Source organism: Meridianimaribacter sp. CL38 (genome assembly GCF_004328055.1).
GTDB classification, from domain to species: Bacteria; Bacteroidota; Bacteroidia; order Flavobacteriales; family Flavobacteriaceae; genus Gaetbulibacter_B; species Gaetbulibacter_B jejuensis.
Window position 1 is genome coordinate 346,029 of the sequence record NZ_QKWS01000001.1, and the last position, 57,671, is coordinate 403,699.

50 protein-coding genes (2 of these 50 cut by a window edge) are annotated in these 57,671 nt (G+C 33.1%); 28 read left to right on the forward strand and 22 right to left on the reverse strand.

Features of this window, described 5'->3' with window-relative positions; translation table 11 throughout:
* The 5 genes in view from nqrE to DMZ43_RS01725 are tightly spaced (at most 51 nt apart) and all read right to left on the reverse strand, a layout consistent with a single transcriptional unit that may run on beyond the window.
* Positions 1-329 carry the beginning of an NADH:ubiquinone reductase (Na(+)-transporting) subunit E gene (gene nqrE, locus DMZ43_RS01705; RefSeq protein WP_129759266.1) on the reverse strand. Its footprint begins 388 nt before the window's first position, so the window shows 329 of its 717 coding nt (coding positions 1-329); its start codon is at positions 327-329; its stop codon lies beyond the left edge, outside the window.
* A gap of 51 nt (positions 330-380) precedes the next feature.
* Complete coding sequence (locus DMZ43_RS01710; protein WP_129759267.1) at positions 381-1,025, reverse strand: NADH:ubiquinone reductase (Na(+)-transporting) subunit D; 645 nt, start codon at positions 1,023-1,025, stop codon at positions 381-383.
* Positions 1,026-1,029: 4 nt separating this feature from the next.
* On the reverse strand, positions 1,030-1,773 hold the full coding sequence (locus DMZ43_RS01715; protein WP_129759268.1) for a Na(+)-translocating NADH-quinone reductase subunit C: 744 nt from the start codon (positions 1,771-1,773) through the stop codon (positions 1,030-1,032).
* Position 1,774: 1 nt separating this feature from the next.
* On the reverse strand, positions 1,775-2,998 hold the full coding sequence (locus DMZ43_RS01720) for an NADH:ubiquinone reductase (Na(+)-transporting) subunit B (protein ID WP_131505954.1): 1,224 nt from the start codon (positions 2,996-2,998) through the stop codon (positions 1,775-1,777).
* The gene (locus DMZ43_RS01725) at positions 2,998-4,353 is read right to left on the reverse strand and encodes a Na(+)-translocating NADH-quinone reductase subunit A (protein WP_129759270.1); all 1,356 of its coding nucleotides are present in this window, start codon (positions 4,351-4,353) and stop codon (positions 2,998-3,000) included. Before DMZ43_RS01725 ends, DMZ43_RS01720 begins: the two co-directional genes overlap by 1 nt.
* 169 nt (positions 4,354-4,522) lie before the next feature.
* On the opposite strand from DMZ43_RS01725, the gene DMZ43_RS01730 reads away from it, so the two are divergent.
* Positions 4,523-5,773 carry a DUF5103 domain-containing protein gene (locus DMZ43_RS01730; RefSeq protein ID WP_129759271.1) on the forward strand — a complete coding sequence of 417 codons (1,251 nt, stop codon included), beginning with the start codon at positions 4,523-4,525 and terminating at the stop codon, positions 5,771-5,773.
* Here DMZ43_RS01730 and DMZ43_RS01735 read toward each other — a convergent pair.
* Complete coding sequence (locus tag DMZ43_RS01735; protein ID WP_131505955.1) at positions 5,770-6,318, reverse strand: cysteine dioxygenase family protein; 549 nt, start codon at positions 6,316-6,318, stop codon at positions 5,770-5,772. The genes DMZ43_RS01730 and DMZ43_RS01735 overlap by 4 nt on opposite strands.
* A gap of 68 nt (positions 6,319-6,386) precedes the next feature.
* On the opposite strand from DMZ43_RS01735, the gene DMZ43_RS01740 reads away from it, so the two are divergent.
* Together DMZ43_RS01740 and apaG are read left to right on the forward strand one after the other, a co-directional pair.
* On the forward strand, positions 6,387-7,751 hold the full coding sequence (locus tag DMZ43_RS01740; RefSeq protein WP_131505956.1) for a pyridoxal-dependent decarboxylase: 1,365 nt from the start codon (positions 6,387-6,389) through the stop codon (positions 7,749-7,751).
* 111 nt (positions 7,752-7,862) lie between these two features.
* Positions 7,863-8,249, forward strand: a complete 387-nt coding sequence (gene apaG, locus DMZ43_RS01745; RefSeq protein ID WP_129759274.1) for a Co2+/Mg2+ efflux protein ApaG — start codon at positions 7,863-7,865, stop codon at positions 8,247-8,249.
* Here apaG and DMZ43_RS01750 read toward each other — a convergent pair.
* Complete coding sequence (locus DMZ43_RS01750) at positions 8,246-9,244, reverse strand: DUF6695 family protein (RefSeq protein ID WP_131505957.1); 999 nt, start codon at positions 9,242-9,244, stop codon at positions 8,246-8,248. The genes apaG and DMZ43_RS01750 overlap by 4 nt on opposite strands.
* A 174-nt stretch (positions 9,245-9,418) precedes the next feature.
* Here DMZ43_RS01750 and pruA point away from each other — a divergent pair, with 174 nt between their 5' ends.
* Both pruA and DMZ43_RS01760 read left to right on the forward strand, forming a co-directional pair.
* Entirely contained in the window at positions 9,419-11,044 is a 1,626-nt protein-coding gene (gene pruA / locus DMZ43_RS01755; RefSeq protein ID WP_131505958.1) for an L-glutamate gamma-semialdehyde dehydrogenase, read from the forward strand.
* Between the two features lie 143 nt (positions 11,045-11,187).
* The gene (locus DMZ43_RS01760) at positions 11,188-12,981 is read left to right on the forward strand and encodes a T9SS type A sorting domain-containing protein (protein ID WP_131505959.1); all 1,794 of its coding nucleotides are present in this window, start codon (positions 11,188-11,190) and stop codon (positions 12,979-12,981) included.
* Between the two features lie 53 nt (positions 12,982-13,034).
* Here DMZ43_RS01760 and rsmG read toward each other — a convergent pair whose 3' ends face one another.
* The gene (gene rsmG, locus DMZ43_RS01765) at positions 13,035-13,664 is read right to left on the reverse strand and encodes a 16S rRNA (guanine(527)-N(7))-methyltransferase RsmG (RefSeq protein WP_131505960.1); all 630 of its coding nucleotides are present in this window, start codon (positions 13,662-13,664) and stop codon (positions 13,035-13,037) included.
* Positions 13,665-13,807: 143 nt separating this feature from the next.
* On the opposite strand from rsmG, the gene DMZ43_RS01770 reads away from it, so the two are divergent.
* Together DMZ43_RS01770 and DMZ43_RS01775 are read left to right on the forward strand one after the other, a co-directional pair.
* Positions 13,808-14,914, forward strand: coding sequence for an acyl-CoA desaturase (locus tag DMZ43_RS01770; protein ID WP_129759279.1), 1,107 nt, complete (start codon positions 13,808-13,810; stop codon positions 14,912-14,914).
* Positions 14,915-14,927: 13 nt separating this feature from the next.
* The gene (locus tag DMZ43_RS01775; RefSeq protein ID WP_187347832.1) at positions 14,928-16,115 is read left to right on the forward strand and encodes a pyridoxal phosphate-dependent aminotransferase; all 1,188 of its coding nucleotides are present in this window, start codon (positions 14,928-14,930) and stop codon (positions 16,113-16,115) included.
* Between the two features lie 56 nt (positions 16,116-16,171).
* Here the strand turns inward: DMZ43_RS01775 and DMZ43_RS01780 are convergent, their stop codons facing one another.
* The 4 genes from DMZ43_RS01780 to trkA all read right to left on the reverse strand — a co-directional run bounded on the left by DMZ43_RS01780 (position 16,172) and on the right by trkA (position 19,832).
* Positions 16,172-16,435, reverse strand: coding sequence for a hypothetical protein (locus DMZ43_RS01780; protein WP_131505961.1), 264 nt, complete (start codon positions 16,433-16,435; stop codon positions 16,172-16,174).
* A gap of 139 nt (positions 16,436-16,574) precedes the next feature.
* Positions 16,575-16,817, reverse strand: a complete 243-nt coding sequence (locus DMZ43_RS01785; RefSeq protein ID WP_131505962.1) for a hypothetical protein — start codon at positions 16,815-16,817, stop codon at positions 16,575-16,577.
* 151 nt (positions 16,818-16,968) lie between these two features.
* Positions 16,969-18,462, reverse strand: a complete 1,494-nt coding sequence (locus DMZ43_RS01790) for a TrkH family potassium uptake protein (RefSeq protein ID WP_131505963.1) — start codon at positions 18,460-18,462, stop codon at positions 16,969-16,971.
* A gap of 20 nt (positions 18,463-18,482) precedes the next feature.
* Positions 18,483-19,832 (reverse strand): Trk system potassium transporter TrkA, encoded by a 1,350-nt coding sequence (trkA, locus tag DMZ43_RS01795; RefSeq protein ID WP_131505964.1) that lies wholly within the window; start codon positions 19,830-19,832, stop codon positions 18,483-18,485.
* Positions 19,833-20,009: 177 nt separating this feature from the next.
* On the opposite strand from trkA, the gene ubiE reads away from it, so the two are divergent.
* The gene (gene ubiE / locus DMZ43_RS01800; RefSeq protein WP_131505965.1) at positions 20,010-20,741 is read left to right on the forward strand and encodes a bifunctional demethylmenaquinone methyltransferase/2-methoxy-6-polyprenyl-1,4-benzoquinol methylase UbiE; all 732 of its coding nucleotides are present in this window, start codon (positions 20,010-20,012) and stop codon (positions 20,739-20,741) included.
* A 1-nt stretch (position 20,742) separates the two neighbouring features.
* Positions 20,743-21,456, forward strand: coding sequence for a porin family protein (locus DMZ43_RS01805; protein ID WP_131505966.1), 714 nt, complete (start codon positions 20,743-20,745; stop codon positions 21,454-21,456).
* A gap of 1 nt (position 21,457) precedes the next feature.
* Here DMZ43_RS01805 and DMZ43_RS01810 read toward each other — a convergent pair whose 3' ends face one another.
* Positions 21,458-22,177, reverse strand: a complete 720-nt coding sequence (locus tag DMZ43_RS01810; RefSeq protein WP_131505967.1) for an RNA methyltransferase — start codon at positions 22,175-22,177, stop codon at positions 21,458-21,460.
* 200 nt (positions 22,178-22,377) lie between these two features.
* Here DMZ43_RS01810 and DMZ43_RS01815 point away from each other — a divergent pair, with 200 nt between their 5' ends.
* The 5 genes from DMZ43_RS01815 to DMZ43_RS01835 all read left to right on the forward strand — a co-directional run bounded on the left by DMZ43_RS01815 (position 22,378) and on the right by DMZ43_RS01835 (position 29,809).
* The gene (locus tag DMZ43_RS01815) at positions 22,378-24,858 is read left to right on the forward strand and encodes a BamA/TamA family outer membrane protein (protein ID WP_131505968.1); all 2,481 of its coding nucleotides are present in this window, start codon (positions 22,378-22,380) and stop codon (positions 24,856-24,858) included.
* Positions 24,859-24,985: 127 nt separating this feature from the next.
* Positions 24,986-26,053, forward strand: a complete 1,068-nt coding sequence (gene fbaA, locus DMZ43_RS01820; protein ID WP_131505969.1) for a class II fructose-bisphosphate aldolase — start codon at positions 24,986-24,988, stop codon at positions 26,051-26,053.
* A gap of 39 nt (positions 26,054-26,092) precedes the next feature.
* Complete coding sequence (gene accD / locus DMZ43_RS01825) at positions 26,093-26,950, forward strand: acetyl-CoA carboxylase, carboxyltransferase subunit beta (RefSeq protein WP_129759289.1); 858 nt, start codon at positions 26,093-26,095, stop codon at positions 26,948-26,950.
* A gap of 124 nt (positions 26,951-27,074) precedes the next feature.
* Positions 27,075-27,344, forward strand: a complete 270-nt coding sequence (rpsO, locus tag DMZ43_RS01830) for a 30S ribosomal protein S15 (protein WP_129759290.1) — start codon at positions 27,075-27,077, stop codon at positions 27,342-27,344.
* 212 nt (positions 27,345-27,556) lie between these two features.
* A complete protein-coding gene (locus DMZ43_RS01835) occupies positions 27,557-29,809 on the forward strand; it encodes a polyribonucleotide nucleotidyltransferase (protein ID WP_131505970.1) in 2,253 nt (750 codons plus the stop codon).
* A 59-nt stretch (positions 29,810-29,868) separates the two neighbouring features.
* On the opposite strand, the gene DMZ43_RS01840 is transcribed toward DMZ43_RS01835, so the two are convergent.
* Positions 29,869-30,576: an LA_2272 family surface repeat-containing protein gene (locus tag DMZ43_RS01840; protein WP_131505971.1), complete on the reverse strand. Its 708-nt coding sequence runs from the start codon at positions 30,574-30,576 to the stop codon at positions 29,869-29,871.
* A 117-nt stretch (positions 30,577-30,693) separates the two neighbouring features.
* Between DMZ43_RS01840 and DMZ43_RS01845 the strand changes: the two genes are divergently transcribed.
* The 10 genes from DMZ43_RS01845 (at position 30,694) to rpe (ending at position 39,747) form a co-directional block, all read left to right on the forward strand.
* On the forward strand, positions 30,694-31,662 hold the full coding sequence (locus tag DMZ43_RS01845) for a hypothetical protein (RefSeq protein WP_131505972.1): 969 nt from the start codon (positions 30,694-30,696) through the stop codon (positions 31,660-31,662).
* 113 nt (positions 31,663-31,775) lie between these two features.
* A complete protein-coding gene (locus tag DMZ43_RS01850) occupies positions 31,776-32,492 on the forward strand; it encodes a hypothetical protein (RefSeq protein WP_131505973.1) in 717 nt (238 codons plus the stop codon).
* A gap of 45 nt (positions 32,493-32,537) precedes the next feature.
* Positions 32,538-33,095 carry an RNA polymerase sigma factor gene (locus DMZ43_RS01855; protein ID WP_131505974.1) on the forward strand — a complete coding sequence of 186 codons (558 nt, stop codon included), beginning with the start codon at positions 32,538-32,540 and terminating at the stop codon, positions 33,093-33,095.
* Complete coding sequence (locus DMZ43_RS01860; RefSeq protein ID WP_131505975.1) at positions 33,085-34,305, forward strand: outer membrane beta-barrel protein; 1,221 nt, start codon at positions 33,085-33,087, stop codon at positions 34,303-34,305. Before DMZ43_RS01855 ends, DMZ43_RS01860 begins: the two co-directional genes overlap by 11 nt.
* 379 nt (positions 34,306-34,684) lie before the next feature.
* The gene (gene proC / locus DMZ43_RS01865; protein ID WP_131505976.1) at positions 34,685-35,491 is read left to right on the forward strand and encodes a pyrroline-5-carboxylate reductase; all 807 of its coding nucleotides are present in this window, start codon (positions 34,685-34,687) and stop codon (positions 35,489-35,491) included.
* A 1-nt stretch (position 35,492) separates the two neighbouring features.
* Positions 35,493-36,272 (forward strand): glutamate 5-kinase, encoded by a 780-nt coding sequence (gene proB / locus DMZ43_RS01870; protein ID WP_129759295.1) that lies wholly within the window; start codon positions 35,493-35,495, stop codon positions 36,270-36,272.
* 12 nt (positions 36,273-36,284) lie between these two features.
* A complete protein-coding gene (locus DMZ43_RS01875; RefSeq protein WP_131505977.1) occupies positions 36,285-37,484 on the forward strand; it encodes a glutamate-5-semialdehyde dehydrogenase in 1,200 nt (399 codons plus the stop codon).
* 81 nt (positions 37,485-37,565) lie between these two features.
* Positions 37,566-37,940, forward strand: coding sequence for a hypothetical protein (locus DMZ43_RS01880; RefSeq protein ID WP_129759297.1), 375 nt, complete (start codon positions 37,566-37,568; stop codon positions 37,938-37,940).
* Positions 37,941-38,023: 83 nt separating this feature from the next.
* Positions 38,024-38,887, forward strand: coding sequence for an RNA polymerase sigma factor RpoD/SigA (locus DMZ43_RS01885; RefSeq protein ID WP_053976055.1), 864 nt, complete (start codon positions 38,024-38,026; stop codon positions 38,885-38,887).
* A 197-nt stretch (positions 38,888-39,084) separates the two neighbouring features.
* The gene (gene rpe / locus DMZ43_RS01890) at positions 39,085-39,747 is read left to right on the forward strand and encodes a ribulose-phosphate 3-epimerase (RefSeq protein WP_131505978.1); all 663 of its coding nucleotides are present in this window, start codon (positions 39,085-39,087) and stop codon (positions 39,745-39,747) included.
* Between the two features lie 56 nt (positions 39,748-39,803).
* On the opposite strand, the gene DMZ43_RS01895 is transcribed toward rpe, so the two are convergent.
* Together DMZ43_RS01895 and DMZ43_RS01900 are read right to left on the reverse strand one after the other, a co-directional pair.
* Positions 39,804-40,223, reverse strand: coding sequence for a CBS domain-containing protein (locus DMZ43_RS01895; RefSeq protein ID WP_129759299.1), 420 nt, complete (start codon positions 40,221-40,223; stop codon positions 39,804-39,806).
* Positions 40,224-40,300: 77 nt separating this feature from the next.
* Positions 40,301-41,152 carry a zinc-dependent peptidase gene (locus DMZ43_RS01900; protein WP_238155750.1) on the reverse strand — a complete coding sequence of 284 codons (852 nt, stop codon included), beginning with the start codon at positions 41,150-41,152 and terminating at the stop codon, positions 40,301-40,303.
* A gap of 205 nt (positions 41,153-41,357) precedes the next feature.
* On the opposite strand from DMZ43_RS01900, the gene DMZ43_RS14915 reads away from it, so the two are divergent.
* From DMZ43_RS14915 to DMZ43_RS01920, 4 genes are all read left to right on the forward strand, one after another.
* Entirely contained in the window at positions 41,358-41,555 is a 198-nt protein-coding gene (locus DMZ43_RS14915; RefSeq protein WP_187347833.1) for a hypothetical protein, read from the forward strand.
* 48 nt (positions 41,556-41,603) lie between these two features.
* On the forward strand, positions 41,604-43,667 hold the full coding sequence (locus tag DMZ43_RS01910) for a glycosyltransferase family 9 protein (protein WP_131505979.1): 2,064 nt from the start codon (positions 41,604-41,606) through the stop codon (positions 43,665-43,667).
* A gap of 95 nt (positions 43,668-43,762) precedes the next feature.
* On the forward strand, positions 43,763-46,546 hold the full coding sequence (locus DMZ43_RS01915; protein WP_131505980.1) for a sugar-binding domain-containing protein: 2,784 nt from the start codon (positions 43,763-43,765) through the stop codon (positions 46,544-46,546).
* A 74-nt stretch (positions 46,547-46,620) separates the two neighbouring features.
* Positions 46,621-47,616 carry a glycoside hydrolase family 5 protein gene (locus DMZ43_RS01920; RefSeq protein ID WP_131505981.1) on the forward strand — a complete coding sequence of 332 codons (996 nt, stop codon included), beginning with the start codon at positions 46,621-46,623 and terminating at the stop codon, positions 47,614-47,616.
* On the opposite strand, the gene DMZ43_RS01925 is transcribed toward DMZ43_RS01920, so the two are convergent.
* From DMZ43_RS01925 to DMZ43_RS01950, 6 genes are all read right to left on the reverse strand, one after another.
* Positions 47,613-48,824: a glycoside hydrolase family 27 protein gene (locus DMZ43_RS01925; RefSeq protein ID WP_131505982.1), complete on the reverse strand. Its 1,212-nt coding sequence runs from the start codon at positions 48,822-48,824 to the stop codon at positions 47,613-47,615. The two genes, DMZ43_RS01920 and DMZ43_RS01925, sit on opposite strands and share 4 nt — an antisense overlap.
* A 96-nt stretch (positions 48,825-48,920) precedes the next feature.
* Entirely contained in the window at positions 48,921-51,389 is a 2,469-nt protein-coding gene (locus tag DMZ43_RS01930) for a glycan-binding surface protein (RefSeq protein WP_131505983.1), read from the reverse strand.
* Between the two features lie 28 nt (positions 51,390-51,417).
* Positions 51,418-52,503: a hypothetical protein gene (locus DMZ43_RS01935; protein WP_131505984.1), complete on the reverse strand. Its 1,086-nt coding sequence runs from the start codon at positions 52,501-52,503 to the stop codon at positions 51,418-51,420.
* Positions 52,504-52,511: 8 nt separating this feature from the next.
* Complete coding sequence (locus tag DMZ43_RS01940; RefSeq protein ID WP_161566722.1) at positions 52,512-54,083, reverse strand: RagB/SusD family nutrient uptake outer membrane protein; 1,572 nt, start codon at positions 54,081-54,083, stop codon at positions 52,512-52,514.
* Positions 54,084-54,103: 20 nt separating this feature from the next.
* Complete coding sequence (locus DMZ43_RS01945; protein ID WP_131505986.1) at positions 54,104-57,259, reverse strand: TonB-dependent receptor; 3,156 nt, start codon at positions 57,257-57,259, stop codon at positions 54,104-54,106.
* 286 nt (positions 57,260-57,545) lie between these two features.
* Positions 57,546-57,671: the 3' end of an AraC family transcriptional regulator gene (locus tag DMZ43_RS01950; RefSeq protein ID WP_129759309.1), read on the reverse strand. 753 nt of this gene lie beyond the right edge of the window; the window shows 126 of its 879 coding nt (coding positions 754-879); its start codon lies off the right edge, out of view; its stop codon occupies positions 57,546-57,548.

The following is a 57,671-nucleotide window of genomic DNA, read 5'->3' on the forward strand; positions in this document are numbered from 1 at the left end:
AATGATGGAGAAAACTTCTCTACCACAATTTCTACTAATTGTACCATTGTTGCAATTGTAGCGATGAACATGATAAATGACAGGAAGCTTAAATCGTAATCAGCATACTCTGCTCCTAACCACGTTAATGCTCCTGGTTGTAAAATGTATTGGTCCAATAACCAGTTTACAGGTACAGTTACTGCTAATACGAATATTACAGCTGCTCCAAGACCAACTGCAGTACTTACCTTTTTAGATACTGCAAGGTAAGAACACATTCCTAAGAACGTGGCAAATACCATGTTATCTATAAAAATTGATTTGAAAAATAATTCTAAATGTTCCATATTCTATATTTTGATGAAATTCTGAATCAAGTTCAGAATGACAAGTCAATTTTAGTCTTCTATTAAATCTTTGTTTCTACTACGTTGTACCCAAATAATGATACCTACAACTATCAATGCCATTGGTGATAATAGCATAAAACCGTTGTTTTCGTAACCAATAGCGTATAATCCTGTTTTTTCAATTGGGTCTCCTAATACTTTAAATCCTAATAAAGTACCAGAACCTAACAGTTCTCTAAAGAAACCTACAATAACAAGAATTACAGCATATCCTAAAGCGTTACCAATACCATCTAAAAATGATTTCCATGGTCCATTACCTAAAGCGAAAGCCTCAAAACGTCCCATAATGATACAGTTGGTAATGATTAATCCAATAAATACTGAAAGCTCTTTACTTAAAGAATACGCATATGCTTTCAACACTTGGTCAACAATAATTACCAATGCTGCTACAACTGTAAGCTGAACAATAATTCTAATCTTTGATGGAATAATATTACGGATTAATGAAATAACCACGTTACCTACTCCCATTACAAATAATACAGACAATGACATTACTATAGATGCCTTTAATTGTGCTGTAATAGCCAGAGCAGAACAAATACCTAATACTTGAATAGTAATTGGGTTGTTATCTGCTAACGGATCTGTTATTAATTTTGCGTCTTTTTTTGAAAGTAATCCCATAAGATTATTTGTTTAAGTTTTTAAAATAAGGTACATACAACGACAAGTCTCCTTTAATCATTGCTGCTACACCATCACCAGTTATTGTTGCTCCAGCAATAGCGTCTACTTCATTATCTGTCTTATCTTGGTTAGTTGGGTCAGCATTACTTTTTGACACTGCAACACCTTTAAAGTTTCCTTGGCTATCCAATAAATGCTCACCAATAAAGTCGTCCATAAAATAACGTTCTTTAATGTTTGCACCTAAACCTGGAGTTTCTCCTTTATGGTCAAAATAAGCACCTTGTATCACCATGTTTTCGTCCATAGCTATATATGCCCAAACAGCATCCCAAAGCCCTTTACCTCTTATTGGAGCGATGTAGTACGTTTTACCGTCTTTTTCTCCTACAAATAATGGCAATCTTCTTTTAGAAGCATCTCCTTTAGCTTTTTCTTTTTTGATATCAATTAAGTAAGCTTCATCATTTTCGGTTACATCACCATTTAAAATAACATATTGTTTTGTGATGTATTTGTTAAATAATTCTGGTGCTACATCAGTAGATACAAAGTTTGCACTACTCTCGTCATTTTCATTTACACCCATTGCATATAGGATGTTTTGCTGCATTTCCAACTCAACATTTTTTGTAATTGTAGGTTTAAGTGATGCTGCTGTAAAAGCTAACAAAGCACCTACTACTACTACCATTCCTATGGCAAACAATACTGTATATACGTTGCTATCTGTTTTATTACTCATTTTAAGCTGTTTTTGCTTTTAAACGTTTCATTCTTCTTTTCACATTTCCTTGAACCACGTAGTGATCAATTGTTGGTGCAAACACATTCATTAATAGAATTGCAAGCATTACACCTTCTGGATATGCTGGGTTGAATACTCTAATTAATATTGAAATGAATCCGATTAAGAATCCGTAAATCCATTTTCCTTTGTTGGTTTGTGAAGCCGTTACAGGATCGGTTGCCATAAACACAGTACCAAACGCAAACCCACCAATTAGTAAGTGATGCCAAAACTCAGTACTCATTAATCCATAAAACTTGCTTCCTTCTCCTATCCATCCTGCATCTACAACACCATTGAAAATTAATCCCATTGCCAATGCACCAAGTACAGATGACAACATAATTCTCCAGCTTCCTATTTTAGTAAAGATTAAGAATAAACCTCCTAAAAGAATTAATACTGCTGAAGTTTCACCTACTGAACCAGGAATTAATCCTGTAAACATATCCCAAACAGAATAGGTTATTTCTTTTCCTTGTGCTAAACTTCCTAAAATAGTTTCACCCGAAATAGCATCAAGATTCTCACCTGCAGCAATAGCTTTATCTCTTGCTACAGCGCCATGAACCCATACTTTATCTCCAGACATCCAAGTAGGATATGCAAAGAATAAAAAGGCACGAATAGTTAATGCAGGGTTAAGAATATTCATTCCTGTTCCTCCAAACACTTCTTTACCAATTACAACACCAAAAGCTACAGCAACTGCTAACATCCATAATGGTGTATCTACTGGTACAATTAGTGGCACAAGCATACCTGTAACTAAGTAACCTTCTTCTACTTCGTGACCTTTAATTACTGCAAAAACAAACTCAATTGCTAGACCAACTCCGTAAGACACAATTACCAGTGGTAATACTTTCCAAAGTCCTATTACTAAGTTATCCCAACTCCAAAATACAGAGTCAAAAAAACCTGTAGCTTGACTAATTTCTCCTAAAGCTAAATAATGTTGGTAACCAGCATTGAACATACCAAAAATTAAACATGGAATCAATGACATGATAACCGTGTTCATGGTACGCTTTAAATCGTCAGCTACTTTTATATGAGTACCACCATGAGTAGTCTCGTTAGGTAAGTATAAAAACGTATGTAATGCGTTAAACGCAGGCGCCATTTTGGTGCCTTTATACTTTTCTTTTAAGTTATGTAAATTACTTTTTAAGCTCATTATCCTATCTCTTTAAGCATTAAGTCTAAACCTTGTCTAATTATTTTTTGGTGTGGTTGTTTAGACACACAAATAAACTCTGTTAAGGCAAAATCTTCAGGTGCAACTTCATACATTCCTAAAGCTTCCATTTCGTCTAAATCTTGATACATACATGCTTTAAGAATTTGCATTGGATATATATCTAAAGGAAAAACCTCTTCGTAACTTCCTGTTACTACAAACGCACGATGTTCACCATTTGTGTTGGTATTTAAATCGTACTTTTTCTTAGGGTTTAACCAAGAAAACGTCATCGCTCTTGAAGTAGAAATCTTATTGAATACAGGTTTATTCCATCCAAAAAACTCGTAGTCATCACCTTCAGGAATAACCGTTACTGTATTACTGTAATAGTCTAGAGCACCATCTGGTTTAATTTGTTTTCCTGACAATACGTTTCCTGATATAATACGGTCATTACCATCTTTATCAACACCATTGTCATAAACCATAGTTGCTATTTCGCTTCCTATTTTTGTTTTAAAATATCTTGGTTTTTTAACCGATGATCCAACCAAAGCAACAATACGCTCTGCATTGAATTTACCAGTTAATAACAATTCACCAATAACAACTAAATCTTGTGGATTAATCGTCCAAACTACTTCACCTTTGTTTATTGGGTCAATTTTATTGATTTGAGTACCAACGTTTCCTGAAGGATGTGGTCCTGACACTTTATGTAGTGTAATACCTGATAATCCTGCAAGTGGTGAATTGGAATTTTTACCAACCGACACGTGTACTTGTCCTTCAGTTAATTTCCCTAAAGCTGTTATTGCTGCTTGCATTTCAGCTTCTTTACCTTGAAGTACATAATCGTAGTCTGCTGCTAAAGGAGCTGATGCGTAACCTGATACAAATATCGCTTTAGGCGACTTGTTTGGGTTTGCAATAACATCGTAAGGACGTTGTTTAATAAATGGCCAACAACCAGAAGCTAACAAGTGTGCTTTCACTTTATCAGCATCGGCAGCATCTAAATTAAACTTACCAAAGTCAACATACGTTTGCTCTTTGTCTGCTTGAATTTTAATTGCCATAATTCGTCTTCTCTCTCCACGAGCAACCTCAACAACTTCACCAGAAACAGGAGACACAAACTTCATGTCTTCGGCATCTTTGTTGTAAAATACAGTTTCACCTGCTTTAACTTTAGTGCCTTCTTTTGCTACAAGTTTAGGAATTATGCTATGGAAATCTTCTGGCCTGATAGTGCAGTAATTGCTGATAATGGCATTTTCTGTCGTTTTCTCAGCGTCACCTTTAAGGTTTATGTTCAGACCTTTTTTAATCTTAATGTCGTTTGACATATGTTTGATATTGAAATTAATTGTCTAAAAAATCGCTGCAAATTTACGAATTAATAGCTAAAAATAATTTGAAAACACCTCAAGTTATTTATTTATATCAATTCTAAATAACAAAAATTAATTAGGCATAAAATTTGTGTATCTTTACAGAGACAACCGTATAATTTTGATGACAAAGACCATACAGCTTTTAATATTTTTAATTTGCCTACCTCTTTTAACTTTTGGGCAAATTGAAGAAACCAATCCTCCTGAGTATATTAGCACTATAACTTTTAAAGGAAACACCTCTGAAAGTCAACTGCCTATACTCCGTTTAGGCGAGCCTTTAATACTAGAGTTTGATGCTTTAAATGGTGATGAGGCCGATTTTTACTACGAAATAGTGCACTATAATTTTGATTGGACGCCTTCTCAACTGGTAAAGTCTGAATACCTAAGTGGTTTTGACAACCAGCGTATTCGCGATTATGAAAACTCTTTTAACACGTATCAAATTTATTCGCACTACAAGCTTCAAATACCAAACGCGCAAACTCGTGGTATTTTAAAAAGTGGTAACTACATGATTTTTATATATGATGATTATGATGAGTTGATGTTTTCACGAAAATTTATGGTTTATGAAGATATTGTAAACGTTGGTGTTACTATAAAACGCTCAAGAGATGTAAAATTCATTAACGAAAAACAATCGGTTGATTTTGTAATTGCGACCAATAATGTCAATTTCAACAACCCAATGGAAACCATAAAAACGCTAGTCATTCAAAATAATAATTTAAATACAGCTATCTCAAACCTAAAACCACAATATGTTTTAGGAAATGAACTCATGTATAGATACAATACAGAATCTAGCTTTTGGGCTGGAAATGAATATTTGTTTTTTGAAAACAAAGATGTTAGGGTTGCCAACGTTGGCGTACAGTTTATTGACCTCAAGGAGATTTACCACAACTACCTGTTTACAAATGAAGAGAGAGCTAGCAGACCATACACTTATAATCCTGATATTAACGGTAATTTTCTTATAACAGCTGTAAATACTGACAATGTTACCATTGAAGCCGATTACACTATGATGCATTTTTCATTGCTTTACCCTGAGCTTTTAGACGGAAAATCCATATACGTTTATGGTAATTTCAACAACTACGCGTTAGACAACATGAATAAAATGGTTTACAATCCTGAAGCTGAAGTTTACCAAACCTCATTTAAGCTTAAACAAGGATTCTACAACTATAAATATGTTGTAGTTGACGACAAAGGAACTCTAGATGAAGGTGCAATAAGTGGAAACTTTTACCAAACCGAAAACAACTACAAAGTACTAGTGTATTATAGAGATTTGGGTGCGCGTTTTGATAGGTTGATTGGTTTAGGAGAAGGTACTTCAGTGAATATTTCCAATTAAATAGAAGACACTCTTTTGCTAGAAAGGATTTCTCCTTTGTAAGTATCGTAGCTTAGATTTTTTTTGATAAAGGTCTTTGACTGTTCATCAAAATAACTGCAAGATTCTATAGGTTTTGCATAAAGATGCAAGCTAATTGTTCTTCCTTTTGAATTGTTTTTTAACTTATGCAAACCAATTGCATCATTAATATAAGCTTGTTGTTGATTAGCTATTCTTCGAATTCCTTTAGGTTCAACGTCGTCATTTTCATGCTTCTGGTACTGCACTTCTTCTATTTCGCCTTCTATTAAATACATCCAGCACTCTTCACCACTATGACAATGTATTGGTGTTTCTTGACCAGCTTCCCAACACAATAAAATCAATTCAAAATTGTCGCTTTTATAAATACCATTTCTAACATACTTTTTAGTTGACCAGTTTAGATATTCATCTAACACATTTTTATCTAAAACTAAATTTTTAAAAATGGTTTTGTAATTATCCTTTGAAGATTGAGACAAAGCATTTATTAATTCATTTAAAGTAAATATAGGTTTCAATAGCTATAAATTTAAATTTTAATATTTTTAATGTTTCTTGAAGTCCTTAAAGCCAATTAGCCCAATTTATGAATAAAGATTTAAAATTGTTTAATGAGTTAGCAGAAATCCTTCTTAAAGAAGAAAAACAACAACCTGTAGCAAAACCTATAGACACTGATAAGCTCTATAAAACTTTAGACCTTTCGCTCAATGAACACCCAAGTTTAGACGAAGACTTAAAAAAAACATTACTAGAAATTATAAAAAGTACTCCTAAAACTGCTTCAACATCGTTTTTCAATCAGCTTTTTGGCGGCCGAATGAGTAAAGCTACATTAGGTGATTTGTTAGCTGTTATGCTTAACAACAGTATGTACACTTATAAAGTTGCAGGACCGCAAGTTGGTATTGAAAAAACCATATTACATAACATTTGCGATATAATTGGATATGACAAGTACAGCGATGGCACTTTTGCTCCTGGTGGCTCTATGAGTAATTTTATGGCTATGGTAATGGCTAGAGACAAACATAACAGCACTGTAAGAACTGCTGGCGTAAACAACAAAATGATTGTTTATACTTCAGAAGTTTCACATTACTCCATTAATAAAAATGCTGCATTAATGGGAATTGGAAGAGACCAAGTAAGACAAGTTAAGGTTAATGCTGAAGGACAAATGCTTGCTAGCGACCTTGAACTTAAAATCAAAGAAGATTTAGCAAACAACAACCAACCCTTTTTTGTCAATGCTACAGCAGGCACAACGGTTTTAGGTGCTTTTGATAACGTTGAGGAAATAAGCCCTATTTGTAACACATATAATTTATGGTTACACCTTGATGGTGCTTATGGAGGATCGGTTATTTTTAGTAAAAAGTACAAACACTTAGTGAGTGGTATTGAAAAAACAGATTCGTTTAGCATCAATGCTCATAAAATGCTAGGGACACCTCTAAGCTGTTCGATAATTGTTGTTCAGGATAAAAAATATTTAAATCAGTCATTTTCTAACGATGCAGAATATTTATACCAAACTGATGGTGATGATTTCAATTTAGGAAAAACATCATTGCAATGCGGAAGGAGAAATGATGCTTTAAAATTTTGGACACTATGGAAATCGGTTGGCACTACTGGTTTAGAAAAAATAGTTGATAAGCAATTTGAAATAGCCGATTATGCTAGAGATTATATAAAAGCGCATCCTGACTATACACTTTATAGTTTTGAAGACTCCATATCAGTTTGTTTCAATTACAAAACTATTGATGCCAAAACACTTTGTACCAAACTTTATGAAAGTGCAGAATTAATGGTAGGCTATGGTTCTTTTAACGACACTGACTTTATTAGGCTCGTTACCATAAACAGTTCTATTGATAAAAACGATATCTCAAACTTTTTCAAATCCTTAGAAACGTTCGTTAAAACTGAAAATTTAGCATAACAAAGAAAAAATAGTGTTAAGTTGTTAAAAATTAGTCTATTTGTTGTGAAATAATAGCGACTAAAAGAAAATATTATTATATTTAACAACTATCATTGTTCTAATCCCCACATGGTACAACAAGTTACAAGCGGAATAAAAATTTCAGTAGAGACAACCTTTGAGGGCACTTTTTATAAAAATTATAAAGTGCATTTTGCTTTTGGGTACAAAGTAACTATTGAAAACCAAAGTAAAGATTCAGTTCAGCTTAATTCCAGATACTGGAAAATAATGGACGCATTAAACAATACCGAAATTATAGAAGGTGAAGGTGTTATTGGCAAGAAACCTGTTTTAAAACCAGGAGAATCGCACACATACAATTCTGGATGTTTACTAACCTCTCCTTTTGGCGCAATGCAAGGCTACTACAACATGGTAAACTTTACCAACACCAATAAGTTTAAAGTTATTATTCCTTCTTTTAAGCTAAGCGCTCCTTTTGCTCTTAATTAGTACTTTTTAAGAAAATCAAATTTATAAACAACTTGGTTTTGCTCAACATGAAAAAACTTACAGTTTGAGTAATGTATAAATTCATATTCTAAGGTAGAATCAAATCCTTTTTGGTTAATAATATAAATACCATCAACATCAATAGTTCCGTAAGGCGAAATTCTTCTAAAACGATATTCCATCTCGTTAGTGAAATCATGTAATTCAAACCAAGCTCCAGCTGCAATACCACTTAACCATTGCGCATGATCTTCTTTTTCAGCATTGTGTTTAGGTTCTATAGTTCCTATTACACTAGGATTATAACCTTTCAGCCTATCTAAAAACAAACGTCTATTTTCTTTACCTACTGTAGAATTAAACTTTGAAATCGCTCCAGTTTCTGAAACCAAAAACACATCTCCAACAGTTTTAGCAAGTACAACATTACCTATTGTGCTTGGTGTAAACCATTTAGATTTTATCAATTTCTTTTTAATTGACTTATTAGTGACACTCGCAATTAGTGCATCGGTCACAAAACGCGCACAATTACAAGCCTCTTTAATAAAAGCAGCATAACGTATAAAATGTTTGTTTTGCATTTTAGTAATATGTGTTCGCGCCAAATCATAATTCACTTCATCACAAACCGAAGCATACAATGTTCCATCACCATGAGTTAGCTTAGGATGTGTTCCTAAAAATTGAAGAATCTCATCTAGGTTAACTATTGTACCATTTTCTATTATAGCCTCTAAAGGAAATCTTAGTTCGTGATCGGTATCCATCCCTCTAACCCTACCATTAGGTTCAGAAGTAATATATCTACCAAAATCATGATACTCCAATACTCCAGTAGCTTTGTCAATAAGTACCAAGGCTGCATGACCAGCACGCACATGTGTTTTACTTCCTATTCCTATATATTTTAAAAGAGGCGAATACCACTCTTCTGCATGAGATACAATGGTTTCAGGATAAGCAAGCGTTAAAATTATTCCGCTATTAATCATTCATTAGGGATTTCTGTTGAAACATGAACACATTTGTCAAAAATAAAGCAAACAACTTACAAAAAAATAACCAATACTTTAACTTCGATTTAAAAAAGCATCTTCATTTAAGTCCTTAAAAAATTGTAACTTTGCACATCAAAAATTTATACCATAAATCATTAAAATAAAATCATGGGAAAAGGATTCTTTAACGTACCAATAGCTGTAAACGAACCTGTAAAATCGTATGCTCCAGGATCTCCTGAAAGGGAAGCTGTTTTAAAAGCATACAAAGAAATGTTCAGTAGCAAAGTAGATGTACCTTTATATATCAACGGAAAAGATGTTGAAACAGGTAACACCAGAACCATGTCGCCTCCTCATGATCATCAACATATTGTGGGAACGTATCATTTAGCTGAAAAATCTCACGTAGAAGAAGCTATAGCAACTGCACTTGAAGCAAGAAAAACGTGGTCTCAACTACCTTGGGAACATCGTGCTGGTATCTTTTTAAAAGCTGCCGAATTAATCGCAGGTCCTTACAGAGCCAAAATAAATGCTGCTACAATGATAGCGCAATCTAAAACAATTCACCAAGCAGAAATTGATTCGGCTTGTGAACTGATAGATTTCTTACGTTTTAATGTTCAGTTTATGACTGACATTTATATGGACCAACCAGAAAGCACAAGCGATGCTTGGAACCGTATTGAATACCGTCCGTTAGAAGGATTCACTTACGCAGTTACACCATTTAACTTTACTGCTATTGCTGGAAACTTACCAGCTTGTATGGCTTTAATGGGAAATGTTGTTGTTTGGAAACCAAGTGATAGCCAAATTTACTCTGCAAAAGTTATCATGGATGTATTTAGAGAAGCTGGTGTTCCTGATGGTGTTATCAACGTTGTGTTTGGAGATCCTGTTATGATTACTGATACAGTAATGGCTAGTCCTGATTTTTCTGGATTACACTTTACAGGTTCTACACACGTTTTTAAAGACCTTTGGAAACAAATAGGAAACAACATTCACAACTACAAAACCTATCCAAGAATTGTAGGTGAAACTGGAGGAAAAGATTTCATCGTTGCCCACAAATCTGCAAATGCTAAACAAGTAGCAACTGCTATTGTTCGTGGTGCTTTTGAATTTCAAGGACAAAAATGTAGTGCAGCATCTAGAGCTTATATTCCTTCAAACCTTTGGGAAGACGTTAAAAACTTTGTAATAGAAGATGTTAAATCATTTAAAATGGGTTCTCCAGAAGATATGAGCAACTTTATTACAGCTGTTATTCACGAAGGCTCGTTTGATAAATTAGCAAAGTATATTGATGGTGCAAAAGCTGATGCAGACGCTGAAATTATTGTAGGTGGAAACTATGACAAGTCTAAAGGATATTTTATTGAGCCAACAGTTATAGTGACTACAAACCCAAAATACACAACCATGTGTACAGAATTATTTGGTCCTGTAATTACAATTTATGTATATGATGAAAACCAATATTCTGAAACTTTAAAATTAGTTGACGAAACTAGCGAATACGCATTAACAGGTGCCATTTTAGCAACAGACAGATATGCTATTGATGAGGCTACAAAAGCATTACAAAATAGTGCAGGTAACTTCTATATCAATGACAAACCTACAGGAGCTGTTGTTGGTCAACAACCTTTTGGTGGCGCAAGAGCATCAGGAACCAATGACAAAGCTGGTTCTGCTCAAAACTTATTACGTTGGGTATCACCAAGAATGGTAAAAGAAACTTTTGTAACTCCTACAGATTACAGGTATCCATTTTTAGGATAAGAAATACTATTTTTCAAGACTATAAATCCTCAAACCTTACCGTTTGAGGATTTTTTTTGCACTTCATCCTAAAACATTAAATAACACCTCTTTAACCAAATGTAACTTTGTATCTTGAAGGCATTAATTCAAATTAATTATCCATGATGAAAAATTACTTTTTGCTATTATTAGTATTTCCTCTCTTTGTTCAAGCTCAAACTGTAGAGTTTGAATCTTCAATTACTGCCGATTTATCAGCCTATTCAGGAACTGCAAGTTTTGCTGGATTAGGTGAATATGAAATATTTCCTGATTTTGTTGACGGAATACTTGATAAACCCATTATTCTTGTAGATGGATTTGATCCAGGAGACACAAGAGATATTAATGGTCTTTACAGCTTATTAGATTTCACAGGAACTAGTGGTGCTCAAAATCTTGCTGATCTTGTTAGAGCTGAAGGTTTTGATGTTGTAGTTTTAAACTTTCCACAATATTTGAGATTATCTGATAATACATTGCTAAATGTTGATGATGCTACCGATACCAATGCTGATATGGTTATTGATGAGTTAGATTACCCTGGAAGCACATTAATTGATGGTGGAGCTGATTTTATGGAACGTAACGCTATGCTTCTAGTGGAATTAATCAATACACTTAACGCTAATAAAGTAGGCGAAGAAGAACTGGTTATTATTGGTCCAAGCATGGGAGGATTAATTTCAAGATACGCATTAAACTACATGGAAAACCAAACTATTGACCACGAAACAAGACTTTGGATTTCTTTTGACGCACCACACCATGGAGCTAATGTTCCTTTAGGATTTCAACACCAATTTAACTTTTTAGCTTTTGGTCTTGGAGAAGATTTAAACGTTGCTGAATTACAACCAGTAGTAAATGGTCTATTAAAATCATCAGCCGCAAGACAATTATTGGTTGATCATTTAGAACCGCATTTAGCATCAGGTAGCGACGTAGAGTTTGACCCAACAAAGCTTCTTCCTGAGCCACATCCTTTTAAAATAATATTTGATGCCAATATAAACAGCTTAACTCCAACAGGATTTCCTCAAAACACTAGAAATGTATCTATTATAAACGGTAGCGGAATAGGATCTCCTTACAAAGCAAAAGATGGTGTTACTAATGTTACTCCAGGATTTACGGTAATTGACGATACTTTTAATGTTCCTGACGCACCTCTTCCTACGACAGCACAAATTGGCGTTAACTTAACTCCAGCAACAGTTGATGGAAGTCAATTAATTAGTAAAATATTAGTTGAAGCTAATTTCTTTGGAACCATAACAATTTTTGATATCGAAGTGAATGCACAAGCTCCTAGCTTTTCAGATGGTGTTGATGCTGCTTCTGGTGGGCTTTTTGACTTAGGTGGCTTTACTGATGGTTTAGGCTCTGAAGGTTTAGTTGGCGATTTTATTGCTGCCTTACAAATTGATAAATTCAACTTTATACCATCTGTAAGTGCGATGGCTTTAGAGTCAACCAACAACGAAATTAACTGGTATCACAACATCAATCTAAGCAACGACAGTACAGAAGACACTACAAACAGCACACCTTTTGTTAACTGGTACATGCCAACAGATAATGAAAATCATGTTCAATTAACTGAAGCAAATGTACTTTTTGCATTAGATGAAATTATGCCTGAAACATTATCAAACTCTGAATTTGATAATGTAGCTACACTAAAAATTGGTAAAAACCCAATTGATCACGAGTTATTAATTTTAAGCAATTCAACCGTTAATGACGCTACAATATCTTTAATTGATATTACTGGAAAATTAGTTTATAATACCACAAACACAACGTTAAATAGCAGAACTACTATTCCTTTAAATTTAGACTCTGGAGTGTATGTTTTAAATATTGAAAATAAAGAAGGTATCAGTTACAAAACAAAAATTGCAGTTAAATAACTTCAAAACTTATAGAAATAAAAAAAAAGCCGAACGTTGCGTTCGGCTTTTTTTTATCCTTTAAACTTCATTGGCAAATGCACCACTTTTTTGGTTTCAAAAAAAGGTTCAGAATAAAATTCAGTTAAATCATACAAGGTTGCCGTTCGGTAATCTTTTAACTCTTCTGATAAATCACCTCCTTTAAGATATAAGATTCCATTCTTCAAATTGTGATTCTGTGTTTTAGCAATTTTACCTTTTACCCAATGTACAAAAGTAGGCATAGCAGCTACAGCTCTACTTACAATAAAATCATAGGTATCATTAATTTCTTCAACGCGAGTATGAGTGGTTTTCACATTAGTTAATCCCAATCCTTCCACAACTTCATCAACCACTTTAAGCTTTTTAGCAATACTGTCTACCAAATGAAATTGAGTTTCAGGAAACATAATTGCCAAAGGAATTCCAGGAAATCCACCTCCTGTTCCAACATCCATAACTTTTGATCCTGCTTTAAACTCTATCACCTTTGCAATAGCTAAAGAATGAAGCACATGCCTTAAATACAGTTCATCAATATCTTTTCTTGAAACTACATTTATTTTAAGGTTCCAATCTTGATACAATGATTCTAGTTTTTGGAATTGCTGAATCTGATCTTCAGATAGATCTGGAAAATATTTCAGTATTAACTGCATTTTATTCAATTTTCAACAAAAGTATACATTTTTGTGTGGATATTTTTAGCATTTATATAACTATGTCGCAGCTTTTATTATTTATATTTGCTCCTTGATATGCGTTGGCCCTAAACTTTGCATACTCAAAAAAAACTAATAGCATGACAAATCAAACATTATCATTTTCAAGAAAAGATCCCGCAAAATTTTTTAGAACCCTAAACAAGCGCGTAAACGACTACTTTAAAGAGAACGATATAAAACGTACTGGTAACTGGAAAATTTGGGTTAAAACTGTGGTGATGTTCACTCTATTCTTACTGCCTTATTTTTTAATTCTCACAATAAGCAGCATTCCTGGTTGGGCTCAATTATTATTAACTGTAGTTATGGGAATTGGTATGGCAGGAGTTGGAATGAACGTAATGCACGACGGTAACCATGGTTCATTCTCTAACAAAGAGTGGGTAAACCGCTTAATGGGAAGTAGTATTTACATTTTAGCAGGTAATGTGTATAACTGGAAAGTTCAACACAACGTATTACACCACACATATACTAATATTCATGGGCATGACGAAGACTTAGAAGCTGGACGTATTTTAAGATTTTCTAAACATGCAAAGTGGTACAAGCACCATAAATTTCAGCATTATTATTCTATTTTACTATATGGACTACTTACTATAAATTGGGCAATTACTACCGATTGGCAACAGATGAAACGTTATATGAAACGTAAACTGTCTTATGGTAAATTTCCAAACCCTGTAGTAAACTGGAGCAAACTTGTAATTTCAAAAATTATTTATGTTAGCATATGGATTGTATTACCTATGTTGATTTTGGATATTGCTTGGTGGAAAATACTTATCGGATTTTTTGTAATGCACTATGTTGCAGGATTAATTTTAAGTGTAGTATTTCAATTAGCTCATGTTATGGATGAAGCTGAAATGCCTCTTCCTGAAGAAAACGGAACCATGAAAAATACTTGGGCAATTCATCAACTTAAAACCACAGTTAATTTTGGAACAAAAAACAGAATTGTAAACTGGTTTACAGGTGGATTAAACCATCAAGTTGAGCATCATATTTTTCCTCACATTAGCCATGTGCATTACACCAAAATCTCTAAGATTGTAAAGGAAACAGCAAAAGAATTCAATTTACCATACAAAGAATATAAGACAACAAGAAAAGCGATCATTGCTCATTTTAAATTTTTAAAAGAAATGGGAATGAAGCCTTCATTACAGCAAGCTTAATTAAAAAACGTAAATGAACAACCAACTATCCGACAGAATTAACAGCCTACCAACTTCTGCAACGTTGGCAATGGCTGCAAAAGCAAGAGAACTAAAAACCAAAGGTATTGATGTTATTGGGCTAAGTCTTGGAGAACCAGATTTTAATACTCCAGATTTTATCAAAGAAGCAGCAATACAAGCCATAAACGACAACTACAATTCCTACACTCCTGTAGACGGTTATGTAGAGTTAAAAGAGGCTATTTGCTTAAAATTCAAAAGAGATAATAACTTAAACTACTCACCTAACCAAGTGGTAGTTTCTACTGGTGCAAAACAATCAATTGCTAATGTAGCTCAAGTACTTTTAAATCCTGGTGACGAAATACTTTTACCAGCTCCTTATTGGGTAAGCTACTCTGCAATTGCAACACTTTGCGAAGCAACTTATAAAGAGATTCCTTCTACTATTGAAAACGATTTTAAAATCACTCCTCAACAGTTAGAAGACGCAATTACACCAAAAACCAAAATGGTGTTTTTCAACTCTCCTAATAACCCAAGTGGTAGCATTTATTCTGAAGAAGAATATAGAGCTTTAGCTAAAGTTCTTGAAAAATACCCAGATATTTTCATCCTTTCTGATGAGATTTATGAGCACATAAGCTATGGTGCAAAAAACTTTAGTTTTGCTGCTATACCAAGCATGTACGATAGAACAATTACCGTAAATGGTGTTGCTAAGGCATTTGCAATGACAGGTTGGAGAATAGGATATATTGGAGCTCCTGAATGGATTGCTAAAGCTTGTAACAAAATGCAAGGTCAAATTACATCAGGCGCTAACTGTATAGCTCAACGTGCTGTAATTACTGCGCTTACAGAGTCTCCTGAAAGAGTACAGTATATGGTTGATGAATTTAAAACCAGAAGAGGCCTAATGCTAGACTTATTAAATGATATTGAAGGTTTTAAAACTAATGTGCCAGAAGGCGCTTTTTACGTATTTCCTAATGTATCTTACTACTTCGGGAAGACTTTAAAAGGAAAGACAATTAACAATGCAACAGATTTTTCTTTATTCCTATTAGAAGAAGCTCACGTTGCAACCGTTACAGGAGAAGCCTTTGGAAATTCTGATTGTATTAGAATATCTTATGCTGCTTCACAAGAACAAATAAAAGAAGCTATAAAACGCATTAAAACTGCATTAAGCTAATAATAGCTGACAAAATATACAATTAATAAAAAATCCGCTTGTTAAGCGGATTTTTTTCATCTTACTATAAAGTATATAAACAAACTCAACAGTATAGTAAAAAGTATTGCAATCTTAATAAAACGCTGTTTACGTTCTTTTATTAATCGTTCTTTTATCTCTTCTAAAACCTCAGGTGTAGCTTCAGGGAAATCATATTCAGTTTTGCGTTTATTATCATAACCTCCTAAGGTTTTCTTAAACTTATCACGTTTGTTGCGCATTTTCTCATTATTTTTGAGAATAGTAATCATAGATTGCGCAGATCCTCCAAAGCCCATAATTTCTAGGTTTTAAAATGTTAATACTAAACTATACAATCCCTCTTCAATAGTTTTATACTATTGAATATATAAAGGGTAAAAAGTCAGTTTTGTGTTTAGCTTACAAAAGCTGTAAAGTTCATATTCTGCGTTAAGCCTACAGAATCGCTGTTAGAAGAACAACAAAAACAGAAAGTTTTAATATTGTCGCTACGCTAGAAGTTTTAATAAACTGTCGTGTTTTGATACGATGTTTGTTTCCGAAAATAGTATTAGAGTTTAGCGCTTTTAAATTTCTCTTTACTATTTGTTTGTAGTTAGAATTAAGTAATCCTTCTTGTTTCTCAAAACCCTGTTTGGGATGAGGTTCTAAATCTTGTACTGTTAAAACTAATTCCATAATTTTTTGGTTTAATTGGTTACACATATATGACGCATGACAAAATATTTTGTTACACTACAAAACCTTAAAACCTTAAAATTCAACACATAAAACTCATTAAAAGCCTTATAAAATCTAATGTTTTTAGAATTTTATTTTTTTATGAAATTTATCTATTTCTCCAGAAAAAAGGTGTTAGTAATATTAAAACTGTAAACAGTTCTAAACGTCCAATAAGCATTAAAAAAGATGCCCACCATTGTGCTAAAAGCGGTAAAGCTGCATAATTATTTACTGGACCAAAATTTCCTAAAGCTGGTCCAACATTACCTAAACTAGAAGCTGCCAAACCAATGGAAGATTCAAAATCTATTTGAAACATTGAGAAGACCAAAGCACCAACAATAAAAGACAACATATACAAAATGAAAAAACCAAGTATGTTGAATACAATCTCACCTTGTATTGATCTTTTATTATATCTAACAGGAAGAATCGCATTAGGATGCAATGCGCGTTTAAACTCTAAAAAACCGTTTTTAATTAAGATAAGATGTCTAACCACTTTAACACCACCAGATGTACTACCTGCTGAACCACCTAAAAACATTAACCCAAAAAAGAAGACTACCAAAAATGGCGACCAAAGTGTATAATCAGCTGTAATAAAACCTGTAGTAGTCACAACACTCAATACCTGAAACAACGCATGCCTAAAACTGCTTTCAGCCTTTCCCCAAACCATTGGATGCTCAATAGAAGACAATGATGCATCAGCATTAAAATAGATGATTACTGCTGCGATAATTGTAAAAATAGCAATGAATTTAAAGTACAATTTAAACTCTTCATCTTGAATTGCCTTTTGCACTTTACCCTTAAATGCAAAGTAGCTCAACACAAAGTTTGTCCCTGCCAAAAACATAAACACAATAATAATGTATTGAATAATAGGTTGTCCATTCCAGTAAGCAACACTAGCATTTTTAGTAGAAAATCCACCTGTTGACAACGTACACATAGAATGATTTAACGCATCAAAAAACGACATTCCTGCTACTTTAAGTAAGATAGTTTCAGCAGCTGTATATCCAAAATAAATTAACCATAAACGCTTAGCTGTATCAGTAATTCTTGGGTGTAGCTTATCTGCACTTGGTCCTGGAGCTTCAGCAGCAAACATTTGCATACCTCCTATTCCTAATAAAGGTAAAATAGCAATTGCCAAAACTATAATTCCCATACCTCCAATCCAGTGCGTTGTACTTCTCCAGAACAACACACCTTTAGGCACAACTTCAATATCATTTAAAATTGTGGCTCCTGTAGTGGTATAACCAGACATGGTTTCAAAAAAAGCACTTGTAAACTGTGGAATGGTACTGGTTAACAAATAAGGTAACGACCCTGAAAGTGCCATTACTATCCAACCAAAAGCTACAACAATGTAACCCTCTCGTTTGTTCATTTCCTTTCGGTGATTCTTGGTGCCAACCATTAAAAACACACCTACTAAAAGCACTAAAGCACCAGATAACAATAGCTTTACTGTAACGCCATCTTTACAAATTAAACTTACCAATGCAGCCAACAGCATAAAACCACCATTACATAACAGTAATAATCCAAAAAAGTGAAAAATGATTTTATAGTTAAGTTTCATCAGTAGTTTTTTGTTTTGGCTTAATAAAAGAATTTTTCAACCTCAGCAATTACTCTTGGCAAAAAGCACACTACAACTCTATCTCCTTCTGAAATTTTAAAACTACCAAGAGGTATCAGTCCTTCACCATGCCTAATAACTCCACCAATAATTGCAGCTCTAGGAAAATCTAAATCCTTAATTAACTTATTGCAAATTTTAGAATTAGAGTTTACAACAAACTCCAACATTTCAGCATTCATATTGTTGAGCTTAGTCATAGCAACAACCTCGCCTTTACGTATGTATCTAAAAATATTGTTTGCAGCAAGAAGCTTTTTATTAATAAGTGTATCAATACCTATAGATTGCGAAAGCTGAAAATAATCCATGTTCTCAACCAAAGCTATAGTTTTTTTCACACCTCTAGATTTTGCAACCAAACACGACATGATGTTGGTTTCAGAATTACCTGTTACAGAAATAAATGCATCCATACTATCAATGTTTTCTTCTTCAAGAAGCTCAACATTTCTACCATCTCCATTTATAATTAATGCATTAGGAAGCTCATCGGCTAAGTCAAAAGCATTTTTCTTATCCTTTTCAATAAGTTTTACTTTAAACTTACCTACACATAAACTTTTTGTAGTTTGAAAACCAATTTTTCCACCACCAAGTATCATTACATTTTTTACTTCGGTTTTCACCTTACCCGAAAGTTCAAAAAGTTCTTGATCTCCTCCTTTTGAAGTAATAAATACTACTTTATCACCTTCTTTAAATTGAGTATCTCCTCTTGGAATAATTGTGTATTGTGTTCCAAAGCGTTGAATTGCTATTGGTACAAAGTGTAATTCTGAAAACGCTTCGGCAGCTTCTTTTACTGTTTTATCAACAAAAGCAGCAGTTCTTGAAAGCCTTAAACTTAGCATTGTTAGCGCTCCATCTTCAAACTCATAACTGTCATTAAACGCATACTGATTAAGCAAAAGCTCAATTTCAGAAGCCGCTAACGACTCTGGAGAAATCAACTCGTCAATACCAAATTTAGAGAACCCAACTTCTTCTTTTTGGTCTATAAATTCAGCATTAGAAATTCTTGCAATAGTACGTTTTGCACCTAATTGTTTAGCGAGTACGCTAGCAGTAATATTTGTAGTTTCAGAAGATGTTACAGCTATAAAAAGCTCTGCAGTATTGATTCTAGCATCTTTTAAAACAGCAATTGAAGTGGCATCTCCTTTTATTACTCTTATGTCTAAGTGATTATTGGCGTAGGTTAAACTCTCCTTATCAGAATCTATAAGTGTAATTTCTTGCGACTCATAGGATAATAATTTTGCCAAATGAAACCCTACCTCACCTGCTCCAGCAATAATTATTTTCATTGGTTTGAATATTCAAAAAAACAAGCAAATATAGTATAAATTTGCATTAGCAATGTTTGTTTTTAGTTTATAATTGTGTTACCCTTTAAAGGTACGGATATTTGAGGCATAATTAAAATCTCAAATAATCATATTATTTAATACTAATGTATTGTCATATATTTGCCAAAAAAAATAATGACTGTAAAAATTAAGCCATATAAAGATAGTGACCTGAACAAAAAGCAACAGGTTACTAAAATGTTTGATACTATCTCTAAAGATTATGATGGACTTAATAGAGTTATTTCTTTTGGCATTGATATAAAATGGCGAAATAAAGTAGTTGATATTGTATCAAAATCTAAACCTAACACTATTCTTGATATTGCAACAGGTACTGGAGATTTGGCTATTAGCCTAACCAAAACTAATGCTAAAGAAATTATAGGATTAGACATTAGCGAAGGTATGCTTGAAGTTGGAAAGCAAAAAATAGCTAACAAGCAACTTGATGACACTATTAAAATGATTATTGGTGACTCTGAAAACTTACCATTTGACGATAATACTTTTGATGCCATTACAGTTGCCTTTGGCGTGAGAAACTTTGAAAACCTTGATAAAGGACTTTCTGAGATTTTACGAGTTTTAAAACCTAACGGAACATTTGTAATTCTTGAAACATCAGTTCCTACTAAAACGCCTTTTAAACAAGGCTATAAATTTTACACTAAATATATTTTACCTACTATTGGAAAAATATTTTCAAAAGACCGTTCAGCTTATTCATATTTAAGCGAATCGGCTTCTATTTTTCCACATGGTGAAGCTTTAAACAATATTTTACGTAAAAATGGGTTTATAGATGTCAGTAATAAACCTCAAACACTTGGTGTTGCTTCAATTTATATAGCATCTAAATCTTAATATGAAAAAAACGCTTTTAATTTTAGTACTATTAATAGTAAGCCAAACGGCTTCTGCGCAGCTTTTTTCAAAAGAAAAAATAAAAAACAACGAGAACTTTGATAAGCAACGGTTAAGTTGGGGATTTTTTCTTGGGTTGAATAGTTATGATTTTCAGTTCAACTATGAGCAGGATATGGATGATATTCTTGTAGAATCTACTACTGGGTTTAATGTTGGCTTAATTTCTGACTTAAGATTAAATGAACACTTAAACCTTAGGTTTGAACCAGGTTTATTTATTACGCAACGTAATTTGCAATATAGCCCAAGTGCTTTTCAAGGGTTAGAGTACAATTCTTCTGATTTATTAAGAGAAGTTAAATCTACCTACGTTCATTTTCCTTTACTCCTTAAAGTATCCACAAAACGTATTAATAATTTTAAGCCTTTTGTTTTAGCTGGAGTATCCACTGCAATAAACCTATCTAGTAACGAAGAAAACCCTGACGATAATAGTGTAGGACAGTTTAGAACCAAAAAAAACATGGCTTTTTATGAGCTTGGTTTTGGGATTGATTTTTACTTGTTCTGGTTTAAATTCACTCCTTCAATTCGTGGTGTTTTTGCTTTTAATGATGAAATTGTAAGAGACACTGACCCAAATAGTCCTTGGACAAGTAATGTACACACCATGAAAACAAGAGGTGTGTTTATTAACTTTACATTTCAATAAATTACCTTTTAAATTCGCTTAAAAAAATTGAAGTTGCTGTAGCAACATTTAAGCTTTCGGTTGTTTGTAGATTTCCAAACCTTGGAATGCTTATTTTTTGATCGATAAGTTGTTCAATAGCTTTTGAAATTCCATTAGCCTCATTTCCCATTACAATAATGCCTTGTTTTGGCAACTCCATTTCATAAACATTCTTTCCGTCCATAAAGGTTCCAAATTTTGGCATTTTAGAATTTACTAAAAACGTTTCCAAATCAAGATAACTCACATTAACACGCGTTAACGATCCCATAGTTGCTTGCACTACTTTAGTATTAAAACAATCTACTGTAGCTTTACTACACAAAAGATCTTTAACTCCAAACCAATCGCAAAGTCTAATGATAGTTCCTAAATTACCAGGATCTCTAACATCATCTAAAGCCACTATTAAAGCATTTTCATTTATAGGGTTAGGTTTAGGAATTTTAAAAACAGCCAATGCAGTATTAGGTGTTTTTAAAGCACTTAGTTTTTTCAATTCAGCATCAGTTACTAAAACTGTTTGTTGCGTTGGTGCTTCAAAAATGGTTTCGGTAGTAAATAAGGTATGAAGTTCTAAACTAGAATTAAGAAACTCTTTTATACCTTTTACACCTTCTACAATAAAAAGTTGATGCTGTATTCTAAACTTTTTTTGACCTAAACTCGTAATTAATTTTATTTGGCTCTTTGTTAACATTAAAATGTATTTACTTTTGTTTTATTGTTAAAGCATTACAAAGTAATACTTTTTTGGACTAATTTTTGTTATGCTATCACAACATTAAAAACTGTAAATTTGGTTAAGTAATAAATCTTAATTGTTTCTGATTGAATAAAACACTTAAAAATATATTTATTTATATAGGTTTATCCTGCTTGGTAACGTCATGTAATGTTATGAAACGGGTTAAAAAAAGTGATTATCTTTTAACAGAAAACACTACAATTGTTAATGGCAAAAAAAACAATACCGAAGACATTAGCAACCTTTACTACCAAAAACCTAACGGAAAACTGCCTTTACTAGGAACTCCTTTAAGACTTCATATTTACAACCTAGCAAGACCTAATATTGATTCTATTTTACAGGAAAAAATATACAACAACCCAAGAAAAGTAGCTTGGAAAACTAAATTGCTATCCAGAAAACAACTTGAAAAAGATATTGAGTCGCGCAAAAACTTAAACCGATGGCTTAAAGAAACTGGTGAAGCTCCTGTGATAGTTGATGAAGTTAAAACTCAAAAAACTGCCACAAACCTAAAAAACTACTACTTTAGAAATGGTTGGTTTGATGTAAAAACATCTTATGAAATTGCAAAAGGCGAAGACCAACGCGCTAAAGTAACGTATAATGTAGAAACTGGAGACCCTTACATTATCGACTCTTTAAATGCTAAAATTAGCACTCCAATTATAGATTCTCTTTATCAACAAAAACTAAAAAAAGGATCTTTAATCAAAAAAGGCGAACGTTACATTGAAGACAACTTTAGTGGTGAACGAGAACGATTGACAACTGCTTTAAGAAACTCAGGCTTTTATCATTTTGGACAAGACTACATTTCTTATGACATTGATACAATTGGTACAAATAAAAAAGTAAACACCGATTTAGTTATAAAAAACAGATCTATAAGAAATGAAGACTCTACCAGCAGAGTTCCTTTTAAAGTTTACAAGATAAAAGAAGTTAATGTATTTACTGACTACAAATTTGAAAACAAAGATTTAACTTTAAAAGATTCTACAGACTACAACGGGTTTAACCTTTACAGTTTTGACAAGTTAAAATACAGACCCAAAACACTAACTGACGCTATTTTTATAACAAAAGGCGATGTTTTTAAAGATATTGACAGAACAAGAACCTATAGGTACTTAAGTAACCTTAACACATTTAGGTATCCAACCATTGACTACATTGAAAACGCTAATGACACAACATTAACGGTAAACATAATGTTGTCACCTGAAAAAAAATACAAACTTGGGTTTAGGTTTGATGTTACACAAAGTAATATTCAAACCATTGGGTTTTCTTTCAGTACAGGACTTAATATTAAAAATGTATTTAGAGGCGCCGAAACGCTAGAAATTTCTGCTCTTGGTTCGATAGGAGCTTCAAAAGATGCAGGAAATTCAAAAGACCAGTTTTTTGACATAAATGAGGTTGGAGCAAATTTAAGACTAACCATACCAAGATTATTTTTCCCAACAAATACCGAAAAAATAATCCCTAAATACATGACTCCAAGTACACGTATCAGTTTTGGAGCAACCAGTCAGCGTAATATAGGTTTAGACAAACAAACACTAAACGGAATATTTAACTACAATTGGTATCCTTCAACCAAAGTTACCAATAACCTAGACCTTTTTAATATTCAGTTTGTAAAAAACCTAAACACTGCCAACTACTTTGGTGTATATCAAAACTCATACAATAGATTAAATACAATTGCTCAAACCTACAACTCAAATGCTTCTTATTTAGATGAAGACGGAAATTTAACCTATCCTGAAGGAACAGATGGTTTTATTTCAGACGTATTAAACAACAACACAGCATTAACTCCTGATGATGATAACTATATTGATGTAAGCAACATTTCACAACGAGAGCAACGTTTAACTGAGGACAACCTTATTTTTTCTTCAAGCTTTAACTATACTAAAGACCGAAGAGAAAACATTTTTGACAATGATTTTTCAATTTTAAGATTCAAGTTAGAATTTGCAGGAAATCTACTGTCAAACCTATCTAAACTTACAGGAGCAGATAAAAATGAAAATGACCAATATGAGATTTTTGGAGTTGCCTTTTCTCAATACATCAAAGGTGAGTTCGACTATGTAAAACATTGGGATTTAGGCAAAAAAAACATATTTGCTGTGAGAAGTTACTTTGGTATTGCTGTTCCTTACGGAAACTCAAACAGTATACCTTTTTCAAAGAGTTTCTTTGCTGGTGGACCTAATGACAATAGAGCTTGGACAGCCTACAACTTAGGACCTGGAAGCTCAAAAACCACCAATGAGTTTAATGAAGCTAACTTTAAAATAAACTTAAGTATGGAGCAACGCTTCAATATTTTAGGAAATTTAAATGGTGCTTTATTTGTTGATGCTGGCAACATTTGGAATGTATTTGATAATGTTGAGGACGAAGATGCTATTTTTAGTGGGTTTAGCTCTTTAAAAGACATAGCTATTGGTTCTGGTTTTGGATTAAGATATGATTTCAAATTCTTTATTCTTAGAGGAGATATTGGCTTTAAAACCTACGACCCTTCATACAGTTTAGGCAATCGTTGGTTTAACGATTACAACTTTGGAAACGCAGTATACAACATAGGAATTAACTATCCTTTCTAAAAAAACACAAGCCTTAAAATCTACAACGTTTTAGTTAATTTCTTTGAATAACTAATTATAAATTAGCCTCTGTTTATTCAAAAATTGATTACTTTTGAAATAACAATTTCAATTTAAAAACTAAAAAATGAGTCACAATATCAAACCTGGAGTAGCAACAGGAAAAGAAGTTCAAGAAATTTTTAAACTAGCCAAAGAAAAAGGTTTTGCACTACCAGCAGTAAACGTTATTGGCTCTAATACTATAAATGGAGTATTGGAAACTGCTGCTGCATTAAACGCACCAGTAATCATTCAGTTTTCAAATGGAGGCGCACAATTTAACGCAGGAAAAGGCTTAAGCAACGAAGACCAAAAAGCTGCAATTGCTGGATCTATAGCAGGAGCTAAGCATGTTCATCAAATGGCAGAAGCCTATGGTGTTCCTGTAATTTTACATACTGACCACTGCGCAAAAAAACTATTGCCTTGGATTGATGGTCTTCTAGACGCTAGTGAAAAACATTTTGCTGAAACAGGAAAACCACTTTATAGTTCTCACATGATTGATTTAAGTGAAGAACCTCTAGAAGAAAACATAGAAATATGTAAGCAATACCTTGCTAGAATGAGCAAAATGGGAATGACCTTAGAAATTGAGCTTGGTATTACAGGTGGTGAAGAAGATGGTGTTGACAATACTGATGTTGACGATTCAAAATTATACACACAACCAGAAGAAGTTGCTTATGCTTATGAAGAGTTAAGCAAAGTAAGTAGCCAATTTACAGTAGCTGCAGCTTTTGGTAACGTTCATGGTGTTTACAAACCTGGAAACGTAAAATTAACTCCAAAAATCTTAAAAAACTCTCAAGAGTATATTTCTGAAAAATATGGTGTTGAACACAATCACATTGATTTTGTATTCCATGGTGGTTCAGGTTCTACAGTAGAAGAAATTAGAGAAGCTATTGGTTATGGAGTAATTAAAATGAACATTGATACTGATATGCAGTATGCATTTATGAGTGGAGTGAGAGATTACATGGATGAAAAATCGGAGTATTTAAAATCTCAAATTGGAAATCCTGAAGGTGATGATGTACCTAATAAAAAGTACTATGACCCAAGGGTTTGGTTAAGAAAAGGAGAAAACACTTTTGTTGAACGTCTAAAAAAAGCGTTTGAAGACCTAAATAATGTAAATACTTTATAACTTTGCACTCTAACTAACTTCTAATTAAAATTAATTTTAATGTCTTGGTTTAAGAGAAAAACAAAAGGTATAACAACAACTACCGAAGAGAAAAAAGACACTCCCAGAGGGTTGTGGTACAAGTCTCCTACTGGAAAAATTGTTGATACCGAAGAATTAGAAAGAAATTTCTACGTAAGTCCTGAAGATGATTACCATGTAAGAATTGGTAGTAAAGAATATTTTGAAATTCTTTTTGACGATAACAAATTCAAAGAATTAGATACTAAATTAGAGTCTAAAGACCCTTTAAAATTTGAGGATACCAAAAAATACCCTGACCGTTTAAAAGCAGCTCAGGAAAAAACAAAACTAAAAGATGCAGTACGTACAGCTGTAGGAAAATCTAAAGGAAAAGATTTGGTTATAGCGTGTATGGATTTTAGTTTTATTGGTGGTTCAATGGGAAGTGTTGTGGGTGAAAAAATAGCACGTGCTGCTGATTATGCTTTAAAAAACAACATACCATTCATGATTATTTCAAAATCTGGTGGTGCTCGTATGATGGAAGCTGCATTATCTTTAATGCAATTAGCTAAAACATCCGTAAAATTAGCACAATTAGCCGATGCTGGAATTCCTTACATCTCATTATGTACCGATCCAACTACAGGAGGAACAACAGCGTCTTTTGCAATGTTGGGAGACATTAACATTAGTGAACCAGGAGCTTTAATTGGTTTTGCAGGACCTAGAGTAGTGAGAGATACCACAGGACAAGAACTTCCTGAAGGTTTTCAAACCTCAGAGTTTTTATTAGAACATGGTTTCTTAGATTTTATATCGCATAGAAAAGATTTAAAGAATAAAATAAATCTCTACATAGACTTGATTACAAATCAACCTCTAAGAGCATAAAAAAAAGCGAGCCAAATGGCTCGCTTTTTTAATTAATTCTCTTGCAAATCACAAAAAAACACTATATTTGCCGCTTGAAAGAAAATCTTTCATATACATAACAATCATTTATAATAATATTAGCATGTATTTATCAAAAGAAGCAAAAGAAGAAATCTTCGCAAAACACGGTAAAGGAAAGAACGATACTGGTTCTGCTGAAGGACAAATTGCGTTATTTACGTACAGAATTAATCACTTAACAGAGCACTTAAAACAAAATCGTAAAGATTTTAATACTGAGCGATCGTTAGTAAAATTAGTAGGAAAGCGTCGTGCTTTACTAGACTACTTAACTAAAAAGGATATCATGAGATATCGTGCTATTGTAAAGGAATTAGGATTAAGAAAATAATCACAATTAAGAGGCTTCGCGCCTCTTTTTTGTTTTATAAACAACTCTTACGAAAGAGTATAACATTCGTAAAATAAGAAGCTAAATCCCAAAATAAAGTTTGGGGCAAAAGGTTTTTCATTGGTCACACAACAACTACAACAACACAACGACCATTGTTTAACATTGTACTAATATGCGCAAGTATTATTAGTATTAGAATTAAAAATTTTATGATTCCAAAAACTTACAAAGAGGTCATAGACCTAGGTGATGGTAGAGAAATTTCTATCGAAACCGGAAAATTAGCAAAACAAGCTCATGGTAGTGTTGTGGTGCAATCTGGAAAATGTATGTTATTATGTACAGTTGTTTCCAACTACAAGTCTGCCGATGTTGATTTTTTACCACTTACGGTAGATTATCGTGAAAAATTTGCAGCTGCTGGTCGTTATCCTGGTGGATTCTTTAAAAGAGAAGCAAGACCAAGTGATGGCGAAGTATTAACAATGCGTTTAGTTGACCGTGTGTTACGTCCATTGTTCCCAAAAGATTACCACAGCGAAACTCAGGTAATGATACAGTTAATGTCTCACGACCCAGAGGTAATGCCAGATGCAATGGCAGGTTTAGCTGCTTCTGCTGCTATTCAATTATCTGACATTCCTTTTGAAGCACCAATTTCTGAAGTTCGTGTAGGACGTATTAATGGTGAATTCATTATCAACCCTTCTTTATCACAATTAGCCGAGTCTGATATCGATATGGTAATTGGAGCCTCTGCAGATTCTGTAATGATGGTTGAAGGTGAGATGGAAGAAATCTCTGAAGAAGAAATGACTGAAGCTATTAAAGCTGCACACGAAGCTATTAAAGTTCAATGTGATGCTCAAATTAGATTAGCTGAAGCTTTTGGTAAAAAAGAAACTCGCGAATATGAGCCTGAAAGAGAAGATGAAGATTTAGCTAAGAAAATCCACGATATGGCATACGACAAAGTATATGCTGTAGCAAAAGGAGGATCTTCAAAGCATGAAAGAGGTGCTGCATTTGCTGAAATTAAAGAAGAAATTGTAGCTACGTTTACTGAAGAAGAACTTGAAGACTTTGGTGACTTAGTTTCTAAATATTACAGCAAAGCTGAAAAAGCAGCTGTAAGAGACTTAACTTTAAATGAAGGTTTACGTTTAGACGGTCGTAAAACTACTGACATCAGACCAATTTGGTGTGAAGTAGATTACTTACCATCAACACATGGTTCTTCAATATTTACTCGTGGAGAAACTCAAGCATTAGCAACCGTTACTCTAGGAACATCTAGAGAAGCAAACATGATAGACATGCCATCTTTTGAAGGCGAAGAGCGTTTTTACCTACACTATAACTTCCCTCCTTTTTCAACAGGAGAAGCAAGACCAATTAGAGGTACATCGCGACGTGAAGTAGGACATGGTAACTTAGCACAACGTGCACTTAAGAAAATGGTACCAGAAGATTGCCCATACACAGTACGTGTAGTTTCTGAAGTATTAGAATCTAACGGTTCGTCTTCTATGGCAACTGTTTGTGCAGGTACAATGGCACTTATGGATGCTGGAGTTCAAATGAAAAAACCAGTTTCTGGTATTGCAATGGGATTAATTTCTGATGCTGAAACAGGAAACTACGCAGTTTTATCTGATATTTTAGGAGATGAAGATCACTTAGGTGATATGGACTTTAAAGTTACAGGAACTGCTGATGGTATCACTGCTTGCCAAATGGATATTAAAGTAAAAGGATTATCATACGAGATTTTAGTTAAAGCATTAAAGCAAGCTCGTGATGGTCGTTTACACATCTTAGAAAAACTTACTGACACTATCGCTACTCCAAATGCAGATGTTAAAGGTCATGCACCAAAAATGGTAACAAGACGTATTCCAAATGAATTTATTGGAGCGCTTATTGGACCAGGTGGAAAAAACATTCAAGAACTTCAAAAGGAAACTGAAACTACTATCGTTATTAACGAAGACCCAGTTACAGAAGAAGGTATTGTTGAAATTTTAGGTGTAGGTTCAGAAGGTATTGATGCTGTTTTAGCTCGTATCGATGCAATGCTTTTCAAACCAGAAGTTGGTAGCATTTACGAAGTAAAAGTAATTAAAATGCTAGACTTTGGTGCTGTTGTAGAATACACTGAAGCTCCTGGAAACGAAGTATTATTACACGTAAGCGAGTTGGCTTGGGAACGTACAGAAAATGTTAGCGATGTTGTTAACATGGGAGACATTTTTGATGTGAAGTACTTTGGTATAGACCCTAGAACTCGTAAAGAAAAAGTATCTCGTAAAGCTATTTTACCAAAACCTGAAGGTTATAAAGAAAGAGCTCCAAGAGACAACAACAAAGGAGGAAACAGAGATAATCGCGGACGCGATAATCGTAATCGTGACAACCGTCGTGATGACAGAAAACCTAGAAATGATAAGAAAGAAGATTAATTCTTCAATCTCTTAATAAAACAAAAGCCTATCAATCATGATAGGCTTTTGTTATTTTTCTATGATTTGAACTGCCAATTAATAATAGGAAAAGAGCGTTTATCATTTTTATTCCATAAACCAAGTTGTATTCCTCTAAAGTTTTTTGCTCTATTGAAAAACCCTATTTGAACACCTCTACCTTTTTCAAAAATTACATTTTCAACACTAATTTGCACACCATTGAATCGCATTGCTCCATTTCCCCATACACTAGCTAGCATAATCCCATTACCTTGAAAAACTTCATTTCCACCAAATCCTATAATTATGCCATTTGCCCTCTCAATAGAATTACTCATTCCTGCAATAGAGATTCCGTTATTTTTTCTACTATAATGCATAAAACCAGTTACAGATACTCCATAAGCATCAATACCTTCAAATGTACCTGTAGAAAGGTTTAACCCATAAATTTGCTGAGTTGTATGTCCATTCATAAAAGATTGATATGTCTCTTCATTATTTGAAATGGGTGTTTTTGGTGCTAAAAAATAAAAAAAGGATAATGGAAAAACCTCCAAACGCACTCCAAAAGTTCTTGTTAATCTGTTATCATTTCCATAATCAGTAGGAAACGCTCCTAAAGACAATCCTACAATATCTGTATTCTTACTATGTGTTATCCAAACAGGAAAACGTAAGTTTCGTTTTTCTTCTATTTCATTTTGACAAAAACCTTGAAATGAAACTAAAAAAGTAAAAGCAATTAAAATGTGATTTTTCATAATTATCGTTTTAAAATTCAAGTCAAAATTATTGTTATAATCACATTTACAATTGATGTAATTACGAATAATAAAACTATTTTTTGCGATAATCACAAAATTTAATTAGCTTTGAGTATGTTTCAAACTACTTTTTTAGAGCATTTAAAAAACGAATTACCAAAAAACACTTCAACTATTGAAGCTGTTGCCACTGCATTAGATATTAGTTATGATGCTGCTCACAGGCGAGTAAGTTTAAAAAGCAAACTATCGTTAGATGAAAGTGTTGCACTAGCTAGATATTATAATTTGTCTTTAGACAGATTGTTTGAAACTACTTCTTCAGAATTTGTAAGTATTGAAAAAACAAAGCATATTGAAAGTGAACTAGACCTTGAAAACTACTTTAAAGATTCCTACAATTCGCTTTTACCGTTACTCACTCAAAAAGAGAACAGCATTTTATATTCCGCTAAAGACATCCCGCTATTTTATAATTTAAATGGTGATACGTTAAGCTGTTTTAAATACTATGTGTGGTTAAAATTATTAAACCCTAAATTTGCCACTAAAAGCTTTAACAGCTTTGCGCCTAAACCCAACTTAATCGAAGCTGGTAAAAAACTAGGAAATCTTTACAACAATTTAAACACGCATGAAATTTGGGATATCACCTCAATAAATAGCACTTTAAAACAAATTCATTTTTATCATCAAGCAGGACAAGTCAATACTAAAACTGCTATACTATTATGCGATTTATTAAAAGATGTGATACAGCGTATACTAGATAAATTAATTGCAAACCCAAACCAATTTAAATTATACTACAACGAGCTGCATTTAATGAATAACCATGTTTTAGTCAACACACCTAATACCCAAATGCTCTACGTACCATTTACCTTACTTTCTTATTATAAAACTAGTGATAAGCATACTTGTACTGAAGCTGAAATTTTTCTAAACAAGCAATTACAGAATTCTAAATTATTAAACACTGCTGGAGAAAAAGAGAGAAACACATTTTTTAATAAGCTGTTTGCTAAAATTGACGCATTAAAACAACTTATTATGGCTACAGAATTATTAGGTTTTGAATAAATTATACTTTTTTTAGAGACTTACCATTCTCAAAGCTTAATAAATAAATTGTGTTTTTGACGCAACCTTTGTATTAATATCAAGACTATAGGTAAACAACAAAAACATTAATCATGCAAAATAATTTAATTTTATTACTATTAGTCACTGTCATTTTTTCTTGCTCTAATAGCGAAAGCAATGAAAATGATAACCAACCAAAGTTGATAATGGTAACAGAATTAATTACACAAAATGGTGAATTAACCGATTTTGGTCCTGAAAGTAATGTTACATATCAATATAATTCCAACAACTTTGTTTCAGTGCTAACAGCTTCAGGAGGTTACATAAAAGAATTCACGTATAACTCAAACAATCAAGTTATTAGTGAAACTTATAATAATGAAAATGGTGTTTCTTATACAATTAACTATATGTATGAAAATGGATTAATTACTATGGAAACCTATGAAGATGATAGTTATATAGAATTTGTTTACACAAACAATTTAGTGTCTCAAATGCTCTTCAACTATCCTAACAACCCTCAAAACAACAGCTCAATATCATTAACTTATGATGCTAATGCTAATATTAAAACTTTAATAGATGATGCTACATCTGAAATATTTGAAAGCTACGACTATGACAATATGATAAATCCTTTTAGCTTGTTATTTCCTTCTTCCTATAACAAAATTAAAAGGATATCAAATAATAATATGACTTATAGAGAAGATTGTAACCGAATCACAGTTTATGATTATAATAACCAAAACTTACCTATGAGCTCCACTTACAATGACTGTGGAGGATTTACCAAAGAAAGAGTTTATTTTTATGAATAGAAATACCTACGTTAGGTATTTAAATAAAATCTATTTAAGTCTAAATTGAATCAACTAGATAAACTTATAAAGTCCTGTAAAAAAAATGACATTAAAGCTCAAAGTAAACTCTATGAGCTTTACAAGGATAATTTATACATTTTAAGTTTAAAGTACTGTAGAAATAAAGAAGAAGCACAAGACAATCTTCAAGATTCATTTTTAGAAATTTTCAAGAACATAAAAAAGTTTAATAATAAAGGTTCTTTTGAAGGATGGATGAAACGTATAACCATAAACAAAGCAATTGACAAGTACAAAAAGGAGACCGCTATAAATATTGTTATTAAAGAAGAAATTTTACCTGACACACATATAGATACTGACGAATTAAACATCTCTTTACACTTTATTTTAAGCCTAATTCAAGAGCTTCCTAGTAGATATAGGTTAGTTTTTAACCTTTATGAATTAGATAATTATTCACATAAAGAGATCGCAAAATTATTGTCTATAACTGAAAGCACATCGAAGTCGAATTTACATAGAGCAAAACTGATTTTGAAAGAAAAACTAAACAATATTAACAGCTCTCAAAATAAAATAAAGCATCATGGGAATTAAAAAAGATATAGGTCAAGCTTTTAAAGAACGCTTATCAGAATTCAATGATTCACCTAACAATGCTGTTTGGGAACAAATTGAAGTAGAGTTAAAAAAAGACAAAGAAAAAGATAAGCCTATTGTAATTTGGTTAAGGTATGGAACTATTATGCTTGCTCTTTTTCTTCTTTTATTTTTAAACAGAGATTACATATCAGGTTTTGAAAAGAATAGTGAAATTAATAATAAAACTATTGAAAAAAACGAACAAAACTCCAACTTTTCTAGTACACCAAATACAAACCAATCCAATGTAAGTAATAGCAATCAAGCAAGTGAAGAAATCATTTTAAGTAACTATAAAGATTCTACTCATTCTGCTTCAACCACTCAATCTAAATTAAATAAAACTCAAAACAACAAACCAGCTAAGACTATAAACCCACACTTTAAACAAAATCAAAATTACACAACAATAAACTCTTCAAACAATAAAAAAAGTGAGTTTTTTAATAATCATAAAAACGAAGTTTATAATTTCAATACAAATGATTCAATAAAAATTCAAAAAGACAAGACTTTAGCTAGTAGTTTGAAAGATTCAACTAACACTAAAAAAGAACTAGAAAAAAATCACAAAAAAGAAAATACTGATAAAACAACTAATAAAGACTCTATCACAGACGAGCCTAAAGAATCTAAATGGAGTATTTACCCTAATGTTTCAATAGTTTATTATGATGCATTTAAACAATCATTTCAAGACCAAACTCAATTAAGTTATGGTATTTACTTTAATTACTTACCTTCAAATAAAATAAGTCTCAGGCTAGGAATAAACAAACTATCATTGCAACAAACTTTCACCGAAAACAATACTTTAACAAAACAAGCTGTTGAGTATTTAGAAATTCCTTTTGAAGTAAAATATTCATTCACTCAAAACAACATATCTCCCTATTTTATTGGAGGCGCTAGTTATTTAGCTATTAGCGATGCTGAACTATCTATAACCGAAAATAATATAACCTCAAGCACCTCAAACAAGAATGATTTTTCTAATTTAACAATATCTATAAATGCAGGCCTTGGAGTTCAAACCAGACTATACAAGAACTTTTATTTTAATGCAGAAGGTTTATTTAAATATCATTTAAAACCATATTCAGAATCTGGTGATTTTTATCCATATACAATTTCTATACTTGGAGGAATAGAATATAAGTTTTAATAAAAATCAAATCTCAATTAAGACAATGGCTGAAATGTATCTCCTAATAAATATTTCAGCCATTTATATTGCTCTTGTTCTTTGCTTGATAATTCCTATTTCTTCTTAAAAAGAAAACAATTTCAAGCCTTACTAAATTATTCTCTTCCTGCAAATACACTATTTGTCACCGACAAGGTGTCAGTTTTTATAGTTTTTTCTGTTTATTGAAATTCACATATTCTCAAGCATCTTTCTAATACATTATACATCTGTTAATAAAACCCAGAAATCTTTTTAAACTTCAAAATTCTCAAAATCAAGTTTTTAGTTTGGCACTATCGCATAGTGTTTGTGGCTTAATAAGCACTGACAAGTAAAGTTTAACTAAAACAAAATTATGAAAGTATTAGTAATAGGTGCCGGAAATATGGGCTTAACCTATTCAGAAGGAATGGTAAATTCTTCTTTATTAGGAAAACAAAAATTAAGAATCTACGATACCGACCCGAACAAAATTGAAACACTAAGACAAAACCCAAGCTTTGACGTATACACTTCTTTAGAAGATGGTTTACCAAAATCGGATATTGTGTTTTTAGCAGTAAAACCTTATCACTGCGAAGATCTCTTTAAAGACATGAAACCCTTAATTAATAGTGAACAAATATTTGTATCACTAATGGCAGGTGTAAGCATTGAAACCATCCAAAATGGTTTAGGTGTAAAAAAAGTAATACGTACTATGCCTAACCTACCTGCAAAAGTTGGTAAAGGTGTAACCTCATATACAGGTTCTAAAGCTATATCGCGAGTGGAACTTTTAATGGTAAGACACTTATTAGATACTACAGGAACATCCATACATGTAGATACTGAAAAATTCATTGATGCCTCAACAGGTATTTCTGGTAGTGGACCAGCTTACGTATTTTATTTTATGCAATCAATGTTAGAAGCTGCTCAAAAAATGGGCTTTTCAGATTATGATTCAAAAATTCTAGTAAGCAACACTTTTGAAGGTGCTATTGAATTGTTCAATCAATCTGATATTTCACCAGAACGCTGGATTGACAAAGTGGCCTCTAAAGGAGGAACAACACAAGCAGCAATCGACTCTATGGAAGATAATAATGTAAAACAGCTTATTCAAGACGCAGCATATGCAGCCTTTGACAGAGCAGTTGAATTAGGAAAAAACAAATAAAATGAACGATGATATTAAACGAGTGGTTGTAAAAGTAGGAACCAACGTTTTAACAAATAAAGACAATAGAATTTTAGGACCAGTACTAAGAGAATTAGTACGTCAAATTTCAGTACTATATGAAGAAAATATCATGGTAATCCTTGTATCTTCAGGTTCTGCGATTGCAGGAATGGAGGTTTTAGGAGACACTAATATTAAAGACAAATCAATAAGAAGGCAAGTGTATTCTGCTGTTGGACAACCAAGGATGATGCGTCATTACTACAGTATTTTTCATGATTACGGAATGCGTTGCGCTCAAATATTGGCCACAAAACGAGACTTTGACCCAGGAAAACACAGACAAAACATGATTAATTGTTACGAAGGTTTATTGGCAGAAGGAGTTATTCCTATTGCTAATGAAGATGATGCAGTATCCTTAACCATGTCAATGTTCTCAGATAATGATGAGTTAGCTAGTTTAGTTGCTGAATTGTTAGATGCAGACCGATTAATCATTTTATCAGATACTGATGGTTTATATACTGGTCATCCAGATGACGATGAATCTCGAAAATTAAACCTGGTAACAACAAACCAAAACGTAGAAAAATACGTCTGCGCTTCAAACAAAAAAGAAGGTGAAGGTCGTGGTGGTATGGCTTCAAAATTAAAAATAGCCAAAGGCACAGCAAAAAAAGATATACCAACTTACATAGCTAATGGTAAGCGCGAAAATGTAATTGTAGATATAATTAATAACAAACAAGTAGGAACTAAATTTATTAGTGCCTAAAAAAACAAAAAAATGAAACTTTTAAACACAAATATTAAAAACAACGTATTAAAATCGATGGCAAAAATTCTGGATTGTAAACGCGATGCCATTATTGAAGCCAATAAAAAAGACTTAGACGCTTTTCAAAAAGAAGATCAAGCACTTTTTGAACGTCTAATTGTAAATAACAAAAAAGTCGATGAAATGATTGAAGCAGTAAATTCAGTAAGGCTTCAAGATGATCCTGTTGGACAAGAAATTTCAAATAGAACCTTAAAGAATGGACTAAACATTGTTAATACTACAGCTCCATTTGGTACCATTCTTATTATATATGAATCTCGACCTGATGTTACTATTGAAGCTGCAGTATTAGCCTTTAAAGCCAATAATAAAATTTTATTAAAAGGCGGTAAAGAAGCCTATAATAGTAATATTATTTTAGAAGAGTGTTGGCACGAAGCATTAACTGAAAACGGTTTATCTAAAGATTGGATTAAGCTACTACACTTAAAACGTGAAGAAACACAAGAGTTTTTAAGAAACCCAACAGAACCTTTAGACTTAATTGTTCCAAGAGGTGGAGAGCGACTTATTGAATTTGTAAAAACTCATGCCACTTGTGCAGTTTTGGTTAGCGGTAGAGGAAATAATTTCTTATATGTTTCTGAAAAAGCTGATTGGAGTAAAGCGGTAAATGTAATTATCAATGCCAAAACCAATAAAATTTCAGGGTGCAATGCTTTAGATAAAGTACTTATTAATAAAAACCTTCCTGAGTATGAAACTAAATTAATGATGCTAAAACAAAAATTAGAGCAACATAAGGTTGAAATCATTGCAGATAAAAGCGTTTCTAATATCCTTAAAAATGTAGATGAAGTCTCACAGGATAATATATGGTATGAAGAATTTTTGGCATTAAAACTTTTAATTGCTTCAGTTGATACTATTGATGAAGCTATAAGAATGATTAATAAATATTCAGGAAAACATTCAGCTGCTATTATTACCGAAGATAAAACTGAAGCATTAAATTTTATGAATACTATTGATAGTGCTGCAGTTTACCATAATGCCTCTACTCGATTTACAGATGGTGGACAAATGGGAGTTGGTGCTGAATTAGCAATTAGTACAGATAAGCTACACCATAGAGGACCACTAGGCTTAAAGCAGTTAGTAACTAATAAATATTATGTGTTTGGTGATGGGCAAGTAAGAGTATAAATCATGTACTCCAAGCGTTTCTTAAAAGTTAAAATGGTTTGAAATTTTGCATTTGTCGCAAAAAAAATTATATTATTAGTTATGATTTACACAGATAAAGATAAATATTCAGACTTTTTAAACGACTCAGTTACTTATCTCAAACAACACGGTTTTGAAAACATAAAAGCCGATATTGATGGTTATGAGACGCCAAAATCTTATGCAAAAAAAGGAAGTGACATTGTTGTAACTCCTGATATTGTTGCTGAAAAAGAAGGCAGAAAGCACATTTTTGATATTGGTTTAAAATCTTCTAAACCAAACTTACTTAAATCAAAATGGTTATTTCTAAATACTTTAAGCAATCTTAAATCACACAGATTTAGACTTATAACCACTAGAGGTCACTACAAGTTTACTAATGAAATGTTGGACGATATTAACTTAAATGATAAAAAATTAATTAAAATTTAATTTTTTGTAACATTTTAAGCACTTCGTACGTATAACTATATGCAACATTAAAATTCACCCTTAAAAATAAAGGAGATCATTAGATGAGACAACTTAAAATTACGAAGCAGGTTACTAACAGAGAAACGGCTTCGCTAGACAAATATTTGCAAGAAATTGGAAAAGTTGACTTAATTACCGCAGACGAAGAAGTAGAATTAGCACAACGTATTAAAGCAGGAGATCAAGTGGCTTTAGAAAAATTAACTAAAGCTAATTTACGTTTCGTTGTATCGGTAGCAAAGCAATATCAAAACCAAGGATTAACATTACCAGATTTAATTAATGAAGGTAATTTAGGTCTTATAAAAGCTGCACAACGTTTTGATGAAACTCGTGGTTTCAAATTCATTTCGTATGCGGTTTGGTGGATTCGTCAATCTATTCTTCAAGCATTAGCTGAGCAATCTCGTATTGTTCGTTTACCGTTGAACAAGATTGGATCTATCAATAAAATCAATAAAACATTTGCATTTTTAGAGCAAAGTCATGAGCGTCCACCAAGTGCTGAGGAAATCGCAAAGGAATTGGATATGACTATTAACGACGTAAAAGAGTCTATGAAAAACTCTGGTCGTCATGTAAGTATGGATGCACCTTTAGTTGAAGGTGAAGATTCTAACCTTTATGATGTATTACGAAGTGGAGAGTCTCCAAATCCTGACAAAGATTTATTACACGAGTCTTTACGCACTGAGATTGAAAGAGCGCTTGAAACCTTAACACCTCGTGAGGCTGACGTTATTCGTTTATACTTTGGTTTAGGTGATCAACACCCAATGACCTTAGAAGAAATAGGTGAAACTTTTGATCTTACTCGTGAGCGTGTACGTCAAATTAAAGAAAAAGCTATTAGAAGACTTAAACATACTTCTAGAAGTAAAATATTAAAAACATATTTAGGTTAGTAATTCTCGATAATTACGACTAAATTACCGTAACAAACAGTTACACATAACTGTTCGTTTTTTGATTGATGAAAGAACCCAGAGCTGATTACTCTGGGTTCATTTTTTTTAAGTCCATCCCTAAATCCCTTCCCAAAGGGAAGAGACTATGAAAAGACTTTTCTATCTTTGCAAAAACTTTCAACAACACAACAACAATGAATTCTAAATTAATTGCTCCTTCTGTTTTAGCAGCAGATTTTGCCAACCTTCAACGAGATATAGAAATGGTTAATACTAGTGATGCCGATTGGTTTCACATAGATATAATGGATGGTGTTTTTGTACCAAACATATCTTTTGGAATGCCAGTTTTAGACGCTATTTCAAAACATGCTAAAAAAACCATTGATGTACATTTAATGATTGTTGACCCAGATCGCTACATAAAAACCTTTGCCGATTTAGGAAGCAATATTCTAACGGTTCATTATGAAGCTTGCACACATCTACACAGGACTTTACAAGCTATAAAAGCACATGGCATGAAAGCAGGAGTAGCATTAAATCCTCACACTAATATTAACGTACTTGAAGACACTATAATCGATATTGACCTAGTATGCTTAATGAGTGTAAACCCAGGTTTTGGTGGTCAAAGTTTTATTGAAAACACATACAATAAAGTAAAACAGCTTAAAGAATTAATTACCAAAAAAGGTGCTTCAACAAAAATTGAAATTGATGGAGGCGTTACCAATAAAAATGCAAAACAATTGGTTGATGCTGGAGCTGACGTTTTAGTCGCAGGTAGTTATGTATTTAAAAGCGAAAATCAAATTGAAACTATTAAAGATTTGAAAGCGTTGGCTAACTCATAATCTTAACATAAAAAAAGCTCCTGAATTTAGGAGCTTTTTTATTAACAGTTTATTCTCTAATACTGATTAATTAAATAGTTTATTAAATCGGTAGTTGTAACAATTCCTACTAATTTATCATTATCAACAACTGGTAATGCATGAAACTCTTTTTCAGCTAGTATTTCAGCAACTTCTTTAATAGTTGTATTTGATGATACACTAGTTAACTTTTTAGCCATAACCTGCTCAATAGTAAACATATTATAAACTACTGTATCAACAGAAGTCTCATCATCTTCAACAGCATCGGCAAAACTAATTCGTAACAAATCTGTGTAACTTAACATTCCTATTATATGCTCTCCACTAACTACAGGAATATGTCTAATACGATTACTTTTAAATAACCTTTCTGCAGTTTCTAAATCATCTTTATGGTTTAAGGTAATGACATCCTTTGTCATTATTTCAGATATTAACACTCTTTTTTTCATCTTTTTAGGTTTTAAATTCACTATTAAAGATAAAACCCATTATTCAAAAAAAGCATGACAAAAGTCATTGGAACCTACTAATATCCTGCAAAGTTAAAATTAAGCATCTGTTTGGTTTTATCGTAAATTTCTGGGAAAAGCGATTTAAACTCATCAGGAGTTTCAATAAAGGTTTCAATAATAACAGCTATAAACTCAAACTGGTTGGTATAAGCATAGTCTCTAAAGTATTTAGACGCTATTAAATCTTTTCTTAGTGTTTCTTCATTAGATAATAATGTGGTAAGCTCTTTAAACGAGTCAGAAAAAATAGTAGAGCTAACATCACGTTCTTTTATACTATTTAAATGAATAGCGTGAGCAAACTCATGTATACCAAGGTTTAAATTATCATTATCAATAGCAAACCCTTTTTTAAAATCTTTCCAAGAGAGCACCAAAGTTTGCAATTTAGGATTAAACTCCCCTTTATGATAATCGTCATTAATAGTTGAGTAAAACTCTTCTGGATAAATAAAAATATTATTTACCAAAGCTATATAAAAGTCTCTAAAACCAAAAGTAAGCATTACTGCTGTTGCTGAAATAAGGACTTTCATTTCTTCAGTAATTTGCAACCCGCTTCTTCCAACAAACTCTTTATCTGCTATAAACGAAGCAACACGATGCTCAAAATACTTTTTGTACTTAGAATTTAATTTATTGTAAAACTTAAATTGATTTTGCAGTATTAACTTTTGAGGTTCATTAAGTTGTTTTAAAAAGAAAGGAGAATGAACATAAAAAGGTTTTTTACGCTTCATCACATAACTTAATTCTGCCATTTTTAAAGCAAAGTAAAAAAGCATTCCCAATAAAATAGCAAAGAAAATACCAATGACTATTTTGCCACCTGTTGTTAGTTGTTCGATAAGTAATAGTAAATTCACTTCAAAATAACGTTGTTAATAAGAATAGATTGTGAGGGAGTCTATAATTTTAGGTTTTATAAATATAAAAAAATGACAGCTATTTTAGTACCCTTAAAATCAAATTACTTTTTTTTAAGGATTATTGAATTATGAGTTGTTATATATATAACTAACAAGCATTTTAATTTTTTTGTTAAATTTAGAAATGTAAACTCCATTTACTATGAAAAGAAGACATTTTATTAAAAAATCTGGTAAAGCAATTTTAGCTCTTTCTGCTATTTCTATAACAGCCTCTGTAGCATCATCGTGTAGCGAGTCTGATGATGATAGTTTTGATGATGGATATTATGGTGACGGTTATTATGATGATGGGTATTACGACGATGGGTATTACGACGATGGATACTATGACGACTAATATTGCCATAGACATCTTTTAAGTGTTTCTTATTTATTTTCCTCTAATTTGAATTCAGTACTGTTTTTACATGATACTTCTTTAGCTACGCCTAGAGGAGCAGAATTGACTATTAAACAATTAATCCGTTTAGGTGAGCAACGACAATATTCTGTAACGTTAGACTACCTTAGAAATTTTGATACAACCAAAAGAAATATTCAAAATTCAGATTTAATTATTGTTTGTAGCATTACACGTTGTCAGTATGAACTAGAATTAATCAATTATTTAATTTCTTCAAAAGCACTGTATATAAAAATTGAATACGATTATAATTTTTGCGTGAGAAGAAACATTTTATGTACAGTTGATAGAAAAGTAACCAACTGCTGCAACCCTGATAAATTTCATCATTACAGAAATTTATATGCCAATGCAAAGTTTAATGCATTTCAATCACCAAGCCACTACAGAGCACATGTTGAATTTTTTGGAGATGCAGTTTCAAACCACATGATTAAACCACCTACTGTTCATGTTGAAGATTTACAAATTAGTGAAGAAAAAATTGAAGACACGATTCCGTTTTTTGGAGACCTCAATTATTTAAAAGGCGGATACGCCTATGTAGAATATGCTAAAGAACATCCCAACATTAATTTTACAGTTTACGGAGAAAACAAGTTGCGTACTGAGCTACCCAGCAATATAAGTTTCCATGAGCCAATACCTAACAAAGAGGTTTTAAAAATACTAGGAAAAACTAAAACGTTTATTTGCCAACCTGTATGGCCAGAGCCTTCTGGTCGTTTGGCTGCAGAAGCCTTTTTATCAGGATGTAATATTATTTCAAATGACAGAATAGGTACTTTTTCATTTGATTTTTATCCAAATAATAGAGACCAAGCCATTCATGAAATGAAAACTATTTTGGATGAATTTTGGGATAGAGCAGAACAAAATATCAAGAAAAAACCTGAAACAAAAACCAACACCTTAGGAAAGGTATTAGTTTACAAAAGCTATGGAGGCTTAGGCGATATCTTTTTTTCAATTCCTGCAATTAAAAAACTAGCAAAAGTATCTGATAGTTTACATTTTGCAGTAGCTCCTCGTTTGGTTGATTTTTTCACAAACCACCTTGAAGACATTACAGTTGTTAATGAAGAAGCTGCAAGACAGCAAGAAGACAACTATGATAATATTTACGAATTGGGTAATTATCCCGCTTTTAGAGGATACGATTTACCTCATGCGCTAAAATACCCAACACATAAAAAAGTAAAACAGCATTCAATTGCACATTATATTGATACAGTTTCAAAGCTTCACAAAGACATAAACAATAGTTATGATGGGTTTCCTTATTTTGAAACTTCAAAAGAAAATTCTAAATATTATGTGCTACACCATGGAGCTGGTTTTCTATTAAAAATATGGCCTACAGAAAAGTATGCTCAACTTATCGAAACTCTTTCTGAGCTTTTTCCAACATTAAATTGCAAAATTATAAAAGGTCCAAACGATCCAGACATTGAGTCCTATTTTACCAAACCAATGCCACATGTAGAATATATAACAGGCGGAATGACTGATGTTGGCAACGCAATGGCTGGAGCTCTTTTTCATATAGGAAATGATGCAGGAATCACCCATGTTGCTGGTGCTTACAATGTACCTACCGTTGGCATTTATGGACCTACTGGACCTGGAAGCTGGGGAAGTTTTTCTGAAAATAATGAGATTATTTGGGGCAAAAAAGGTGTTTGTAATATTCGTTGTAACTACGATGTGATTTTAAATTGCGACCATAAAGTTTGTTTAAACTCAATAACAGTCAACAGAGTTGTGGAAGCTATTTATAAACTTCTTCAAAAAACATACCCTGAACTATCTAATACTCTTAAAGTTAACCCTCAAGCAGTTATTGATTTTAGCAATAAAGATTGCTTGATTAAGTTATACGACAATGAATTTTTATTGGAATATCATAACGATTCAATGAAAAACCAAATTGAGGATTTATTACAAAAAGAATCTGTTGCCACAAAAAATGACATGTCTTTTAATATGGTTTTAGAAGTTTTGAAACAACAACATATCATCTTCAATATACCCAGTTTTTCTTAATTCAAAAAGGGTTCCATTTCGTTTCAAAACGCAGTATTATTTAGTAATTTAGGACTTTACTATCATTTTCTGAATTACGAACCATTACGCATTTAATGAAAAACCTTTACTTACTTTTAGTAGCAATACTTTTTATAAGCTGTAGCGAAAAAAAGACTCCTAGAACTCTAATGGACCTTCAAGGTCAATGGCAATTCGCAACCGACTCATCTAATCTAGGTGTTAATGAAAAATGGTTTTTAAAAACTCTTGACGATTCCATCAATTTACCAGGAACAACAGATACTAACCAAAAAGGATTTATTAATAATGATAGTACAACTCTGCACTTGAGCAGACCTTACATATATGAAGGTATCGCTTGGTATAGAAAAAAAATAGTCGTTCCTGAGCACTTCAAAAACAAACATATACAGTTAGTATTAGAACGCTCAAAATTTTCAAAAGTTTGGATTGACTCAACATTAATTGGTTCTTCTAAACTATTACAATCTCCTCAACAGTTCAATGTCTCTAAAGTCCTAACTCCTGGTGAGCATTTTATTACAATACAAGTAGACAACAGTTTAAAATTAACACCTTACGGAAATGTACATATCTATTCTGACGATACTCAAACAAACTGGAATGGCATTATTGGAAAAATGTATTTAGAGGCTTCTCCAAAAACTTTTATTAGCAATTTGCAAGTACATCCTAATATAGACAAAAAGAAAATTGATGTCTCTATTGAAATTGAAAATGCTCTTAACCTTTCCGACTTAAACATCCAATTTGACATTAAGAAATCACACGATGGAAAAACAACTCAATTAACACCCAAAACATTCAAAATTAAAGACAACAAAGCTATTTTAGAATACGCCTTTAAAGATTCTATCAGCCTATGGAGTGAGTTTGAACAACCTTTATATGAATTAACAGCAACTATTCTAAACCCTGAAAGCAACGATGCAAAAACCGTTAGCTTTGGTATGCGAAATTTCTCAGTTAATGGTACGCAATTCACCATAAACAACACTAAAACATTTTTAAGAGGTAAACATGAAGCTGCTGTTTTTCCACTTACTGGTTATACGCCTACTAGTGTTGAGGATTGGGAACGTATTTATAAAATCGCAAAACAATATGGCATCAACCACTATAGATTTCACACCTATTGTCCTCCTGAAGCTGCATTTATAGCTGCCGACAAAACAGGAATATACCTTCAAGTTGAATTGCCTTTTTGGGGTGGATTAGAATCTGATACTATAGCTAACAATTTAAAAGAAGAAGGCATAGCAATGTTAAAAGCTTATGCAAATCATCCTTCGTTTGTAATGTTTTCTCCTGGCAACGAAATTTGGGGAGGTCATGACAAGGTTGAAAATGTAATGCTTGCTTTAAAAAATTACGACAGCAGGCCTCTTTATGCTATGGGCTCTAACAACAATATTGGATATCTTGAACCCAGAGCTTATTCGCAGTTTTTTGTTGGAGCTCGAATTCCTACCAATGGCCATTCTACTAAAGGACACGCAAGATTAACACACGCTTTTGCTGATGCTGAACAAGGCGGAATATTAAATACCTCAACACCATCAACGCAGGTAAATTTTAATTATGCTGTAAACAACATGCCACTTCCTTTAGTAAGTCATGAGATTGGTCAGTATCAAATTTATCCCAATTATGATGAAATTGATAAATACACTGGTGTTTTAAAACCTCGAAATTTACAAGTGTTTCAAAAACGCTTAGAAAAAGCTGGAATGGAGCATTTGGATAGTAGTTTTCAAAAAGCATCTGGTGCGTGGTCTGCTATTTGCTATAAAGCAGAAATGGAAGCTGCATTGCGCACTAAAGGAATGGCTGGATTTCAGTTATTGGACTTACAAGATTTTCCTGGTCAAGGTACTGCTCTTGTAGGTGTTTTAGATGCATTTATGGAAAGTAAAAATGTTATAACTACTGAATCATGGAAACAATCTTGTAACGATATTACTTTGCTGGCTGAGTTTTCAAAATACTGTTGGACCAATACTGAAAGTTTTCAGGCACAAATTAAGATTGCAAACTATTCTGATGCTATAGTTGATACAGTTATTGACTGGATAATTAAAGATGAAAACGGAAACACTTTTAAACAAGACAGTTTTGACAAACAATCTTTTATTAATGGAGAATTATTAGATGTTGGCACATTAACCTTAAAATTAGATGGTATTGATACTGCAAAAAAATTAACGCTTAATATTACTATTCCAAATACATCATATAGCAACTCGTATCCTATTTGGGTTTACCCTTCAAACCAAAAAATTGTTATTCCTGAAACTGTTTTAGTAACCAACACGTTTAATTCAACAACTCTTTCTAGTTTAAAAAACGGAAAAAACGTATTGCTTTTTCCAGACTTCAGTACTTTAGAAACTAAAAGTGTCGCTGGACATTTTCCTCCTGATTTCTGGAATTATGGAATGTTTAAAAGTATAAGTGAATCTGTTAAAAAACCCATTTCACCAGGAACTTTGGGCATTCTCACAAACCCAAAGCATCCGATTTTTAATAATTTCCCTACAGATTATCATACCAACTGGCAATGGTTTTCAATACTTAAAGAAAGCAGACCACTAATTTTAGATGAGCTCAACAAAGCATTTTTACCAACAGTTCAGGTTATTGACAATTTAGAACGAAATCATAAACTAGGTTTAATTTTTGAGTTCAATGTTGGAAAAGGCAATTTACTTGTATGTATGTCTCCTTTGAATACCATTAAAACTCCTGAGGCAGTTCAACTTTATCAATCTATTTTAAATTATATGAGTTCTGATAATTTTCATCCTAAACAAGCTTCAAAATATTCTGATCTTGAAACCTTATTCAACAATTAAAAGTTGTACATTTTTTTGACAAAATAATACTACTAAAAGCCTTGTAAATTGAGTACTTTAAACAAAAAAATAAAATGACTAGAAACATCTTTATAATTGCATTTTTAATCACTTCTACTCTATTTGCTCAAAACACTTTAAGTAGAATACACGTTAAAGGCAACAATTTTGTGGACGACAAAGGAAATACTGTTGTTTTTAGAGGACTCAACACAAGTGACCCTCATAAACTAGATAACCAAGGCTATTGGACCTTAGAGTATTTTAAAGAGATGAAAAATTGGGGAGCTAACTTAGTGAGGTTTCCTATACATCCTCCAAATTGGAGAGAACGAGGACACGATGCTTATTTTGAGCTTTTAGACAAAGGAATTAAATGGGCTGAAGAACTAGGAATGCATGTCATTATAGATTGGCACAGTATAGGTAATTTAAGAACAGAGATGTATCAATCTGATATTTATGATACTACCCAAAAAGAAACTTTTGACTTCTGGAGAAAAATTGCTGTTAGGTATGGTAACAACACTACTGTTGCCTTTTATGAAATTTTTAATGAGCCTACAACTTATAACCATACACTTGGGACAATTAATTGGGAACAATGGGCTGATATCAATAAAGAAATAATCACTATTATTAGAGCTAATGGCGGAAAAGGAGTTCCGTTGGTAGCTGGATTTAATTGGGCTTATGATTTAACACCATTAAAAACTAACCCACTTACTATTGAAGGTATTGCTTTTGTGAGTCATCCATATCCTCAAAAGAGAGAAAAACCTTGGGAAGCCAAATGGGACAATGATTGGGGTTTTATTAAAGAAACTCATCCTTTAATTTTAACCGAAATAGGATTTTGTGGTCCTGAAGATCCAGGAGCACACTCACCAGTAATTAGCGATGAATCTTATGGAGATGCCATCACAAATTATTGCGACCAAAAAGGCATTTCTTATATGATTTGGGTGTTTGATAAAGAATGGGCTCCTCGTCTTTTTATTGATGATGATTACACACCTTCAAGACATGGTAAATACTTTAAAAAGAAGCTAAAAAGCTATAAGTACTAGTTCTTTTTATCAAGTTTAACCATTAGTACATCGTGAGATTGTATAACAGATTGTAAATGCTTAGAAGTATCTCCTAAATCTTTATGATTGAATAAGTCTCTTATTGTAAACTTGGTCTTTTTCATATCAACGTATTTACCATTTAAATCGTCACCAATGTTATGTTTTTCCCAATCATAATCTAATTGAATTGGTTGATCACTCATGTTTACAAAGGTTAAAGCCCAAGCATCGTTATCTAGTGGTTTTATCCAAATTTCAATATTATTTTCGTTTGAAAACCTAAATCCTTGAATACCCAACTTATCTTGATTAACAGCTATAACTTCTTTATTCGTTAGTGTTTTTATAGTTTCTTTAGAAGCTGTCCTTAAATCATTACCCATAATAAGTGGAGAAGCCAACATACTCCACATAGCAAAATGGGTTCTATCTTCTGCATCAGTCATTCCATTACCAACTTCCATCATATCTAAATCATTCCAGTGACCAGGACCAGCTGCTTTTCTAATATTCTTTCTCATATTGATAATTTTCCAAACTCCAGAAGACGACCATGAACCATGGCCAACTTCGCAATCCCAACAGTTAATAATATCACCTGTTACTCTCCATAAATGCCCTACATCTTCAGCCCATTCCCATGGCTTATTGTCTCCCCATTCACATATACTGAACACTATTGGTCTACCAGCTGCTTTAAGCGCATCTCGCATTGTCATATAAGCACCTTCAGCATTTAATTTAGGCGTGTTGCACCAATCATATTTTAGATAATCCACATCCCAAGACGCATAACTTCTCGCATCTTGATATTCATATCCTCTACTCCCTGGATAACCAGCACATGTAGTATAACCTGCACAATTATAAAGTCCAAACTTTAATCCTTTTGAATGTATATAATCTGCAAGAGCTTTCATTCCTCTTGGGAATTTTACTGGGTCAGCAACAAGATTACCATTAGCATCACGCTCTTTAGCCATCCAACCATCATCTAAAACAATGTATTCGTATCCTGCATCTTTAAAACCTAATTCTTCAAACTTATCAGCAATTTCCATAACCAATTTCTCATTGATATCTGTTCCAAAAGTATTCCAGCTATTCCAACCTAGAGGAGGTGTTTCTGCTAATCCTTCAAATTTTTGTGCATGGCTTGTTATTGAGATTAAAAATAAAAGTGCAAGTAAAGTGTTCTTTATCATTGGTTTTGTTTTTTAAAAAATTCCCTGTAAAAACTTTACAGGGAATTTAGACTAATTGACATAATTAAGTTTATTACTAATAATCAAATATGAAATCTATAATTCTTCAAATCGAACATTATCTATAGCAAAGTTCAGTAACACATCTGCGCCTTCGAATGCCATACCAAACTCAGCATCTACTAAGCTAAAATCCGGAACTCCAAGCACAGAGCAAGGAATGGATATTGTTGTCCAGCCTCCTTCAGTATCTAATGGTTCTCCTGTATCATTCCAAGGTGCCCAATCGTAAAAGGCGTCTACTCCATCAGAATCATTAAATCTAATTCTAAATTGACCTGCAGATAAAGGTTCAATTGTATAAATGTCAAACTTAAGCACATAAGCTCCAAGGTTAGAACCAACAGTACTAGCTCCATTAAAGGTACTTGGATCATTTCTCCAGAATAAATCTTGCCATCCAGTTCCTCCTGTTTGAAAGTTTGCTCTACCATAATTAGTTCCGTCTAAGCTTATAGCTGCATCGTTTTCAGCATTTACATTTCCCCACCAAGGACCATTAGCGTCCCAATCAAAGAATACTAAAGATGGATCATCAACAGGATCTGGACCTCCACATCCTGGAGAATCAAATCGAACATTATCAATAGCAAAGTTCAACAATACATCAGCGCCTTCGAATGCCATACCAAACTCTTGGTTTACTAAGCTGAAATCAGGTACTCCTAATACAGATAGTGGAATTTCAACAGTTTCCCAGCCATCAGTTGTAAAAGGTTCTCCTGTATCGTTCCAAGGTGCCCAATCGTAAAATGCGTCAACTGCATCACTGTGGAATCTTATTCTAAATTGACCAGCAGTAAGTGGTTCAATAACATTAATATCGAATTTTAAAGAATACTCGCTTAAGTTAGAACCAACTGTAGCAGCTCCATTAAACGTGCTTGCATCATTCCTCCAGAATAAATCTTGCCATCCAGTTCCACCTGTTTGGAAGTTTGCTCTACCATAACTAGAACCATCTATAGACAAAGATGCATCATTTTCAGCATTTACATTTCCCCACCAAGGACCATTTGCATCCCAATCAAAGAATACCAATGAAGGGTCACTCACAGGACACAATCCACTTTCTCCTGTTTCTATACCAAGTGCACTTACTAATGCATCTGGCACTAAAACTCTATTTATTTCGTGGATGACTCCATTTGTAGCTCCAATATTTGATGTAATAATTTGAGAAGGGATTGCTTCAGAAAATGTTGGTAATAACTTAGGGTTATCACCACTTAAATCAACGGTAATATCGTCACCATATAAGGTTGAGATTGTTCCGCCATCAGTTAAATTACTAGATAGTAATGTTCCTGAATGAAGGTGATAGTTTACCAAATCGGTTAATACAGCTAATTCTTCTGGAGTATCAAACTCGTCTAAACTTTCAAAATTATTTACAGTAGCAAATAACGCAACAAAAGCATCGTTGTTTGGTGCAAGCGCTGTTAATTCATCACTAGATAAACTACTTGTTAAACCAACCATATCAACAGCTTGTAAAAACGTAGTAAACCCTCTGTCGTTACATCTTTCTACTATGTTAAGTGTTGCACTTAAAACATCTTGAAAAACACCTTCTGGCAACAATACTTTATCAACACCATGGATAATACCATTTACAGCTTGCACATCAGTAAGTACAATATTTGCATTGGTATAACTAGCGTCATCTATAACAGTACCTGTAATTGAAAACGATTCTCCTTGAACAGATGTTTGAACAGTACCATCTACTTCTTCGGCAACAACATTTTCTCCAGCTACTACATGGTAAGTTAATACTTGCTGAAGCACATCAGTAGGAATATCATCTAAAGTAGCCCAACCAAAAGCACCATTTACTTCTGTCATAAACATTTCAAAAGCACTATTGTTTGGTGCAAAAACGGTATAAACATCTGCTCCTGCTAAAGTCGCATCTAAACCAGAAGCCTCTAGAGCTGCAGCAAACATTGAATAATCAGGGTTTGCCATTGCATGATCCGTAACTGTTGGTGGCAATAAGGCATTATCAACAGTATGCAACACTCCATTTGTTGCTCCCCAATCGTAAGCGTTATCTACTAAAGAAGCAACTCCATTAAGTGTCAAATCGGCATTTGTATTTACATATAAACTTAAGTTATTTCCATCTGGTCCTGTTGCTAAAGTTGTTAAATATCCTGTAGTGAAAGTCGATACAAAATCGGCAGTCACAGTACTAAGAACATGGTTTAACAATGCGTTTTGCAATTCTTCATCAGTTAAAGAGCCTGCTCCAGCATCAGACATTGCCGCATTATTAGGCGCAAATACTGTATATGTTGTGGTGGTTCTTAAGGTTTCGTCTAATCCTGCTTGAACTAAAAGACCTGACAAAGTTGAAAGATCAGATGTTTCAGAAATTATTTCGGTAAGGTTTCTAGGGTCGTTGCCTAATTGTGGGTATAAATCATCATCTTCTTTACATGATGTTATACTCGCCAAAACAGCAATCATAACCAAGTAATATATTTTAAAAACTCTCATTACGGTAAATTTTAATTTTGTTTAGTTATTATAGGAATCCAAAATCATCTACATAAAATATGTATTGAGACAATCCTGTATTTGATGATTCTTGAAAATCCAATCTAAAAATTGTACTTGGCTCACCTCCATTTGGATAAAAATCTGATAATGGAATTACAACTTTGTTCCACTCTCCTGGAATTAGTTCTATTGGTTGATGAGATGCAGCTCCATCAAAATCATTAATTGCAAGGGTTACTGAATCTCCAGCAGCTCCTGTTCCATAAACTGAAACTGTTATAGCATCATATTCATCAAAAGGAATATTAGGTGCTAAAAATGTTAAACCAGACCAACCTTCTCTAATACTCTTAATTGAATATTGACCTAAAGCAACTTCGGTAGAGGCCAAATCATGTGTTCCTCCCCATTCACTTGTAGTCCATTCTGGATTTAATTCGTCTATATAAATTGAATACGAAAATCCATAAGAGTCTGATTGCGCAATAGCTCCTCTACTTGTTGCTAAGTAAATAAACGCTTGCTCTACTCCATCAGGAACTTCAACTGTTACCATAGTTTCAGAAACAAAAACTATTTCAGCAGGTAACTCTACTAAGTTTCCGTTTTCTTCTGATCCACTTACAAAAGTTACTGTAGACGTATCAGTAAAATCTCCACCAAAAAGATGTACTAATTTTACACCATCAACAGTTTCTTCTGTAAATTCTTCTATTGTTAAAAGAGAGAAATCGTACTCTACTGCTCCTCCCAAGGTTTCTAGTCTTAAAATATTTGCTTGACCAACATAAGGTGCATTGACTGGAACCGTCACAAAAGCAATATTATCAGTAACGAATGCAGGATTAAAACCTGCTTGGTACCCATTAAAATATACTTTTGAAAGTGTTCCTAAATATTCTCCTCTTATAATATAAGTGCCTTGAAGCACACCTTGAGTAACCGCAACATCTTCAGTAGCTTCGCTTACACTGTGTATTACAGGAGGCTTCGACGCATCTGGAGAAGAAGGATCTCTAAAATCGTTTTCACAAGATGTCAATTGAACTAATGAGAAAATCAGTAAAATGAACCATCCTGTTTGCTGTATTTTAAAATTTATTTTTTTCATAATCTTTTTTATTCAAATTCATAAGGAACTGGTGCTTCCAATAGCGCTGGATTGTTTTGAATCTCATTACTAGGATAAGGGAACAATAAATCGTCCATTGATGCTGGAAAGGTTTCAGAATTGATTGTTGGAGGAGATGTATCGTCATTAAAAGTTCCTCTTTCAGTATTGCTTAAGAAATTTAATGCGAAGTCTGGTCCTTGTCTTACAACATCATACCAAAACTCCATTTCAAAAGCCAATTCTATACGTCTTTCTTGAAATACATCTTCAAGTGTTGGGTTAGCAATTTCATCTAAGCCTGCTCTTCTTCTAATTTTATTGAAAGAGTTAATACCTTCAGCTACTGAACCTCCACCATTAAGAGCAGCTTCAGCATGAATTAATAGTAACTCTCCATATCTTAATACATAAGTGTTATTTGGATAACTTTGAGAAGCTCCACCACCATTACTAGCAGCTGAACCAATTACATATTTTTTCACTCCTACATTACATCCTTGATGATCGATAGTCTCAGATACTGTGTAACCTCCATTAAGGTCTGGATAAAAAGCACCAGGTGCCATAATTGTTGCGTAGTATCTTAAATCTTGTTCAGTATCTTCATAAGCTTCTTGTAAATCTATTGAAGGCCCAATTGCTGACCAACCATCAGAAAAACCTGTAACTCCTGCAGGAGCAAAAAGCGACTGCACTCCATTACCTTCAGCATAAATACCTGTATTAGTCCATTGTAAAGCGAAAATAGATTCAGGGTTGTTATCGTTTGCTGTTAAAAACAAATCGTAATAACTACCTGATGGGTCTCCATCTTCAGCATCGCCTCCATAAAGCTTAAACTCTCCAGAGTTGATAACCTCACTAGCTAGCTGATAAGCCATAGGATAATTTTGCTCATATAAATATACTTTTGCTAACATCGCTTTAGCTGAACCACTAGACACCTTAGCATTGGCATCATAATTAGCTCCTCTAATTTTTTCGTAGCAATTATCTACGGCAAATTGTAAATCTCTTTTTATAAATTCATACACATCAGACTCTAGGTTACGAGGTACAACAGGTTCTAATACGTATTCGTTATTATCAGCAATAATTGGAATTGGTCCAAAAATTCTAACTAAATAGAAGTACGCTGATGCTCTAATAAACCTTGCTTCACCAACAGCATTATCAACAACATCTTGAGGCACACTTGGTCCTGCTGCATCTGGCAGCGTATTAATAACTGCATTGGCTTGCGCAACAACTGCGTACAGAGATTCCCAAGCTTGAGTTAATGTTCCATGTTCACCAGTAATGGCAAAATTCACAAAATCGGCATTTCTTGGATCCCAAGTTCTTCCGTTACCTGAGCTTAATTCACCAATACACCATGACACGTTGGTCACAAAATTGTACCAAGGTCTAACATAAAGTGCATTTGTTGCAGCATTTACCTGCTCAGTAGTTTCGTAAAACTCGGCAACGTTATACGAATCTTCTGGTGGTCTGTCTAAAAAGTCGTCACTACAAGATGGCATGCATAACACAACTGCCAATATCACAATGAGTTTAGTTTTAAATAAATTGTTCATATTATTCATAGCTAATGTTTTTAAAATTCTACATTTAATCCAAGAGTGAAAATCCTTGGCGTAGGGTAACGACCATTATCAACTCCCATTAATAGTGCATTTTGATTATACACTCCAATCTCTGGATCGTATCCTGAATATTTAGTAAATGTGTAAAGATTTTGAATCATACCATACACTCTAAGTCTATTGATACCGAAAGTGCTGGTTGCATCAGATGGTAATGTATATCCTAATGTTACATTTTGAATTCTTAAATAAGAACCATCTTCAATATATCTGTCTGAAATATTAATATTTGGCGTATCGTTTCTTGCTAATCTTGGGTTGCTAGCATTTGGATTATCAACTGACCAGTAATCTAACACTGATGGTAATTGATTGGTGTAAGTTTGATTTCCTGCAGTAAGACTTCTGTTTACTGCATTAAACACATCGTTTCCATAAGATCCTTGCATAAAAATCGATAAATCAAAATTCTTATAGTTGAAAGAGTTTTGGAAACCAAATGTAAAATCTGGATGAGGGTTTCCAATAACTGTTCTATCATCTGTGTTTACTACTCCATCACCATTGATATCTTTAAACTTAATATCACCTAACCAAGTAGTAGAGAACAATGCATCTTCAAAAGGTCTTCCAAACTGAACTGGAGCACCATTAATATCGTCTAGCGTTCTAAAAATACCTTCTACCTTGTAACCGTAGAATAGACCTATAGGCTGACCTACTTGAGTAATGGTTACGTTTTGGTTAGAAGTATTCATTGTCATTTCACCAAAAATGGTTAAATCCCCTAACAGTTCTTTCACTTCATTTTTATAATGTGAGAATGTTAACGACGAATTCCATGAGAAATCTTGTGAACCTTTTGTTTTATAATTAAGTGTAACATCAATTCCTTTGTTTACCATTTCACCAAGGTTTACCCAAGGCGCTGCAATTGCTCCTGGAGAATTCCCTCCTGTAATAAAATCAGTAACTGCTAATTGATACAAGAAGTCTTTAGATACTTTATTGTACACTTCTACAGTAGCGCTAAGCCTAGAATCGAACACTGAGAAGTCAAGTCCTAAATTGGTTTGTGTTGACGATTCCCACTTTAAGTCTTCGTTTGCAAAGTTTGCAAACTCAAAACCAGTTCCTAAACCAGTCGACACTGTATTTAATCTTGCTCCATAAGCAAAGTTTGGTATAGCTTGGTTACCTACTTCACCATAACCACCATAAATTTTTATGTTTTGAATCGCATCAAAATCGTCCATAAAATTTTCGTTAGACAATCTCCATGAAGCAGAAACTGATGGGAAGTATCCCCATTTATTGCCTTCTGCAAATTTTGAAGAACCATCAGCTCTAATTGAAGCTGTGATGTTATACTTGTTGTCGAACGAGTAAATAGCTCTACCAAAGTATGAAGATAATGCTGTACTACCTTTGTACTGATCTGTATTGTCAATTGCATTTCCTGTCCCTAAAATTGGCACATCGTTACTAACAAACTCACCATCTGAAGCAATTACTCCTTGCCATTTAGACTCTTGAGCTTCTTGACCTAACATAACAGTTACATCGTGTTTATTATTAAATTTCTTTTGAAAGGTTAATATGTTTTTCAGAATCCAGAAATCATTATTCTCTCTTCTTACACTCAATGCACTTTCACCTCCAGTGATTTCTCCATAAGAGAATGTAGGTTGAAATCTATCACTTACATTATTTCCAAAGTCTCCACCAAACTCAGTTCTATAAGTAAGGTTTTTACCTAGTTTAAGTTCAGCAAAAATATTTCCAAAAAACCTATTACGTTCTAATCTATTGCTTAAACTAAGTGCTCTTGCTATTGGGTTTTCAAATTTAAAATCATCATCCAAGTCTGGTCCTGCAAAAGACCCATCAGGATTATAAACTGCTGTGGCTGGGTTATTTAATAAAGATAAATAAATGATACCGTTTGTAGCATTATTCAATGTTAATTTATCATTTGTTCTACTTGCAGTTAGATTAGCACCTACTTTAATTTTATCGGTAATATTTGCACCAACATTAGCTCGTACATTAATACGATCAAAACCAGAACCAATTACAGTTCCATCTTGGTCTAAATATCCTGCAGACAAAAAGTAATTTACATCTTCATTACCTCCTGAAAACGAAACTTCATGACTTTGCATTACTGCATCATCAAAAATCTCCTGTTGCCAGTTAGTACCTGGTCCTAAGAGACTAGGATTTAAAAATTCAATTTGCGGATTCAGCCCATAAATTTCAGCCATTTCATTTTGAAGTCTCGCATATTGACTCAAATCCATTACCTCATAGAAATTAGTTGGTCTTTGAATTGCTAGGTAAGTGTTATATCTAAGTGTCCCTTTTTTATTCTTACCACTTTTAGTAGTGATAATTACAACTCCATTTGCTCCTCTAGATCCATAAATTGCAGTTGCTGATGCATCTTTAAGAATATTAATAGATTCAATATCACTTGGGTTTAACGCAGCCAACGGACTAACACCAGTTGCTCCATCTCCTTGACCTAAGTCGTTATCAGCTATAGATCTACCACTAGTAGAAATATTATTAGAATCTCCCGAAATAGGAACTCCATCAATAATATAAAGCGGTTCAGCTGAACCAGAAATAGTATTTACACCACGAATTCTCACGGAAACAGCACTACCTGGTTGCCCAGAGTTTTGAGTAATACTAACTCCCGATGCTCTACCTTGCATTAATTGATCCACACTAACTTGTGGCAAATTGTTTAACGCTTCAGTATCAATAGTTGATACCGAACCACTCAAATCTTCTTTTAATTGCGATCCGTAACCAATCACAACTACTTCATCTAAGCTTTCTAAACTTTCCACAAGAGTCACGTTAATAGACACTCTACCTGAAACAGCAGTTTCTTGAGTTACAAAACCTAAATAGCTAAAAACTAGAGTGGCATTATCCTTAACGGTTATCACATAGTTTCCGTCAAAATCTGTGTACACTCCATTACTTGTTCCTTTTTCAAGAATGTTTACACCTGGAAGTGCCATACCATTTTCATCAGTAACCACACCTTTTACCTGGGTTTGGGCAAAAGCTAGTTGACCAACTAAACAAAACAGTAAAAAAGTATAGTAGTACCTACTACCATAAATGTTTTTTAAATTGATTTTTTGCATGTTTTTTTAGTGTTAGTACAGTAAATTGTACATTTTGAATATTTATACCTCAATAATTATAATATGCGTAATTATAAAGGGTGTTTTTTGTCAATATCAAAATTAAAGGAAATGTTAAGTTAGTGTTAATATTATTTTGTCAATTATTTATATAATTTTTTATAAAAACTTTCAAACAATCAACAAACAACACTAAATAGAGCTAAAAAAACAAATATAGACACCAATATCATCTATATATGTGTGCAGAATAACAAAATAGTATATTCTTTTGTAGCTAATACTATTAGAGTATACGTTTTATACCCGAAAACTCCGTTTTATACTGACTTGGAGTACAGTTTTTCAATTTCTTGAAGACTCTATTAAAATTAGCAATATTATTAAACCCACAATTAAAGGCTATCTCAGA

Excerpts from the sequence above, each read along its gene's own strand:
- DMZ43_RS01710 (WP_129759267.1), bottom strand. The coding sequence starts at position 1,025 with ATGGGATTACTTTCAAAAAAAGACGCAAAATTAATAACAGATCCGTTA.
- DMZ43_RS01715 (WP_129759268.1), bottom strand. The coding sequence starts at position 1,773 with ATGAGTAATAAAACAGATAGCAACGTATATACAGTATTGTTTGCCATA.
- DMZ43_RS01720 (WP_131505954.1), bottom strand. The coding sequence starts at position 2,998 with ATGAGCTTAAAAAGTAATTTACATAACTTAAAAGAAAAGTATAAAGGC.
- DMZ43_RS01725 (WP_129759270.1), bottom strand. The coding sequence starts at position 4,353 with ATGTCAAACGACATTAAGATTAAAAAAGGTCTGAACATAAACCTTAAA.
- DMZ43_RS01730 (WP_129759271.1), top strand. The coding sequence starts at position 4,523 with ATGACAAAGACCATACAGCTTTTAATATTTTTAATTTGCCTACCTCTT.
- DMZ43_RS01740 (WP_131505956.1), top strand. The coding sequence starts at position 6,387 with ATGAATAAAGATTTAAAATTGTTTAATGAGTTAGCAGAAATCCTTCTT.
- apaG (WP_129759274.1), top strand. The coding sequence starts at position 7,863 with ATGGTACAACAAGTTACAAGCGGAATAAAAATTTCAGTAGAGACAACC.
- DMZ43_RS01750 (WP_131505957.1), bottom strand. The coding sequence starts at position 9,244 with ATGATTAATAGCGGAATAATTTTAACGCTTGCTTATCCTGAAACCATT.
- pruA (WP_131505958.1), top strand. The coding sequence starts at position 9,419 with ATGGGAAAAGGATTCTTTAACGTACCAATAGCTGTAAACGAACCTGTA.
- DMZ43_RS01760 (WP_131505959.1), top strand. The coding sequence starts at position 11,188 with ATGATGAAAAATTACTTTTTGCTATTATTAGTATTTCCTCTCTTTGTT.
- rsmG (WP_131505960.1), bottom strand. The coding sequence starts at position 13,664 with ATGCAGTTAATACTGAAATATTTTCCAGATCTATCTGAAGATCAGATT.
- DMZ43_RS01770 (WP_129759279.1), top strand. The coding sequence starts at position 13,808 with ATGACAAATCAAACATTATCATTTTCAAGAAAAGATCCCGCAAAATTT.
- DMZ43_RS01775 (WP_187347832.1), top strand. The coding sequence starts at position 14,928 with ATGAACAACCAACTATCCGACAGAATTAACAGCCTACCAACTTCTGCA.
- DMZ43_RS01780 (WP_131505961.1), bottom strand. The coding sequence starts at position 16,435 with ATGGGCTTTGGAGGATCTGCGCAATCTATGATTACTATTCTCAAAAAT.
- DMZ43_RS01785 (WP_131505962.1), bottom strand. The coding sequence starts at position 16,817 with ATGGAATTAGTTTTAACAGTACAAGATTTAGAACCTCATCCCAAACAG.
- DMZ43_RS01790 (WP_131505963.1), bottom strand. The coding sequence starts at position 18,462 with ATGAAACTTAACTATAAAATCATTTTTCACTTTTTTGGATTATTACTG.
- trkA (WP_131505964.1), bottom strand. The coding sequence starts at position 19,832 with ATGAAAATAATTATTGCTGGAGCAGGTGAGGTAGGGTTTCATTTGGCA.
- ubiE (WP_131505965.1), top strand. The coding sequence starts at position 20,010 with ATGACTGTAAAAATTAAGCCATATAAAGATAGTGACCTGAACAAAAAG.
- DMZ43_RS01805 (WP_131505966.1), top strand. The coding sequence starts at position 20,743 with ATGAAAAAAACGCTTTTAATTTTAGTACTATTAATAGTAAGCCAAACG.
- DMZ43_RS01810 (WP_131505967.1), bottom strand. The coding sequence starts at position 22,177 with ATGTTAACAAAGAGCCAAATAAAATTAATTACGAGTTTAGGTCAAAAA.
- DMZ43_RS01815 (WP_131505968.1), top strand. The coding sequence starts at position 22,378 with ATGAAACGGGTTAAAAAAAGTGATTATCTTTTAACAGAAAACACTACA.
- fbaA (WP_131505969.1), top strand. The coding sequence starts at position 24,986 with ATGAGTCACAATATCAAACCTGGAGTAGCAACAGGAAAAGAAGTTCAA.
- accD (WP_129759289.1), top strand. The coding sequence starts at position 26,093 with ATGTCTTGGTTTAAGAGAAAAACAAAAGGTATAACAACAACTACCGAA.
- rpsO (WP_129759290.1), top strand. The coding sequence starts at position 27,075 with ATGTATTTATCAAAAGAAGCAAAAGAAGAAATCTTCGCAAAACACGGT.
- DMZ43_RS01835 (WP_131505970.1), top strand. The coding sequence starts at position 27,557 with ATGATTCCAAAAACTTACAAAGAGGTCATAGACCTAGGTGATGGTAGA.
- DMZ43_RS01840 (WP_131505971.1), bottom strand. The coding sequence starts at position 30,576 with ATGAAAAATCACATTTTAATTGCTTTTACTTTTTTAGTTTCATTTCAA.
- DMZ43_RS01845 (WP_131505972.1), top strand. The coding sequence starts at position 30,694 with ATGTTTCAAACTACTTTTTTAGAGCATTTAAAAAACGAATTACCAAAA.
- DMZ43_RS01850 (WP_131505973.1), top strand. The coding sequence starts at position 31,776 with ATGCAAAATAATTTAATTTTATTACTATTAGTCACTGTCATTTTTTCT.
- DMZ43_RS01860 (WP_131505975.1), top strand. The coding sequence starts at position 33,085 with ATGGGAATTAAAAAAGATATAGGTCAAGCTTTTAAAGAACGCTTATCA.
- proC (WP_131505976.1), top strand. The coding sequence starts at position 34,685 with ATGAAAGTATTAGTAATAGGTGCCGGAAATATGGGCTTAACCTATTCA.
- proB (WP_129759295.1), top strand. The coding sequence starts at position 35,493 with ATGAACGATGATATTAAACGAGTGGTTGTAAAAGTAGGAACCAACGTT.
- DMZ43_RS01875 (WP_131505977.1), top strand. The coding sequence starts at position 36,285 with ATGAAACTTTTAAACACAAATATTAAAAACAACGTATTAAAATCGATG.
- DMZ43_RS01880 (WP_129759297.1), top strand. The coding sequence starts at position 37,566 with ATGATTTACACAGATAAAGATAAATATTCAGACTTTTTAAACGACTCA.
- DMZ43_RS01885 (WP_053976055.1), top strand. The coding sequence starts at position 38,024 with ATGAGACAACTTAAAATTACGAAGCAGGTTACTAACAGAGAAACGGCT.
- rpe (WP_131505978.1), top strand. The coding sequence starts at position 39,085 with ATGAATTCTAAATTAATTGCTCCTTCTGTTTTAGCAGCAGATTTTGCC.
- DMZ43_RS01895 (WP_129759299.1), bottom strand. The coding sequence starts at position 40,223 with ATGAAAAAAAGAGTGTTAATATCTGAAATAATGACAAAGGATGTCATT.
- DMZ43_RS14915 (WP_187347833.1), top strand. The coding sequence starts at position 41,358 with ATGAAAAGAAGACATTTTATTAAAAAATCTGGTAAAGCAATTTTAGCT.
- DMZ43_RS01915 (WP_131505980.1), top strand. The coding sequence starts at position 43,763 with ATGAAAAACCTTTACTTACTTTTAGTAGCAATACTTTTTATAAGCTGT.
- DMZ43_RS01920 (WP_131505981.1), top strand. The coding sequence starts at position 46,621 with ATGACTAGAAACATCTTTATAATTGCATTTTTAATCACTTCTACTCTA.
- DMZ43_RS01925 (WP_131505982.1), bottom strand. The coding sequence starts at position 48,824 with ATGATAAAGAACACTTTACTTGCACTTTTATTTTTAATCTCAATAACA.
- DMZ43_RS01930 (WP_131505983.1), bottom strand. The coding sequence starts at position 51,389 with ATGAGAGTTTTTAAAATATATTACTTGGTTATGATTGCTGTTTTGGCG.
- DMZ43_RS01935 (WP_131505984.1), bottom strand. The coding sequence starts at position 52,503 with ATGAAAAAAATAAATTTTAAAATACAGCAAACAGGATGGTTCATTTTA.
- DMZ43_RS01940 (WP_161566722.1), bottom strand. The coding sequence starts at position 54,083 with ATGAACAATTTATTTAAAACTAAACTCATTGTGATATTGGCAGTTGTG.
- DMZ43_RS01945 (WP_131505986.1), bottom strand. The coding sequence starts at position 57,259 with ATGCAAAAAATCAATTTAAAAAACATTTATGGTAGTAGGTACTACTAT.